The sequence below is a fragment of the Stenotrophomonas sp. Steno-C17 genome (genome assembly GCF_056393165.1).
Genome location: NZ_JBWJPD010000001.1, coordinates 171341 through 227345, shown reverse-complemented (window position 1 = coordinate 227345; position 56005 = coordinate 171341). Strand labels below are relative to the sequence as shown.

At 67.6% G+C, this 56005-nt stretch carries 53 protein-coding genes and 1 tRNA gene (2 of these 54 cut by a window edge); 21 read left to right on the top strand and 33 right to left on the bottom strand.

What is annotated here, in order from left to right:
- The 6 genes from hemC to AC06FA_RS00990 form a co-directional block, all read right to left on the bottom strand.
- Nucleotides 1-728 carry the 5' portion of a hydroxymethylbilane synthase gene (hemC, locus tag AC06FA_RS01015; protein ID WP_478066734.1) on the bottom strand. Its footprint begins 184 nt before the window's first position, so 728 of the gene's 912 nt are visible here — the first part of the coding sequence; it begins with the start codon at nucleotides 726-728; its stop codon lies off the left edge, out of view.
- Between the two features lie 539 nt (nucleotides 729-1267).
- Nucleotides 1268-1996, bottom strand: coding sequence for a LytR/AlgR family response regulator transcription factor (locus tag AC06FA_RS01010; RefSeq protein ID WP_108750352.1), 729 nt, complete (start codon nucleotides 1994-1996; stop codon nucleotides 1268-1270).
- A 10-nt stretch (nucleotides 1997-2006) separates the two neighbouring features.
- Nucleotides 2007-3050: a sensor histidine kinase gene (locus AC06FA_RS01005; protein ID WP_478066733.1), complete on the bottom strand. Its 1044-nt coding sequence runs from the start codon at nucleotides 3048-3050 to the stop codon at nucleotides 2007-2009.
- A gap of 3 nt (nucleotides 3051-3053) precedes the next feature.
- Nucleotides 3054-3713, bottom strand: coding sequence for an alpha/beta hydrolase (locus AC06FA_RS01000; RefSeq protein ID WP_478066732.1), 660 nt, complete (start codon nucleotides 3711-3713; stop codon nucleotides 3054-3056).
- 50 nt (nucleotides 3714-3763) lie between these two features.
- Nucleotides 3764-5689 carry a glucans biosynthesis glucosyltransferase MdoH gene (gene mdoH / locus AC06FA_RS00995; RefSeq protein WP_478066731.1) on the bottom strand — a complete coding sequence of 642 codons (1926 nt, stop codon included), beginning with the start codon at nucleotides 5687-5689 and terminating at the stop codon, nucleotides 3764-3766.
- A 364-nt stretch (nucleotides 5690-6053) separates the two neighbouring features.
- On the bottom strand, nucleotides 6054-6224 hold the full coding sequence (locus AC06FA_RS00990; protein WP_478066730.1) for a hypothetical protein: 171 nt from the start codon (nucleotides 6222-6224) through the stop codon (nucleotides 6054-6056).
- A 216-nt stretch (nucleotides 6225-6440) separates the two neighbouring features.
- Between AC06FA_RS00990 and AC06FA_RS00985 the strand changes: the two genes are divergently transcribed.
- On the top strand, nucleotides 6441-6827 hold the full coding sequence (locus AC06FA_RS00985) for a DUF2628 domain-containing protein (RefSeq protein ID WP_478066729.1): 387 nt from the start codon (nucleotides 6441-6443) through the stop codon (nucleotides 6825-6827).
- A 79-nt stretch (nucleotides 6828-6906) separates the two neighbouring features.
- Here AC06FA_RS00985 and AC06FA_RS00980 read toward each other — a convergent pair whose 3' ends face one another.
- From AC06FA_RS00980 to AC06FA_RS00955, 6 genes are all read right to left on the bottom strand, one after another.
- The gene (locus AC06FA_RS00980) at nucleotides 6907-9441 is read right to left on the bottom strand and encodes a methyl-accepting chemotaxis protein (protein WP_478066728.1); all 2535 of its coding nucleotides are present in this window, start codon (nucleotides 9439-9441) and stop codon (nucleotides 6907-6909) included.
- Between the two features lie 459 nt (nucleotides 9442-9900).
- Complete coding sequence (locus AC06FA_RS00975) at nucleotides 9901-10779, bottom strand: NAD-dependent epimerase/dehydratase family protein (RefSeq protein WP_478066727.1); 879 nt, start codon at nucleotides 10777-10779, stop codon at nucleotides 9901-9903.
- Nucleotides 10780-10954: 175 nt separating this feature from the next.
- On the bottom strand, nucleotides 10955-11407 hold the full coding sequence (locus AC06FA_RS00970; protein WP_108754253.1) for a PA2169 family four-helix-bundle protein: 453 nt from the start codon (nucleotides 11405-11407) through the stop codon (nucleotides 10955-10957).
- A gap of 209 nt (nucleotides 11408-11616) precedes the next feature.
- Nucleotides 11617-11988 (bottom strand): hypothetical protein, encoded by a 372-nt coding sequence (locus tag AC06FA_RS00965; RefSeq protein WP_478066726.1) that lies wholly within the window; start codon nucleotides 11986-11988, stop codon nucleotides 11617-11619.
- A gap of 74 nt (nucleotides 11989-12062) precedes the next feature.
- Nucleotides 12063-13016, bottom strand: coding sequence for an alpha/beta fold hydrolase (locus tag AC06FA_RS00960; protein ID WP_478066725.1), 954 nt, complete (start codon nucleotides 13014-13016; stop codon nucleotides 12063-12065).
- Nucleotides 13017-13155: 139 nt separating this feature from the next.
- Nucleotides 13156-14073, bottom strand: coding sequence for a LysR family transcriptional regulator (locus tag AC06FA_RS00955; RefSeq protein WP_478066724.1), 918 nt, complete (start codon nucleotides 14071-14073; stop codon nucleotides 13156-13158).
- A gap of 104 nt (nucleotides 14074-14177) precedes the next feature.
- Between AC06FA_RS00955 and AC06FA_RS00950 the strand changes: the two genes are divergently transcribed.
- The 3 genes from AC06FA_RS00950 to AC06FA_RS00940 all read left to right on the top strand — a co-directional run bounded on the left by AC06FA_RS00950 (nucleotide 14178) and on the right by AC06FA_RS00940 (nucleotide 16617).
- Nucleotides 14178-14927, top strand: a complete 750-nt coding sequence (locus AC06FA_RS00950; protein WP_478066723.1) for an SDR family oxidoreductase — start codon at nucleotides 14178-14180, stop codon at nucleotides 14925-14927.
- A gap of 24 nt (nucleotides 14928-14951) precedes the next feature.
- Entirely contained in the window at nucleotides 14952-15881 is a 930-nt protein-coding gene (locus AC06FA_RS00945; protein WP_478066722.1) for an alpha/beta fold hydrolase, read from the top strand.
- 94 nt (nucleotides 15882-15975) lie between these two features.
- Nucleotides 15976-16617: a glutathione S-transferase family protein gene (locus AC06FA_RS00940; RefSeq protein ID WP_478066721.1), complete on the top strand. Its 642-nt coding sequence runs from the start codon at nucleotides 15976-15978 to the stop codon at nucleotides 16615-16617.
- Nucleotides 16618-16638: 21 nt separating this feature from the next.
- Here the strand turns inward: AC06FA_RS00940 and AC06FA_RS00935 are convergent, their stop codons facing one another.
- From AC06FA_RS00935 to AC06FA_RS00920, 4 genes are all read right to left on the bottom strand, one after another.
- On the bottom strand, nucleotides 16639-17625 hold the full coding sequence (locus tag AC06FA_RS00935; RefSeq protein ID WP_478066720.1) for a glycoside hydrolase family 43 protein: 987 nt from the start codon (nucleotides 17623-17625) through the stop codon (nucleotides 16639-16641).
- A 101-nt stretch (nucleotides 17626-17726) separates the two neighbouring features.
- On the bottom strand, nucleotides 17727-18146 hold the full coding sequence (locus AC06FA_RS00930; RefSeq protein WP_478066719.1) for an H-NS histone family protein: 420 nt from the start codon (nucleotides 18144-18146) through the stop codon (nucleotides 17727-17729).
- Nucleotides 18147-18190: 44 nt separating this feature from the next.
- Complete coding sequence (locus AC06FA_RS00925; protein WP_478066718.1) at nucleotides 18191-18601, bottom strand: hypothetical protein; 411 nt, start codon at nucleotides 18599-18601, stop codon at nucleotides 18191-18193.
- Between the two features lie 92 nt (nucleotides 18602-18693).
- Nucleotides 18694-19143, bottom strand: a complete 450-nt coding sequence (locus AC06FA_RS00920; RefSeq protein WP_478066717.1) for an N-acetyltransferase family protein — start codon at nucleotides 19141-19143, stop codon at nucleotides 18694-18696.
- Nucleotides 19144-19331: 188 nt separating this feature from the next.
- On the opposite strand from AC06FA_RS00920, the gene AC06FA_RS00915 reads away from it, so the two are divergent.
- A complete protein-coding gene (locus tag AC06FA_RS00915; RefSeq protein ID WP_478066716.1) occupies nucleotides 19332-20135 on the top strand; it encodes a type I restriction enzyme HsdR N-terminal domain-containing protein in 804 nt (267 codons plus the stop codon).
- A 79-nt stretch (nucleotides 20136-20214) separates the two neighbouring features.
- Here AC06FA_RS00915 and AC06FA_RS00910 read toward each other — a convergent pair whose 3' ends face one another.
- The 6 genes from AC06FA_RS00910 to dtd form a co-directional block, all read right to left on the bottom strand.
- Nucleotides 20215-21105, bottom strand: a complete 891-nt coding sequence (locus AC06FA_RS00910) for a hypothetical protein (RefSeq protein ID WP_478066715.1) — start codon at nucleotides 21103-21105, stop codon at nucleotides 20215-20217.
- A 227-nt stretch (nucleotides 21106-21332) separates the two neighbouring features.
- Nucleotides 21333-21408: transfer RNA gene (locus AC06FA_RS00905), tRNA-Ile, on the bottom strand.
- A gap of 44 nt (nucleotides 21409-21452) precedes the next feature.
- On the bottom strand, nucleotides 21453-21764 hold the full coding sequence (locus tag AC06FA_RS00900; RefSeq protein ID WP_478066714.1) for a hypothetical protein: 312 nt from the start codon (nucleotides 21762-21764) through the stop codon (nucleotides 21453-21455).
- A 215-nt stretch (nucleotides 21765-21979) separates the two neighbouring features.
- Nucleotides 21980-23380: a type II toxin-antitoxin system HipA family toxin YjjJ gene (yjjJ, locus tag AC06FA_RS00895; protein WP_478066713.1), complete on the bottom strand. Its 1401-nt coding sequence runs from the start codon at nucleotides 23378-23380 to the stop codon at nucleotides 21980-21982.
- 245 nt (nucleotides 23381-23625) lie between these two features.
- Nucleotides 23626-25482 (bottom strand): RNA polymerase sigma factor RpoD, encoded by a 1857-nt coding sequence (gene rpoD / locus AC06FA_RS00890; protein ID WP_478066712.1) that lies wholly within the window; start codon nucleotides 25480-25482, stop codon nucleotides 23626-23628.
- A 90-nt stretch (nucleotides 25483-25572) separates the two neighbouring features.
- On the bottom strand, nucleotides 25573-26013 hold the full coding sequence (gene dtd / locus AC06FA_RS00885) for a D-aminoacyl-tRNA deacylase (RefSeq protein ID WP_478066711.1): 441 nt from the start codon (nucleotides 26011-26013) through the stop codon (nucleotides 25573-25575).
- A 61-nt stretch (nucleotides 26014-26074) separates the two neighbouring features.
- On the opposite strand from dtd, the gene AC06FA_RS00880 reads away from it, so the two are divergent.
- From AC06FA_RS00880 to AC06FA_RS00865, 4 genes are all read left to right on the top strand, one after another.
- A complete protein-coding gene (locus AC06FA_RS00880; RefSeq protein WP_478066710.1) occupies nucleotides 26075-26995 on the top strand; it encodes a lauroyl acyltransferase in 921 nt (306 codons plus the stop codon).
- Nucleotides 26996-27057: 62 nt separating this feature from the next.
- Nucleotides 27058-28191: a GTP cyclohydrolase II RibA gene (gene ribA, locus AC06FA_RS00875; protein ID WP_478066709.1), complete on the top strand. Its 1134-nt coding sequence runs from the start codon at nucleotides 27058-27060 to the stop codon at nucleotides 28189-28191.
- 76 nt (nucleotides 28192-28267) lie between these two features.
- Entirely contained in the window at nucleotides 28268-28774 is a 507-nt protein-coding gene (locus tag AC06FA_RS00870) for a PH domain-containing protein (RefSeq protein ID WP_478066708.1), read from the top strand.
- Nucleotides 28771-30312: a PH domain-containing protein gene (locus AC06FA_RS00865; protein WP_478066707.1), complete on the top strand. Its 1542-nt coding sequence runs from the start codon at nucleotides 28771-28773 to the stop codon at nucleotides 30310-30312. Before AC06FA_RS00870 ends, AC06FA_RS00865 begins: the two co-directional genes overlap by 4 nt.
- A 478-nt stretch (nucleotides 30313-30790) precedes the next feature.
- Here the strand turns inward: AC06FA_RS00865 and AC06FA_RS00860 are convergent, their stop codons facing one another.
- Nucleotides 30791-31849 (bottom strand): CDP-glycerol glycerophosphotransferase family protein, encoded by a 1059-nt coding sequence (locus AC06FA_RS00860; RefSeq protein ID WP_478066853.1) that lies wholly within the window; start codon nucleotides 31847-31849, stop codon nucleotides 30791-30793.
- Between AC06FA_RS00860 and AC06FA_RS00855 the strand changes: the two genes are divergently transcribed.
- A complete protein-coding gene (locus tag AC06FA_RS00855) occupies nucleotides 31848-32657 on the top strand; it encodes a glycosyltransferase family 2 protein (RefSeq protein WP_478066706.1) in 810 nt (269 codons plus the stop codon). The two genes, AC06FA_RS00860 and AC06FA_RS00855, sit on opposite strands and share 2 nt — an antisense overlap.
- 51 nt (nucleotides 32658-32708) lie before the next feature.
- Here AC06FA_RS00855 and AC06FA_RS00850 read toward each other — a convergent pair whose 3' ends face one another.
- The 5 genes from AC06FA_RS00850 to def form a co-directional block, all read right to left on the bottom strand.
- Nucleotides 32709-33875 carry an O-antigen ligase family protein gene (locus AC06FA_RS00850; RefSeq protein WP_478066852.1) on the bottom strand — a complete coding sequence of 389 codons (1167 nt, stop codon included), beginning with the start codon at nucleotides 33873-33875 and terminating at the stop codon, nucleotides 32709-32711.
- Between the two features lie 232 nt (nucleotides 33876-34107).
- Nucleotides 34108-35820 (bottom strand): glycosyltransferase family 39 protein, encoded by a 1713-nt coding sequence (locus AC06FA_RS00845; RefSeq protein ID WP_478066705.1) that lies wholly within the window; start codon nucleotides 35818-35820, stop codon nucleotides 34108-34110.
- A gap of 22 nt (nucleotides 35821-35842) precedes the next feature.
- Complete coding sequence (rsmB, locus tag AC06FA_RS00840) at nucleotides 35843-37174, bottom strand: 16S rRNA (cytosine(967)-C(5))-methyltransferase RsmB (RefSeq protein WP_478066704.1); 1332 nt, start codon at nucleotides 37172-37174, stop codon at nucleotides 35843-35845.
- Between the two features lie 3 nt (nucleotides 37175-37177).
- Nucleotides 37178-38101 carry a methionyl-tRNA formyltransferase gene (gene fmt, locus AC06FA_RS00835; RefSeq protein ID WP_478066703.1) on the bottom strand — a complete coding sequence of 308 codons (924 nt, stop codon included), beginning with the start codon at nucleotides 38099-38101 and terminating at the stop codon, nucleotides 37178-37180.
- 121 nt (nucleotides 38102-38222) lie between these two features.
- A complete protein-coding gene (def, locus tag AC06FA_RS00830) occupies nucleotides 38223-38735 on the bottom strand; it encodes a peptide deformylase (protein WP_312709771.1) in 513 nt (170 codons plus the stop codon).
- Nucleotides 38736-38864: 129 nt separating this feature from the next.
- Between def and AC06FA_RS00825 the strand changes: the two genes are divergently transcribed.
- From AC06FA_RS00825 to AC06FA_RS00785, 9 genes are all read left to right on the top strand, one after another.
- Entirely contained in the window at nucleotides 38865-39992 is a 1128-nt protein-coding gene (locus tag AC06FA_RS00825) for a LysM peptidoglycan-binding domain-containing protein (protein ID WP_478066702.1), read from the top strand.
- A gap of 89 nt (nucleotides 39993-40081) precedes the next feature.
- Nucleotides 40082-41203, top strand: coding sequence for a DNA-processing protein DprA (gene dprA, locus AC06FA_RS00820; RefSeq protein WP_478066701.1), 1122 nt, complete (start codon nucleotides 40082-40084; stop codon nucleotides 41201-41203).
- Between the two features lie 43 nt (nucleotides 41204-41246).
- A complete protein-coding gene (locus AC06FA_RS00815; RefSeq protein ID WP_312709766.1) occupies nucleotides 41247-41720 on the top strand; it encodes a DUF494 family protein in 474 nt (157 codons plus the stop codon).
- A gap of 40 nt (nucleotides 41721-41760) precedes the next feature.
- A complete protein-coding gene (locus AC06FA_RS00810) occupies nucleotides 41761-42513 on the top strand; it encodes a GYF domain-containing protein (RefSeq protein WP_478066700.1) in 753 nt (250 codons plus the stop codon).
- Between the two features lie 47 nt (nucleotides 42514-42560).
- Nucleotides 42561-43490 (top strand): RDD family protein, encoded by a 930-nt coding sequence (locus AC06FA_RS00805; protein WP_478066699.1) that lies wholly within the window; start codon nucleotides 42561-42563, stop codon nucleotides 43488-43490.
- Nucleotides 43491-43705: 215 nt separating this feature from the next.
- The gene (locus AC06FA_RS00800; RefSeq protein WP_478066698.1) at nucleotides 43706-46177 is read left to right on the top strand and encodes a DNA topoisomerase I; all 2472 of its coding nucleotides are present in this window, start codon (nucleotides 43706-43708) and stop codon (nucleotides 46175-46177) included.
- A 71-nt stretch (nucleotides 46178-46248) separates the two neighbouring features.
- Nucleotides 46249-46839 (top strand): L-threonylcarbamoyladenylate synthase type 1 TsaC, encoded by a 591-nt coding sequence (gene tsaC / locus AC06FA_RS00795; protein ID WP_478066697.1) that lies wholly within the window; start codon nucleotides 46249-46251, stop codon nucleotides 46837-46839.
- A gap of 43 nt (nucleotides 46840-46882) precedes the next feature.
- Complete coding sequence (locus tag AC06FA_RS00790; protein WP_478066696.1) at nucleotides 46883-47578, top strand: DUF4124 domain-containing protein; 696 nt, start codon at nucleotides 46883-46885, stop codon at nucleotides 47576-47578.
- Between the two features lie 136 nt (nucleotides 47579-47714).
- Nucleotides 47715-48434 (top strand): hypothetical protein, encoded by a 720-nt coding sequence (locus tag AC06FA_RS00785; protein WP_478066695.1) that lies wholly within the window; start codon nucleotides 47715-47717, stop codon nucleotides 48432-48434.
- 58 nt (nucleotides 48435-48492) lie between these two features.
- Here AC06FA_RS00785 and AC06FA_RS00780 read toward each other — a convergent pair whose 3' ends face one another.
- Nucleotides 48493-49269 (bottom strand): SDR family oxidoreductase, encoded by a 777-nt coding sequence (locus tag AC06FA_RS00780; protein WP_199933431.1) that lies wholly within the window; start codon nucleotides 49267-49269, stop codon nucleotides 48493-48495.
- 109 nt (nucleotides 49270-49378) lie between these two features.
- Between AC06FA_RS00780 and AC06FA_RS00775 the strand changes: the two genes are divergently transcribed.
- The gene (locus tag AC06FA_RS00775) at nucleotides 49379-49585 is read left to right on the top strand and encodes a hypothetical protein (RefSeq protein ID WP_478066694.1); all 207 of its coding nucleotides are present in this window, start codon (nucleotides 49379-49381) and stop codon (nucleotides 49583-49585) included.
- Nucleotides 49586-49636: 51 nt separating this feature from the next.
- Here AC06FA_RS00775 and sppA read toward each other — a convergent pair whose 3' ends face one another.
- The 4 genes from sppA to AC06FA_RS00755 form a co-directional block, all read right to left on the bottom strand.
- On the bottom strand, nucleotides 49637-51559 hold the full coding sequence (sppA, locus tag AC06FA_RS00770) for a signal peptide peptidase SppA (protein WP_478066693.1): 1923 nt from the start codon (nucleotides 51557-51559) through the stop codon (nucleotides 49637-49639).
- A 116-nt stretch (nucleotides 51560-51675) separates the two neighbouring features.
- Entirely contained in the window at nucleotides 51676-53040 is a 1365-nt protein-coding gene (locus AC06FA_RS00765; RefSeq protein ID WP_478066692.1) for an MATE family efflux transporter, read from the bottom strand.
- Between the two features lie 245 nt (nucleotides 53041-53285).
- Entirely contained in the window at nucleotides 53286-53849 is a 564-nt protein-coding gene (locus AC06FA_RS00760; protein ID WP_478066691.1) for a DUF3106 domain-containing protein, read from the bottom strand.
- Nucleotides 53842-54843: a hypothetical protein gene (locus tag AC06FA_RS00755; RefSeq protein WP_478066690.1), complete on the bottom strand. Its 1002-nt coding sequence runs from the start codon at nucleotides 54841-54843 to the stop codon at nucleotides 53842-53844. Before AC06FA_RS00755 ends, AC06FA_RS00760 begins: the two co-directional genes overlap by 8 nt.
- A 413-nt stretch (nucleotides 54844-55256) precedes the next feature.
- Between AC06FA_RS00755 and AC06FA_RS00750 the strand changes: the two genes are divergently transcribed.
- Nucleotides 55257-56005, top strand: the 5' end (the start) of a protein-coding gene (locus tag AC06FA_RS00750; protein WP_478066851.1) for a primosomal protein N'. The gene runs 1429 nt beyond the window's last position; 749 of the gene's 2178 nt are visible here — the first part of the coding sequence; it begins with the start codon at nucleotides 55257-55259; the stop codon falls past the right edge of the window.

The following is a 56005-nucleotide window of genomic DNA, read 5'->3' as shown; positions in this document are numbered from 1 at the left end:
GGCACATGGCAACTGCCATGCAGCGCGCGGTTCATCGCCCGCTCGGCCTCCACGCAGGCACGCGTGGCCGCATCGTCCAGGCCGGCAAACAGGGCCATCAGACGCGCGTTACCCCCATCGCATTCCACTGCCACCGCGCCCTGTGCCGGCGCCGGCAGCCATTGCGGCGGCTGCAGGCGGGCGACGATGCGATTGCCCAGGCCCAAACGCTCCAGCCCTGCCACCGCCAGCACGATGGCGTCGTAGCCGCCGTTGTCCAGCTTGGCCAGGCGTGTGTTCACGTTGCCACGCAGATCCAGCAGCTGCAGGTCGGGGCGCAGCGCACGCAACTGCGCCTGGCGGCGCAGCGACGACGTGCCCACGCGGGCACCGATCGGCAGCGCGTCCAGCGAGGCGTAGAGATTGGAAACGAAGCCATCGGCCGGATCGTGCCGGGTCAGCATGGCCGGCAGCGCAAAAGGCGCATCCAGTTCCATCGGCACATCCTTCAGCGAATGCACCGCACAATCGGCCTCACCGCGCAGCATGGCCAGCTCCAGTTCCTTCAGGAACAGGCCCTTGCCACCGATAGCCGCCAGCGAGCGGTCCAGCACCTCATCGCCGCGGGTGCTCATCGGTACCAGTTCCACGTGCAGGCCAGGATGGGCCTGGCGCAGGCGGTCGGCGACGTGTTCGCTCTGCCAGAGGGCGAGCGGGCTCTTGCGGGTGGCGATGCGGACGGTTTCCATCAGCACATTATCGCGCCTCCGGCGCGGATACGGCCAACGGCGAAGCCCCTCGTGGCGTCGGTGGGTTGGATCTATCGCGCGTGGCCGGGGCGGTGGGGGCAGGCGGGGACGCCGTGAACCCGTCCATGGGGGCTTGGCCGCGGCATCCATGCCGCGGACACCCCGCCTGACCCCACCGCCCCGGCCTCTGACAGTTTCCGTGCGCCGCCGCCACGGAAGATCAAAAGAAGAAGAGCAGAAGCGGGTCGCTTCGCTCTGAGTCGAGCGTGGCTCGACTCTACATTTCTCCCCCCACCCGATAACAACACTGCTTTTGCTGTCCGACACCGGGAAAACGAGAGGGTTGGGCCGGGGTGGGGGCGCGGGACCGCAGGCGCCATGGATGGCGCCTACGAGCTTACATGGATGTACTTGCAGCGTGTCCCGCGTCCCCACCCCGGCCCGCCCCAGCACGTAAGAACAACGAGCCATGACCCGCTGTTGCTGTTGCTGTTGAACTTGATCTCGAAGCGGTCGCGGCCGCAGGCCGCGCGGCACCCCTACAGATGCCGTACTTCCTGCTTCAGCGTCGCCACGCAGCGGCGACTCACTTCCAGCGGCTGCTTGCCATGGCGCAGCACCGCCTGCACCTGCCCGCCCGTGCCACGCCGCAGTTCCACCAACTCATGGCGCGCGACCAGGCAGTTGCGGTGAATGCGCACGAAGCGGCTGGCGAATTCTTCTTCCAGCGACTTCAGCGATTCTTCGATCAGGTCTTCACCGCGCGCGTGGTGCACCACCACGTACTTTTCTTCGGCCTGCAGATAGTGGATGTCGTCCAGCGGAATCAGGCGCAGGCTGCCACGCAGGCGCGCGCACAGCATGCTGCGGGCCTGCCCACCATTGTGCTGCGGCTGGCCATCACGACCAGCCAGGAACGTGCGCGCACGTGCAATCGCTGCGGCAAGCCGCTCGGCCCGCACCGGCTTCATCAGGTAGTCGATGGCCGCCGCTTCGAAGGCTGACAGCGCATGCGCGTCGTAGGCCGTGCAGAACACCACCGCCGGGCGCGGCTCGAAGCTGGCCAGATGGCGGGCCGCTTCCAGACCATCCAGCCCCGGCATGGCGATGTCCAGCAGCACCAGGTCCGGCTGCAGTTCGGCACAGGCGTGCAGCGCCTGCTCACCGTTGCCGGCTTCGGCCACCACCTCGATGCCCTCCTGCGCGGCCAGCAGGCTGCGCAGGCGTTCACGGGCCAGCGGTTCGTCATCGGCGATGACCACCCTCACGGTCGCTCCTTCATTGGATCGGCACTGTCACCTGGCAGGCATAGTAGCCTTCGCTCCAGCCTGCCGTCATCCGCGCGCCGCGGCCGAAGCGCCAGGCCAGCCGATGACCGATGCTGTGCTGGGCATGGCCGGCGCCACGTGCCAGCGCCAGCCCCGGTGCCTGCGGGTCGGGCGCGGGATTGCGCACGGTGATCTGCAGCTCATCGCCCTGCCGCAGCAGATGCAGTTCAATCGTGCCGCCTTCGGGCAGGCGCGAAATGCCGTGCAGCACGGCATTTTCCACCAGCGGCTGCAGCACCAGGCGCGGCATCGGCAGGTCCCACGGCAGCGGTTCGTCGCGCTGCCAGCGCACCTGCAGGCGCTCACCCAGCCGTAGAGATTCAATGGACAGGTAGCGCTCGGCCAGTTCGCATTCTTCGCGCAGGGTGGCATCGCCCTCGCCTGCGCCCAGCGCCGCACGGAACAGATCGGACAGATCCAGCACCGCGCGCTCGGCCACCGCAGGATCGCGGTGCAGCAGGCTGGCAATCAGGTTCATGCTGTTGAACAGGAAGTGCGGGCGGATGCGCGCCTGCAGCGCATCGGCCTGCGCGCGTGCATTGGCCTGCAGCTGCGCGGCCCAGCGGTCACTCACATAGAAGTAGCGCAGGGCCAGCGCGGTGATCAGCGCGGTGGTGGCGGCACTGCCCAGGGTGAAGCGCAGGAAGCTGATGCCACGGGTGAAGTTGTCACCCAGTACCGCATACAGCGCATGGATGATGGCGGCACAGGCGATGGCGATCAGGGCCGCCAGCGCTACGGCCGCCACTGCACCCAACGTTTCAGGCAGCCGTGACAGCGGCCGCCGCAGCGCACACAAGCTGATGCTGACAGCCAGCGCGAGCCACAGGGCGAAGCCGCTGGCCGAGGCCAGTTCGCCCAGCGTCCAGTGCCGGCTGCCATCGGGCGCCAGTGCCAGCACCACCACCACCAGTTCGGCCAGGCCCAGCATGGCTGCCAGCCGCGGCAGGCGGCACAGTTCCGGCATCCAGGGCGAGGCGCTGGCGGCGGCCATGGTTCAGGCCACGCCGAGTCGCTGCTGCAGCCAGTCGCCCAGCGCGTCGATTTCCTCGGCGCACACCTGGTGGGCCATCGGGTAGCTGTGCCATTCCGGCTGCAGCCCCAGGTCGCGCAGCACCTGGGCGCTGTGCTCGGCCACCGGCAACGGAATGACCGGATCGCCGGTGCCGTGGGCCATGAACACCGGCACGTCCACCGCGCCTTCCACGCGGCTGGCGCTCTGCGCATCGGGCAGATACGTGGACAGCGCGATCAGCCCGGCCAGCGGTGCGGTGCGCGCCAGCGCGGCGCTCAGGATGACCGCGCCGCCCTGCGAGAAACCGGCCAGGAAGATATGGTCGGCGGCGATGCCGCGTTCGATCTCGCGGGCGATCAGCGCGTCCAGCTGTGCCATCGACTCGTGCACGCCGGCCATGTCGGCGCGCGAACGGAAGTCCATGCCGACGATGTCGTACCAGCCGCGCATCGGCACGCCATTGTTGATGGTGATCGGCCGCACCGGCGCGTGCGGGAATACAAAGCGCAGGGCGGGCCAGTGCGGACGGACCAGCTCGGGCACGATGGGCGCGAAGTCATGGCCGTCGGCACCCAGGCCGTGCAGCCAGATCACCGACCACTGCGGCGATGCGCCGGTTTCCTGTTCCACCGTTTGCAGCATGTTGCGGCTCCTGTACGTTCGAGCCGCATTATGCCGGTGCCGCGCGCGGATCAGTACAGCGGCGGCTGCTCGGCGGCTTCGCGGCGCAGCTGCGCGGCGCGCACCAGCACCGGCGGCGGCAGGTTCTCTTCGGGAATATCCAGCAGGCCCAGGCGGTGCAGGAAGGCACCGGGCGCACGCGAGGAGGTCAGCGCCACCACCGGAATGGCCAACACCATGCCGATCACTACCGGTGCCATCCAGGCCGCCAGCGCCGGCGACACTGCCCACGCCAGCACGCCCATGAACGCGCCGAACAGGCCCAGCCCACCGTAACCGCGCACCAGCGTCCACCAGGAAATGCCGCCGTCGTCGCGCTGCTGTGCATCCCAGCCCGAATCGCGCCCGGACAGCACTTCGGCCACGCCACGCGACTGCACGTACATCACCACCGGCGCCATCAGCGCCGCCAGCACGGTTTCCACCAGCATCGACACGAACGCGCGGATCGCACCGCCGCAGCCGCGGCGGTCCACCGGGTCCAGCAGCATGGCCAGATAGCCCAGCACCTTGGGCATCAGCAGCACGGCCATGGTGGCGCCGAACAGGCGCACCACCTGCACTTCATCCTGCGCGCGCCAGTAGACGCTGGGCGACAGGTGCAGCACCGCATTGAAATCGATGCCTTCCTGGAACAGCGGAATGGCGATGCCGATCAGCATCAACATGCCCCACATCGGCGCGGTGAAGTAATGGCCGATGCCGATCAGCATGTGCACCCGGCTGATCCAGTGCAGGCCACGGCTGCCCACCACCTTGCCGTGCTGCAGGTTGCCCTGGCACCAGCGGCGGTCGCGAACCAGCAGATCGGTCAGGGTGGGCGGGCCTTCCTCATAACTGCCGCCCAGGTAAGGCACCATGTGCGCGGCCCAGCCGCCCCGGCGCATCAGCGCCGCTTCCACGAAATCGTGGCTGAGCACGTGGCCGCCGAACGGCTTGCGGCCCGGCAGCGCCGGCAGGCCGGCGTGGTCGGCGAAGGCGCGGGTACGGATGATCGCGTTGTGGCCCCAGTAGTTGCTCTCGGCGCCGTGCCACCAGGCCACGCCACGGGCGATGACCGGACCGTACACGCGGCCGCCGAACTGCTGCATGCGGGCAAACAGCGTGCGCCCACCGATCACCGACGGCAGGGTCTGGATCAGGCCGACGTCGGCGTTGTGTTCCATGCCGGCCACCAGGCGCACGATGCTGTCGCCGGTCATCAGGCTGTCGGCGTCCAGGATCAGCATCTGCGGATAGGCCCCACCGAAACGGCGGACCCAATCGGCGATGTTGCCGGCCTTGCGGCCGCTGTTGTCGCTGCGGCGGCGGTAGAACAAGCGCACCTGGCCATCGGGCACCAGGTCGCGCAGCTCGTTGAACACCTGTTCTTCGGCGCGGGCGATATCCTCGCGCCGGGTGTCACTGAGCACGAAGAAGTCGAAGCGCTGCAACTGGCCCGTGGCCGCCACCGATTCGTAGATGGCGCGCAGGCCCGCCAGCAGGCGGCGCGGGTCTTCGTTGTAGGTGGGCATCAGCAGCGCGGTGCGGCTGTGCACCACCGGCAGCGGCTTGTCCGGGTCGATGCCCAGGCGGTAGCCGCGGTCGAACACGGCGGTCAGGAAACCGGCCACGGCACTGGCGAAGGACAGCGCGATCCAGGCGAACAGGCCGACGAACAGCACCAGCAGGCAGGCTTCCAGCACGCTGATGCCATTGCCCGACAGCACCCGCCACATCATGCGGGTGGCAGCGGCGGTCATCACCGCGGTGCCGCCCAGGATGTACAGGCGGCGCAGGCCGATCAGGCGCGGCGAAGTGCGATGGCGGCGCACCTTCAGCGCACCCTCGCCCAGGCTCTGCTCGGGCATCAGCAACGGCGATTCGGCAGGCAGCAGGGCCCAGCCGGCATCCAGCTCCGGGTTGCCCGTGCTCGGGTTGTGGGTTTGAACTTCCATGCAGGCCTATTCCGCCCAGGTGCCGCGCCCCGCCATCCCGGCCGGGCTGCATGCACCAAGGTTCCCCGCGCGCCTTCCCGGCGCCCGCACTTGTCCAGTCTGCAAGGGCTTCACGCCGCGCAGTCGATGTCTGTCACTACCGGAACCCACACGATCTCCAACGGGGCGGAATCGAAAAAATGCGGCCCAGTCTAGGCGGCCAAATGTAAGCCCAGTGCGAAGGTTTGTATCGGGAAATGTCCCCATTCAGCCAACAGCAGGCGAGCGCGCGGCTGGATCGTGACAAATGAGAACGGATCTCATGAATGGGCGGCGGGCGGCCAGGTCGCGTTGGCCTCCCCAACGCGATCCCGGCCCGGATGGATCATTCGTCGGCCAGCGCCGGGGTGTTGGCCGGGCCGCTGGCAGCGGCGCGGGCACGCGCCATCGCCACCGCCAGTTGCTGGCTGGCGAGCAGTTGTTGTGCCTGCACCACTTCAGGTGTCGGCAGGAGCACCGGTCCCGGTGCGTTTTCCGGTGTAGCAGCTGTGGTCATGCAACCTCCATGGACATTCCGCCAGCGCCTGGGCAAGCCCGGGGCGACTGGGGAACTGCGCACCCTATCCTAAAAACAAGGCGGGTGGGTGACGGTGCGACGGCCCGCCGCGGCGCTGTCATGAGCAGAGCGTCACATTTTTGACGCGAACCTGTACCGCCTGAATGCGCGCACATCTATCATGAAAACGTTTTCTTACAGGGATGTCCCTACTCGATGAATGCTGTAGACCTCAACCACTTCAGCCCGAAGTGGCAGTTCCGCTTCAACTTCTTCCAGCAGCACGGCGCCCCCAAGGAACCGGGCTTCAAGCAGGCCTGGAAGGCGCTTTCCTTCGGCGACCGCCTGAAGATCAACGTCAACTTGTTCGCGTTCTTCTTCAACTGGGTCTATCTGCTGATCCTGGGCATGTGGCGCAAGGCCATCGTGGTCATCGGCATCTACTGCGCGCTGATTGTCTTGGCTTTCATGCTGCCGGAGATCGTGGTCCGCGCACTGTGGATCGCCACCAGCTTCCTGGTGGCGTCCAGCACCAACTACGCCTACTACCTGGAAAAGGTGAAGGGCAGCACCAGCTGGAACCCGTTTGAAGGAATGTTCTGAGCCCATCAGACCTGCGCACGGATGCGCGGCAAGGATGCAAACGACGCCCGGCCCCCGCCGGGCGTCTTTTTTCCAGCCCTCAGGCGGCGCGCAGCACCTTCGCCGCCGTGGCATCGGCGTGCAGGCGGAAGCGCGACACCGCCACCGCCAGCTGTTCGGCCTGCTCTTCCATCGCCCGCGCCGCGGCCGTGGCTTCTTCCACCAGCGCCGCGTTCTGCTGGGTGGTCTCGTCCATCTGCACCACGGTCTGGTTCACCTGCTCGATGCCGGCGGACTGTTCGCGCGAGGCCGCCGAAATCTCGGCCATGATGTCGTTCACCCGGCCCACCTGACCGACGATCTCCTGCATGGTGCGGCCGGCGCCGTGCACCAGCTGCGCACCGGTCCCCACATGGGCCACCGAGGCATCGATCAGTTCCTTGATTTCCTTGGCCGCCCCTGCCGAACGCTGCGCCAGTGCGCGCACTTCGCTGGCCACCACGGCAAAGCCGCGGCCCTGTTCGCCGGCGCGCGCCGCTTCCACCGCCGCGTTCAACGCCAGGATGTTGGTCTGGAACGCGATGCCGTCGATGACCGAAATGATTTCGGCAATGCGCTGCGACGAGGTTTCAATCTGTTCCATGGTCTGCACCACCTGGCCGACCACCTGCCCGCCTTCGCTGGCCACGCCGGCCGCCGACGCCGCCAGGCTGTTGGCCTGCTGCGCGTGCTCGGCGTTCTGGCGCACGGTGGAGGTCAGTTCTTCCATCGATGCCGCGGTTTCTTCCAGGTTGGCCGCCTGCGTTTCGGTACGGCGCGACAGATCGTTGTTGCCCGAGGCAATCTCGCCGGCGGCCAGACGGATGCTGGCGGCCGACTGCTGGATCTGGCCGACGATCTGGGTCAGCTGCTGCACGGTGCTGTTGGCATCGTCGCGCATCACCGCGAACACACCGTGGAAGTCACCGTGCATGCGGGTGCTCAGGTCACCGGCGGCGATCGCGCGCAGCAGCGTGGAGAGCGCGGCCAGGTTGTGGTCGCTCACCTGCATCATGGTGTTCAGGGTTTCCACCATGCGGCGGAAATCATGCTCGAAGCGCTGGGCATCGCCACGCACGGCGAAATCACCGGCAGCAGCAGCGGCGGCCAGCTGCTGGATCTGATCGTTGATCGCGCCCAGGTTGTGCTTGGTGGTCGCCATGGCGGCGGTGAACACCGCCTTTTCGCCCGGCAGGGCATCCATGTCCACGCTCAGGTCGCCCACGGCGTAGCGCTGCATCACCTCCACCAGGCGCTGGGTGACCGCATTGCTGGACGCCACCAGCTGGTTGCTGTCGGCCACCATGCGGCCGTACTCGCCGGGGAATACCGAGGCATCCATGCGGTAGCTGATCTGCCCGGCGTCGTGGCGCTGCGCCATCTCGGCCTGGGCAGCCATGACCGCCTGCAACTGCCCGCGCATGGCCTGCATCGCGTCCAGCAGACGGCCCACTTCATCGTTGCTGCGCGCGGGCATGGCCGAATCCAGCTTGCCGGCAGCGACGTCACCGGCAATGCGCACGGCTTCGGCCAGCGGACGGATCGCCAGGCGGCGCAGCAGCACGTACACGCCAGCACTCAGGGTCAGCGCAGCCACCACGCCCACCAGCAGGGTCAGCCAAAGCAGCTGGCGCGCTTCGGCCACGATCACCGCATGCGGCACCACCACGCCCAGCGCGAAGCGCTGCGGCGCATTGCCGATCTTCAGCGGCACGTACAGGCGCACGTTGCCGGCATCATCCGGCTCGAAGGCTTCCACGGTCTTGTCGGCGGCAATCTGCTGCAGCATCGCGCGGGTGCCCGCATCGGTACGCGGCTTGCCGATCTCAGCGGCATTGGCGGCCGCCAGCACCACGCCCTTCGGCGACAGCAGTTCAACGCGGCCGGCACCCATCGGGGCCAGGGTGGCCAGATGCTTCTGCAGGGCCGCCAGCGAGAAATCGACGGTGAACACGCCCAGGAATGTGCCGTTCTCCACGATCGGCGTGCTCAGCGTGCTCATCAGCACCTGCTGGCCACCGATGTCGTAGGCGTAGGGTTCGCTGACCTTGGGCAGCTTGTCGCGGCTGGGGCCCACGTACCAATCACTGGAGCCGCTGGCATTTTCGGTGTAGTCGGTCATCGTCGACTGGGTCGGCTTGCCGTCCTGCCAGGCCCAGTAACTCATGTAGCGACCCGTGGCATCGTGCGCCTCGGTGTTCACGAACTCGGCGTCCTTGCCATCGAAGGCATCGGCTTCCCACATGGTGCTCTTGCCCAGCCATTCCGGGTGGGCATGCAGCTGTTCGCCGATGATCGCGGCCAGGCTGGCGCGGTCGGGCACATCGCCGCGCTCGCGCTGGGCCAGCACGGCCTCGGCCATGGCGTCGTTGCTGGCGAAGGCCGTGCCCAGATCGGCGGCGACCTTGCGTGCCTCGGCATTGGCTTCGCTGGCCATGGTCTGGCGCGAAGCATTGATCAGGCTGCTGCTGGCCTGGCGGTAGATCAGGAAGGCGGTCAGGCCGAAGCACAGCAGTGCGATCAGCGCGGTGCCCAGCATCAGCTTGTGGGCAATGCTGCCGGGGCGACGGGCAGCCGTAGAACGGGAAGGCGACATGGAAGGATCCGCAGGTGATTCAGGACAACCGGCACCGGTGGGGGCACCGCGCAGATGCGCGATCCCTCGCGCGGGCCACCTTCCAGAAGAAGGCGCGCACCGGGTTAACGGCCGCGCGCCGCACAGGTTGAGCCGGGCTGGCTGCCGAAGCTGAACGTACTCAGCATCGCGGGCGGGGCCACGTGCCCGGGGCGTCGCGCCATTCGTAGAGTCGAGCTTGCTCGACTGGCGCGGTGCCGGCCGACCTTCATGGCCGTCGAGCAAGCTCGACGCTACGGGGAACGCGGGTGCCGGCCGGCTCGCGCCGTTCGTAGAGTCGAGCTTGCTCGACTGGCGCGATGCCGGCCGACCTTCATGGCCGTCGAGCAAGCTCGACGCTACGGGAAACCCGGGTGTCTGCCGGGCTTCATCGCCGTTCGTAGAGTCGAGCTTGCTCGACTGGCGCGGTGCCCGCCGCGTTCAGGGCTGGGCCATCGCGCGGGGCAACACTTCAATGCTGCCGGCGGCGTACTGCTGCAACACTTCTTCCGGCCCATGGCGCGGCTGCCACCCCAACTGCTGTTGCAGCCGGCCGCTGTCGTATACCCGGTCGATCGACGGCGGCAGCGGCCAGCCGCGGCGCTCGAATTCGGCCAGCAACTGCGGCGCGCGGCGCGCCAGCACCTGGCGCGGATCGACGGCCAGCTGCAGGCAGTCCTCGCGCTGGAATGGACTGGCCCCGCAGGCGATGTAGCGCTGGAACGCCCCGCCTTCGTCCAGCAGCAGCGCCGCATGCGCGCTGGCCACATCGCGTGCATCAATGCCCCGATGCAGGCGGAACAGCGCCATGCGCTCGGGCGGTTCAGGGAAACAGCGGCCCATGCGCAGCACCCGCACACTGAAGCTGTCCGACGCCGCCTCCTCGGCCAGCGCCTCGGCCTGCAGTTTGCTGCGGTGATAGACGGTACGCGGCAGCGGCTGGGTGTCTTCGTCAATCCAGCGGCAGCCGCCGGGCACCACGGCATGGCCATACAGGGCGGTCGTGCTGGTCAACACAAACCGCGGCACGCCGGCCTGCCGCGCCAACTGCAGCAACTGCACGGTCGCATCCACATTCACGGCCTGGAACACCGCTTCGTCCACCAACCCCACATGCGGCGCGTGCAGCGCGGCGGTGTGGATCACCGCATCCACGCCCTCCAGGGCGCGCTGCAGCGCAGTACGGTCAGTCACGTCGGCCACGATGCGGGTGGTGGCGAACGGGCTGCGGTCCAGACCGATCACCTCGTGCTGCGCCGCCAGCGCACCAAAGATCGCGCGGCCGATGCGGCCGGAACTTCCGGTCAGCAGAATCTTCATGGAATCCATTCACTCGACAGCGCCCGGAACGTACCGGGATGAAGCGATTCTAGGCAGGCCATGCGACCGCGGCGATAGCGGCAGATTGCAGTTGTGCGCGGACGCACACAAAAGGCCCCGCCACATGGCGGGGCCCGGGTTGGCTGGTGGGGGTCAGCCAGAAACGATCAGGCGATCAAGCCGCCTTCATTGCGTGCTTGCGGGTGCGCATCACCGCGTGGCATTCCTGCACGTCCGGCAGCCACTGGGTGACTTCCTGGCGCACGGCCGGCGGCAGGTCGTTTTCCTTCAGCACGTCCTTGAACGCGCCCAGCAGGCGGTCTTCCGATTCTTCCAGCTCGGCCACATAGCCGTAGTTGGTATCGCCGAAGGCCGCGCGCACCTTGCCGTAGAACTGCTGCATGGAACCGACCAGGGTGCCGTGCTCGGCCGGCTTGCCACCGGTGGCGGCCACTGCGCCGCTCAGCGAAGTCACGATGCGCGCCTTGACGCCGGCGATGCGGGTGAACAGCGCCGACAGCTCGGCATCCTTCACCTTGGTGGCCGCTTCTTCATAGAAGGATTTGCCGTCGCGAGCGATTTCGATCAGGTCGTTCAGACGGCTTTCGATGGTGGACTGGGTGCTCATGGCGTGGCTCCTTTTCGGATCTGCGGGAAGGGGCAGCGGTGCATGACCGTTGCCGTGCGCAGCCACAGTGATCGAACGCGTGTGCGGTGCAGGTGAGCAGCGATTGATGCGGGAATCACGCTGTAGAACCGGCGCTGACTGCTTCACGCGGCGTTGCAGCGGCTTCACGTGGTTGCAGCAATTTCAGTGTTCCACCACGCGGAAAACGCCTATTTCGGCGCATCCTCATTCGCACTCGCGCTTAACAGCGCCTGCGCACGCGGTGACAGCACACATCCCTGCGCCTGCAGTCGCGCAATGGCCCCTCGCGTGCGGCCAAGCACTCCGGTATTGGCAATGAAGGTGAATGCGCTTCCTTCAAACGCCAGCACGATGTTCTGGGTAGTGCGCCAGTTGCGGTAGTCCACTTCGGCAATCGCGCTGTAGGGCCGCTCATGGCGGCGCAGCACGCGGTATTCCACACGGTCGGCGTGCAGGACCAGGCGCGGGTTCAGGCTGTTGTGCGCCAGCGCGAACCACGGCAGCGCGCGCAGCCCCAGGAACGCAGCTTCAAGAGTGACGGTGAGGGACGCGGTGTGCATGGCCCATTATCGCAGCTGGATGCCCTCCCCTCACGTGACAACGCCCCGGCAGGTTGTGCCGGGGCGCTGACGCCCTACTTCTGCTGCAGGAAGGCCAGCAGGTCCTGGTTGACCTTGTCCTTGTGGGTGTCGGTCAGGCCGTGCGGCGCACCCGGGTACACGATCAGCTTGGCGCCCTTGATCAGCTTGGCCGACTGGCGACCGGAGATATCGATCGGCACGATCTGGTCGTCATCACCGTGGATGACCAGGGTCGGCACATCGAACTTCTTCAGGTCGGCGCGGAAGTCGGTGGCCGAGAACGCGGCAATCGAATCGTAGGTGTTCTTGTGGCCACCCTGCATGCCCTGCGCCCACCAGGCGTCGATCAGGCCCAGGGAAACCTTCGCGCCCGGGCGGTTGAAGCCGTAGAACGGACCCGACGGAATGTCCTTGTACAGCTGCGCGCGGTTGTCCATCTGCGCCTTGCGGATACCGTCGAACACTTCGATCGGCAGACCGTTGGGGTTGTCGGCGGTCTTCAGCATGAACGGCGGCACCGAGCTGATCAGCACGGCCTTCTTCACCCGGCCGGTGCCATGGCGGCCGATATAACGCGCCACTTCACCGCCGCCAGTGGAGAAGCCCACCAGGGTCACGTCGTGCAGGTCCAGGGTGTTGATCACCGTGGCCAGATCATCGGCGTAATGATCCATGTCGTTGCCATCCCAGGGCTGGCTGGAACGGCCGTGGCCACGACGGTCGTGCGCGATCACGCGGTAACCGTGGTTGGCCAGGAAGATCATCTGCGATTCCCAGCTGTCCGAGTTCAGCGGCCAGCCATGGCTGAAGGTGACGACCGGGCCGTCCTTCGGGCCCCAATCCTTGTAGTACAGCTGCACGCCATCGGCGGTGGTGATGTAGCTGGCGGTGCGGGCAATGCTGGTAACGGCAGCCGGCTTGGCCGGCTCGGCGGCCTGGGCGGATACGCCGGCCTGTACGGACAGGGCCAGCACGGCGGCGGCCAGAGTACGGGTAGCAAATTTCATGGGGGAACCTCGTCTTGGGTGGTTGGACAGGCGCTACTGTGCGCCCGGATCCGAGCGCATCGGTGACGAATGGTCCGCAAAACTTGATCGACCGTATTGGATCGATGTGCTGCGGTGACCGTGCGCCCCACGTGCGCCGCTACCCGCCGTAATCAATGCCCTGCACCAACCGCGCTGCCAACCGCGGCAGGCGCAACTGCTGCAACCACCACTGCAGTGCGCGGCCCTCATGTTCACCACGCCAGGCCACGTACAGCAGGTTCGGCTCACGCGGGTCGGCCATGGTTTTTTCCACCAGTTCGCCGCGCGCCAACAGACTGGCCACGCGCTCGCGCGGCAACCAGCCCACGCCCAGCCCCTGCCGCTGCGCTTCGATCTTGGCGCGCATGCTGGGCACGGCCAGCGAAGGCTGCCCGCCCACCACGCCATAGCCACGTGCATCCAACCGCCGCGAGGTATCGGCCACGACCACGGCGCGATGCTGCAGCAGCGTGGCGGCCTGCACCGGCTCCTGCGCGCGCGCCAGCGGGTGCCGCGGTGAGACCGCAAACACCCAGTCCATCACCCCCAGTTCGAACCAGCGCAGGCCAGGAATCACCGGCGGTTCGTTGGTCGCGCCCACCACCAGGTCGGCGCGGCCCTCGCGCAGCGCCTCCCAGGTGCCGGTCAGCACCTCATGGGTGATGCGCAGGCCCACGCCTGAGTCCAGCGCGTCGAACGCCTGGATGACCGGCAGCAGGGTTTCAAATTCCAGCACTTCGTCGGTCACGATCGACAGCCGGTCTTCCCAACCGCCGGCCACCTGCTGCACCCGTCGGGTCAGCCGCGAAACGTCCAGCAGCAACCGCGCCGCTTCCTGCGCCAGCAACTGACCGGCCGGGGTCAGCTGCAGGCGGTAGCGGCGGCGGTCGAACAGCAGCGCATCGAAGCGCGCTTCCAGTTGCCGCGCCGCATGCGAAATCGTCGAGGGTGCCTTGCCCAGCCGGGCCGCCGCACGCGACAGGCTGCCGCTCTCACGGATGGCTTCCAACAGGGCCAGTTCGTCTGCCGACAACATGTTCGATCCCTTCGAACGAGTTCGTCGGAAGTGTGGCACGGAAACCGCCCAGGCGCGGCGCAGCATGGGCTCACGGCAAAGAGCCGGCATCGAAGGACTTCACCATGAACCGCTTCAGCAACAAGACCCTCCTCGTCACCGGCGGCAGCAGCGGCATCGGTCTGGCCACCGCCCAGGCCTTCGCCCGCGAGCGCGGCCGGTTGGTCATCACCGGCCGCGACGCCGCGGCACTGGAACAGGCCCGCCCCAGCCTGGGCGATGACGCCCTGGCACTGGTGAACGACGCCGCCGACCCGGCCGGCGCCCGCGCCCTGGCCGCTGCGCTGGCCGAGGCCGGCGTGCGCCTGGACGCCGTGTTCCTCAACGCCGGCATCGCCCGCCTCGCCCCGTTCGAGAGCGTGGACGAGGCACTGTGGGACCAGGTGTTCAACACCAATATCAAGGGCCCCTATTTCCAGGTGCAGGCGCTGCTGCCGCTGCTGAACCCGGGCACCTCGATCGTCATCAACGGGTCGATCAACGCCCATATCGGCATGCCCAACAGCTCGGTCTATGCCGCCAGCAAGGCCGCAGTGATCTCGCTGGCCAAGACCCTGTCGGCCGAACTGCTGCCGCGCGGCGTGCGGGTGAACGTGGTCAGCCCCGGCCCGGTGGCGACCCCGCTGTACGGAAAGCTGGGTCTGGACGCCACCACGCTGGATGCCACCGCCGCGCAGATCCAGAGCCAGATTCCGCTGGGACGTTTCGGCACCCCGGACGAAATCGCGGCCACCGTGCTGCACCTGGCCGCGCCCGAATCGGCCTTCATCGTCGGCACCGAGATCATCGCCGACGGTGGCATGAGCCAGCTGTAACCCCCTTCCTTTCAGGAGAACACCATGAACATCCTGTCCCGTTCCCTGCAGCGCGCGGCCACCGCCCTGCTGCTTGCGCTGGCCGTGCAGGCCAGCGCCCACGCCGCCGGCGCTGCCGCCATCAGCGAGCACACCACCACCGTCAACGGCGTCAGCCTGCACTACCTGCAGGCTGGCCAGGGCGAGCGATCGCCGGTGGTGCTGCTGCACGGCTACGCCGAAACCAGCCACATGTGGCGGCCATTGATGCCCCAGCTGGCCGACCACCACGTAGTGATCGCGCCGGATCTGCGTGGCGCCGGCACTTCGTCCAAACCCGAGGGCGGCTATGACAAGAAGACCCTGGCCCAGGACATCCACGCACTAGTGAAATCACTGGGCTATTCCAAGGTGAAGATCGTCGGCCATGACATCGGCCTGATGGTCGCCTACGCCTACGCCGCGCAGTACCCGGACGAAGTGGACAGCATCGTGCTGATGGATACCTTCCTGCCCGGCGTGGGCGACTGGACCCACGTCTGGCTGCTGCGCGACCTGTGGCATTTCCACTTCTACGGCGAAACCCCGCTGAAGCTGGTGCAGGGCCGCGAGCGCACCTACTTCGAGCATTTCTGGAACGACTTTGCGGCCAATCCGGCGCAGTCGGTGCCCGAAGCGGACCGCCGCTTCTACGCCGCCGAATATGCGCGCCCCGGCGGCATGCGGGCCGGCTTCGAGTACTTCCGCAATTTCGAGCAGGACGCGAAAGACTTCGCGCAGTTCGCGAAGACGCCACTGCAGATGCCGATGCTGGTGCTGTCCGGTGAAAAGGCCGCCGGCCAGTTCCTGATTGACCAGGCGCGGATGGTCGATACCCAGGTGGAAGGCGTGATCGTGAAAGGCTCTGGCCACTGGTTGATGGAAGAGGCACCAGAGCAGACGATTCCCGCGCTGGTGGCCTTCCTGGACCGCTGAGTGCGTGAGTGCAGGCGGGGCCGGCCTGTCGATTGTCGGCCCCGTCGTTCGTCGGAACAGGTAACGCAGGCCGTTTCCCTGCAGGAGCAGCAGCATGCAACCGACCATCACCGCCTTTGCCACCTCCCCCGACCGTGGCCAGGGCCTGGCCCGCGACATGCGCGTGCGCTGGGCACTGGAAGAACTGGGCCTGGCCTACGACGTGCGCCTGCTGAGCTTCGCTGAAATGAAGGAACCAGCGCACCGCGCGCTTCATCCGTTCGGGCAGATTCCCACCTATGAAGAGGGCGACCTGGTGCTGTTCGAATCGGGCGCGATCATCCTGCACCTGGCCGAACAACATCCTGGCCTGCTGCCGCCCGATGGCAACGCGCGCATGCGCGCGATCATGTGGATGTTCGCCGCGTTGAACACGGTGGAGCCGCCGATTGTCGAACGCTCGCTGGCCTGGGTGCTGGAACGCGAACAGCCCTGGTATGCGCAGCGGCTGGTGATGCTGGATGAGCGCGTGCGGCGGCGGCTGGGCGAACTGTCCGCACGGCTGGGGGATGGCCCTTGGCTGGAAGCTGGCTTCAGCGCCGCCGATCTGCTGATGGTGTCGGTGCTGCTGCGCCTGAAGAGCAGCGGCATCGTCGATGAATTCCCGCTGCTGGCCGCCTATGTGGCGCGCGCAACGGCACGGCCGGCCTACCAGCGCGCGTTCGCCGCGCAGCTGGCAGTGTTCCAGAACGCCTGATGGCGCGCCGCTCGGCCGGCCTCAGCGCAGTGGATCGGCCGCCACGCCTTCATGGGTGATCTTCACCGGCAGGATGTGGCCCTGCGCATCGAACTCGATGCGCTCGATGGCGGTCACTCGATGGTCGCGTGCGCTGTCACCGTGGGGGCGACGGTGGTAGACGATGTACCAGCGATCGGTGCCCGGCACCTGGATCACCGAGTTGTGGCCTGCGCTGGTGGCGATGGTTTCATCCTGCTGCAGGATCTTGCCGACGCGCTTGAACGGCCCGGTGGGTCCATCGGCAATGGCATAGGCCACCGAATAATCCGGGCTGCCCCAGCCGCCTTCGGACCACATGAAGTAATAGCGGCCGCCGCGCTTGAACATCAGCGGGCCCTCCACGTATTCCGGGGCCGGGGTGATTTCCTTGAACAGCGTGCCATCGGCCAGCGGCAGCACGCCGGTGAAATCGTCCTTCAGCCGCACGATATTGGCGTGCTTCCAGCCGCCGTAGATCATGTACCAGGCGCCATCGTCATCCTTGAACACGAACTGGTCGATGGGCTGGGCGCCATTATGGAAGGCGCCCACCAAGGGCTTGCCCAGCAGATCCGTGTAGGGACCTTCCGGGCGGGCGGCCACGGCCACGCCGATGCCACCCAGCTCGCTGTCGTTCTTGATGTCGTTGGCGGCGAAGAAGAAGTAGTACCTCCCGTTGTTCTCCACCACCGACGGCGCCCACATCGCGCGCTTGGCCCAGGGCACCGCCTTGGCGTTCAGGACGTCGGCATGCTTGGTCCAGTGCAGCAGATCGGGCGACGAGAACGCATCGAAGGTGGTTTGCGCTTCGTACACGGCCGAGGTGGTCGGGAAGATCCAGTAGCGGCTGCCGAACACGGCTGCTTCCGGGTCGGCATACCAGCCCTGCAGTATCGGATTACCCGAGGTGGCCGGAGGCGCGGCCTGCGCGCCCGATGCCAGTGTTACCGCCATGCAGGCGGCCATCATCCACTTCCCCAACGCCATGCCGTCCGCTCCCGTGCTGGATGGATGGGAGCATATTAGATCGATCCAGATAAGGAATGCGAAGGCGGTCCCACTCCACATGCGGGAGTGGAACGCGGGCGTCAGGCCTTCTTGATGACGGTGCGCTTGCCGATGGTGCTGGTCTTGCCTGCGGTCGGCTTGGCCAGGCCGGGAATCAGGAAATCGGTGACCTTATGGCCCTTGGACACCTTGGCCGCCAGCCAGCGCGGCATGCGCCCACGGCCGGTCCAGGTCAGGCGCTTGTATTCGGGATCCCGGTATTTGGGCGCCACCTTGCCGGACTTGCGGCGGGTGGGCTTGCGGGCCGGCGCGGGCGCGGCGTCTGCATCGTCACCGAACAATTCTTCGATGGTGTAACCGGCTTCGGCCGCGGCGGCCTTCAGCAGGCGGCGCACGGCGGCGGCCGGGCGACGGGAGGTGATCAGGGCTTTGCGCTGTTCAGCGGCGGCCACCAGGGCGCCCAGCTCGCGCAGGCTGAGCGATTCGATATCGATAGTCATGGGGGGGAAAGGTCTACTGTGGCGGGGTGGGTGTCAAGCTGGGTTTACCTGCCATTCGACTTTGGCTGGCGAACGGTTTGTCCCGCTTGTCTGGGGAGGCATCGATACCGAATGAACGGTTTTTCGGCTCGATCAACGGCAGTGAGGGCATTTCCATCGGCGCTCAGCCTGAAGTGGCTGGCGCTCAGCCAGGTCTCGCCCTCGCCAGAGAGTTCCGCGATGAGCATGATTTCGCGCGGTCCGTTGGTCACCACAGCCTTGATGGGACCCACGCTTCCCCAGTAGGTGATGTGCCTGGGCTTGATGACGAGGATGGATTCGTCCCAATCGGCACCGCAGGCTCTGGTCCCCGCGCTCCACTCACCGAGAAAACGGGCGGGGACGGAATCGACGCGCTCGGCAGCATGCAGACCAAAACTGGAAACTGCCAGCAGAACTGCAAACAGATGATTCATCCATCGACTCCACACCTACTGGTGAAAGCAGACATGATGATGCCACGGGATTCAAATGCCGCGCATGCGGAGACATGCTTACCCGGGACGAGTTACGGGTGAATGGCGTAGACGAAGAAGGCGTCGTCACGCTCCCACCCGAGGCCTTCATACAGCCGCTGCGCAGGCAGGTTGCTGCGGCCGGTCTGCAGTTCCAGGCGCCCCGCGCCACGCCGACGTGCCTCGTCGGTTGCCGCGATCATCAACGCACGGGCCAGGCCCTGGCGACGTGCCGACTGCGCGATATACAGGTCGTACAGAATGAAACTGCGCTGCGCAGATACCGAATCGAACAGCGGGTACAGCTGAGTAAATCCAACGATTCCGTGTTCTTCGGATTCGATTACCAGCACCAGTGAATCGCCGGCCTGCAACCGCTCGTGCATGAAGGTGGTGGCCAGTTCAAGGTCGGCGGGCTGTTCGTAGAACTGCCGGTAGTCGTTGAAAAGCGCAGCGACCTGGGGGAGGTCGGAAGACGAAGCCATGCGGGTGGTGGGTGCCATGGGGAGCCTCGTTGCTGAGGTCTGAGCGTGACGCTGGGGGGGTGAGCGTGGTGTTGAAGGCTGGCTGGTGGTGTGCTCGGGGGCCACCACGCCCCATACATGCCCTCCAAGACCGGAATTCCTTGGGGCAAGTTATTGCACAGCACTGGGCAAAGCATCACTATCCGCAGACGACAACTGGAAGGAGCATGGATGTGCTGAAGATTCCAAAGAAGGTCTCGGACAGGTGGCCTGCAACGGTAAAGTCGCTTGTCTCTGTCGCCATTTCCCACAAGACCAAGGATGTGTCTGAAGCGGACACAGTCACCCTCGTCAAGGACATGCTTGCCGACATTTTCGGTTATGACAAATACAATGAACTGACGAGCGAACAGCAGATCAGAGGAACCTTCTGCGACTTGGCGGTGAAGATCGACGGCAAGATCAGGGTCCTGATTGAAGTGAAAGCTGCCGCCATATCGTTGAACGAAACCCACCTGCGCCAGGCCATCAACTACGGTGCCCACGAGGGAATCGAGTGGATTGTGCTGACGAACGCACTCGAGTGGCGGCTGTACAGAATCAAGTTCGGACAACCCATTGAGTACGAACTCGTTTCATCGTTCTGCATAGCGGATATCAACCTGAAGAACGACGAGGACCAGCGCAAGTTGTTCCTGCTCTGTCGAGAAGGGATCACCTCCGATGCGATGGGTCTGTATCACCAGCACATCTCGGTTCTCAACAGATTTACGGTTGCCCAGGTTGTTCTCGGGGAGCCCGTTGTTTCTGTTATCCGCCGGGAGCTGCGCCGCCTTTTCCCAGAGTTGAAGATCGAGCCAGAGGCCGTAGTTGAGCTTCTCAACAATGAGATCCTCAAGCGCGAAGTGCTGGACGGGGAAAAGGTAAAGGACGCCCAGCAGCGCATACGGCGGGCGGTCTCGAAGAATTCGAAGGCACAGGCGAAGAAGTCCAGCCAGGCTGATTCTGCGCAGGAGCCTGCAATGAGCTAGGCATTGGGGACGCGCAGCGTCCCCAGGCTTCAAGCCAAAGCGCGATCGAATCTACGTGAGATCGGTCGGCCCATGCACCTCATCCGAACCGCGACTCCTGATCTTCCAATTGCGCCTCGTACCGCATCAGGAGCTCTTGGAGCACGTAAGCAGAGCCCACGGCATTCATGTAGCGCCCCGTCAATCGAAAATTCCTGAACAGATGCAATGGATCGGCGACCATCGTTCCCTTTACGATCGAGCCCGCAAACGCATGCGTCTCTTGGGCAATGAACCTCGCCAACTGCGCAGTTGCGTAGGTCAGTGCACCTATCGAGAGGAAGTGCAATTCATCCTTATCAGTAAGCGACGGTGCAAAAGCACTCATCAGCGAGGAATTTCGTCCACCGTGAGTGCTCTCAGAGAAGACTTTCTTTGCATGGCGGTGCCTGTCGACGAGCGATTTGGAGAGATCTGCTTCGGTTCCACATGCCAAGAGATACTGATGTACTTTGTCGTATACCTTCCCGTACCCGATGTGTTTGTTCCAGAACTCGTTGGTATCGCGGGTTGCGGCAAACGCTTCGCATGTTTCAGCACTGAGCGCCAGCGCCATTGCAATCTCAATGTCCTCAATGAACGTGCGCGCCAAGACTCGCGCTGTCATGTCCTGCCCAATGGCCAGGAGATCGCGTATGGAGATGACATCGCGCTTGAGCTTGGAGACCGTTACCGCGAAACCGGCAAGGTTGCTGCTTAGCGGAGCCTCATAGAGGTAGCGCTCAAACTGCACGAAAAACTGGATGCTCTCGTCCAACAGGACAAACCACGGCTGCAGGTGGTCATCGATACGCTTTGCCAAGCGCTCTCTCGTTTCCTGCATAGCAACCGGGACATTGATGCGCCCGCAATCCGCAGGTACGACAGCAGCCGACTGCAATCGACTGGCTTGATCAACCAGTGCCTTTACGACAGATTCCTCTATCTTCATGCCAGGTACGATTCCGCTCTCCGGGTGTGAAGGACGTTCTTCGCTTCTTCTCGCATTTGATCATATAGCCGACTTGCGCACGCGTCTTCTTGCACGCGGCCAGAATCTGAGCCCAGATCGGGTTCAACCGGGAAGTATTGGAAATGCGAGCGAGAAAAAAGCCAGCACGGCCGGACGCAGCGTTGTGCCGGTCGTTGGACCGACTTCGACAACGCTGGGCAGATGTTTGGTGGGCCCACCAGGATTCGAACCTGGAACCAAGGGATTATGAGTCCCCTGCTCTAACCGTTGAGCTATAGGCCCTGCGCAGCCTCACAGTGTAGTGGAGCCCGCCCGTCCCTCGCTACTCAGTCGTCAACGGCAAGCACCCCCGCCACCTGCCGCAACCGATCTTCGGCAGCCTCTGCGTACACCTGCATCTGCCGCAGATGCGCACGAAACAAGGCCACAGCGCTTCCCGCCCCCTCCAACCCCAATCGATTCTCCCCACCAAATCCCTCAACCAATCCCCCACCAGATTGCGTCAGCAACGCGAACGTGGCTCGCCGTGCAAACCCCCAGCGATCCTCAAGCTCGTCCAGCATCACATCATTCCAATCCAGCAGCGGCGGGAAATCGGGAACGTCTCGATCCGCCTCAACGGGCTCAACATCATTCATGGCTCTACTCCAGATGCAGGGTGATCAAAGCAACAGCTCGCCCCAGGAAAGGTGCGGGGTGTTGCGCGTCTGCATCGGTACCGGCGTGTCCGGACCGCCTACGAGGTGTGTTGAGCACCTGCCAAACCAGCGTGCGGCAGCCACAGGAAGAATTCAAACGGCAGACGCGACACCAGAACAATCCGCCGGGCATGGCCCGGCGCTACCAGACCGGTTCACCCAAACCGCGCGCCCATCGCCCGCACGCGCTCGGCATTCACCGCCGCCAACGCGCGTAACCCAGCCGACCCCACGCGCCCCTCCCCCGCCACACGCTCCCAGAACTCCGCCGCCAGCGGCGCCGCCCAGCGCAGGTGTTCCAGCTCGCCGCTGCCACGCGGTGCCACGGCTTCCAGCGGCGAGTCCTGCCGCAGCACGCCCAGCCGCGACGGTGCCAGCGACATCGGCAGCATGTCGTACGCCGGTGCCAAGGGCAGCGCGCCGCGATCCACAAAGTGGAAACCCACGTTGCCCTGGTGCATGTCGCTGTTGCCGATCAGGCGCCCGAATGCATGCAGCCGCGCCATCGCCTGCACGGTGCGCGCAGACAGCCAACCCATCGCCTGCAGTTGCGCACCGGCAGTGGGCCAGTCCAGCGTGGCTTCGCCGGTGAACGCGGCCGACAGCGCCAGCAGCGAGACGAAGCCACGCCGCCCCAGCAGATCGGCCGTGCGGTCGAACCGCTCCACTTCCAGGAACGTATGCGTGGGTGTCTGCAGCAGCTCGCTGTGGGCGGCGTTCATGCCGGTGCCGCGCAGGGTCTGCAGGGCCAGGTGTTCGCAGACCAGCAGGTCGGCCCAGCGCTGCGCAGCGTCGCCGCCATCGGGCTGGGCAAACTTCACGATCACCGCGCGTCGGCCGCCCGCGCTTTCCACGGTGGCGGTGAACTTGGGCTGCTCGCCCCCCGGTGATGAGCCCACGTCTTCGCCGGCCAACGCGGCACGCGCGCGCTCGGGGTACTGGTGCGTGCGGTCGGCGGCGTCCACGCGGTCCGGTGGTGCGTCCAGTGCAGCCAGGGCGGCCTGCACGGCGTCGCCGCCCAGCAGCAGGTCGCCGATTTCGGTGCTACCGCCCTGCGCCAGCGCCGTCAGCACGTCATCGCGCTGCCATCGGTTGAGGTCGGTCGGCAGGCCAAGCGCGCGGCCGCGGCCATGGGCGAAGCTGCGGCCCAGGAAGCCCTGCGGACGCAGGTCGTCCAGGTACCAGGGCAGACCCGGGAAGAACCCGGCCAGGTCACCCTCGGGCGCGCGCAGCAGGTTCGTGCGCGCGCGGCTGGCGTCCACATGGAAGGTGTCACCACTGAGCGCGACCAGCCGGCCCAGCTCTTCCAGCGTGGCATCTTCGCGCAGCCGGTACAGAGGCCATTCGCTGCCCACGCGTGAGGGTTGGCGCAGCGCGTAGGCGGTCGCGCGGGTCTGGCCCAGCCGCACCACCTGGTCGCCACTGGCGGCCACCAGCCGACTCAGGGTCATGCGATTCACGCCCAGCCGTTCGGCCAAGACCGCCGCCGACAGTGGCTGGCCGGAGGGGAGCTGGGCGATCAGGTCCTGGGGTTGAAGCAGCGGCGGGCGGGCCATGGCAGGCGTTTCTGACGGAATAGTGTTACGTATTTAGCGCAAATTCTAAGGCTCCGCAAGCAACCAGTAATTCACAATTGGTTGTTTTACAAGGAATTACTTGTGAGCTAGGGCAGGAAGCAGCGCGAATAGTGTTACGTAAACGGTACGAATATAGATCCGAATCCACCGGTCATCACCCGGCGCTACCCAAAAAAAACCCCGCCGAAGCGGGGTTCTTTCAACACATCAGCGCAACCCGGAAATCAGTCGATATCCAGGAAGCTGCGCAGCTGTTCCGAACGGCTCGGGTGGCGCAGCTTGCGCAGGGCCTTCGCTTCGATCTGGCGGATGCGCTCGCGGGTCACGTCGAACTGCTTGCCGACTTCTTCCAGCGTGTGATCGGTGTTCATGTCGATGCCGAAGCGCATGCGCAGCACCTTGGCTTCCCTCGGGGTGAGGCCGGCCAGCACGTCGCGCACGGTTTCAGACAAGTTGATGTTGGTGGTGTTCTCGATCGGGGACTCCACGTTGGTGTCCTCGATGAAGTCGCCCAGATGGGAATCCTCGTCGTCGCCGATCGGGGTTTCCATCGAGATCGGCTCCTTGGCGATCTTCATCACCTTGCGGATCTTGTCTTCCGGCATGTCCATTTCCTTGGCCAGCTCTTCCGGCGTAGCCTCGCGGCCGTACTGCTGGAGCATCTGGCGGGAAATGCGGTTCAACTTGTTGATCGTCTCGATCATGTGCACCGGAATACGGATGGTGCGTGCCTGGTCGGCAATCGAGCGGGTGATCGCCTGGCGGATCCACCAGGTGGCGTAGGTCGAGAACTTGTAACCGCGGCGGTACTCGAACTTGTCCACGGCCTTCATCAGGCCGATGTTGCCTTCCTGGATCAGGTCGAGGAACTGCAGGCCACGGTTGGTGTACTTCTTGGCAATGGAGATGACCAGGCGCAGGTTGGCCTCGACCATTTCCTTCTTGGCTTTGCGCGCCTTGGCTTCGCCGTAGGCCATGGCACGGCTGATTTCCTTCAGCTCTTCCAGGTCCAGCTGGGTCAGCTTCTCGATGTCGATCGTCGCCTGCTGTTCGGCAATGATCTGGTCCTTCACTTCACGCAGGGCCGAGGACCACTTCTGCTTGCGCTTCAGTGCGTCTTCCACCCATTCCAGGTTGGTCTGGTTGCCTTCCCAGGAACGGATGAAGTCCTTGCGCGGCATGCGTGCAGTGACGGTAGCCAGGTTCAGCACGCGGCGCTCGTGGCCCTTGATGCTGGCCATGGTGTCGCGCAGCTGCTTGGTCAGCACGTCGGTCAGCGGCAGCGGCAGCTTCAGGGTGACGAACACGGCCGACATTTCTTCGCGCAGGCGCGGCAGGTTCTTCTTGTCGTTCTTGCCGGCAGCCTTCTTGAAGGCGTTGAAGGCATCGCTCAGCGCCTGCATGCGCGCAGCGACTTCTTCCGGGTCCGGACCGGTCGGTGCGGCTTCTTCATCGCCACCGTCGACATCATCGTCCTCGTCCTCGTCGCCATCGGCGTCAGCGTCGTCGCTGTCATCGGAGGCGGCGGCAGCCGGCGGCGCCGGCTCTTCGTCGGCCAGGTCGTTGAAGCCGACGATCACTTCGGCCAGGCGCTTCTTGCCTTCCTTGTGCGCTTCGTAATCGCTCAGCAGCGATTCGACCGACACCGGGAACTGGCCCAGCGCGGCCTGCACCTGCGAAAGGCCTTCCTCGATGCGCTTGGCGATGGCGATTTCGCCTTCGCGGGTCAGCAGCTCGACGGTGCCCATTTCGCGCATGTACATGCGCACCGGGTCGGTGGTGCGGCCACCTTCGGTGTCCAGCGCGCTCAGCGCTGCGGCGGCTTCTTCGGCCGCGGTGTCGTCGACCTCACGGTTGCCCGTGTTGCCGTCGTTCAGAAGCAGGGTTTCCACATCCGGCGCAACTTCATGGACATCAATGCCCATGCCGTTGATCATGCCGATGATGTCTTCGATCTGTTCCGGGTCGACCATGTCGTCCGGCAGATGGTCATTGACTTCGGCGTAGGTCAGGTAGCCCTGTTCCAGGCCCTTGCTGATCAGTTGCTTGATTTCGGATTGGGCAGGACGTTCGTTGGCCATGTAGTGCTCGCGCCACCGGCTAGGGAGAAATAGGGAACGTAGCATTATACCAGCCCGGGGCCCGGCCTGCCGGGCGGTGGTCCCGGCGGCCTAGGGCCTGAGGAGGAAGGTCACGGGACCGTCATTGACCAGGCTGACGACCATATGGGCACCAAATCGGCCCGTTTCCACCCCCGGGGCATGATTTTCACGGCAGATCTCGACAAATCGGTTGAACCCGCGTTCAGCCTCGTCCGGCGGGGCGGCACTGGTGAAGCTGGGCCGCATGCCCGAACGGGTGTCCGCGGCCAGGGTGAACTGGCTGACCAGCAGCAGGCCGCCGCCGGTGTCGCGCAGCGAACGGTTCATGCGCCCGGCCTCATCTGCGAATACACGGTAGCCAAGCAGGCGTTCGGCCATGCGCTGCAGCTGCGCCTCGGTGTCGCCCGGCTCCATGCCCACCAGGGCCAGCAGGCCCGGGCCGATCTGCCCCACCGCGTCGCCCTCTACGTGGACGGCGGCCTGGCTGACGCGCTGGATCAGGACGAGCATGCGGGGCTTCCTTTGAACACGGCCGGCCACGATAGCAGCGCCCTTGGCTAAACTGGGGGCGATGAATCCGCAACGCAAAGCCCGGCTGGTCTACCGCGCCACCACCCTGTTCGCCCGCTTGCCCTGGCCGCTGCTGCGGGGGTTCGCGCACGCCCTGGCCTGGGCGTGGATCCGCCTGGACGCCCGCGAAAGCCGGGTGACCCGCCGCAACCTGGAACTGGCCTACCCGGAACTGGACGCGACCACCTGCACCGCCCTGCACCGCCAGGTGCTGCGCTCGACCGCGCTGCAGGCCATCGAAACGCTGCGCCTGTGGAGCCAGACCCCGGCCGACAACCTGCGGCTGCACCTGAAGGAACGCCACGGCCAGGCCCTGTACGACGCCGCCCTGGCCAGCGGCAAGGGGGTAATCGTGGCCGCCCCGCACTTCGGCAACTGGGAGCTGTTGAACCAGTGGCTGGCCTCGCGCGGGCAGATCGCCATCGTCTACAAGCCGCCGGAAGACGAAGCCGGCGATGCCTTCCTGCAGCTGGTGCGCGGCGGACAGAACGTGCAGCAGGTGCGCGCCGAAGGCCCGGCGGTGCGCCAGTTGTTCAAGGTGCTGAAGGACGGCGGTGCCACCGGCATCCTGCCCGACCAGCAGCCCAAGGCCGGCGACGGCGTGTTCGTGCCGTTCTTCGGCGTGCAGGCGCTGACCATGACCCTGGTCAATCGGCTGGCCGAGCGCACCGGCGCCACCGTGCTGTACGGCTGGTGCGAACGTGTTGGTCCGGACATGGAATTCGCCCTGCATATCGAACCGACCGACCCGGCCGTGGCCGACCCCGACCCGCAGGTCGCCGTGGCCGCGCTCAATGCGGGCATTGAACGCATTGCCCGGCGCGACCCGGCGCAGTACCAGTGGACCTACAAGCGCTACACGCTGCGGCCGCCGGGCAGCGGCGAAGACGACCCCTACGCCACCGAGAAGCACCCGCACTGACGGCGGGACGCCAGCGATCGCGCTATGTTGAATACGACGCCGGCGCCCCCATAGAGACTGCGATGTCCGCCTCCCCCGGTCCTGCCATGCCTGCTTCTTCCCTGTTCGGCGACCCTGCCGCGATCCGCTGCGAACGCGCGGTGGCCGAACTGCGTGCCGGTCGCCCGGTCCTGCTGCACGACGGCCAGGGCCAGCGCCTGGCGGTGATCGCGCTGGACAGCGCCACCGCCAGCAGCTTCGCCGCCTTCGCCAACGCCGCGCAGCAACGCCATTACCTGTTCCTGACCGCCACCCGCGCCCGCGTGCTGGGCGTGGACGCCGCGCACGGCGCGCGCCTGCCGCTGGCCGGCATCGCCTTCGATGCGCTGCCGTCGCTGGGCTACCTGCGCGAGCCGGGCCCGATGCCGGACGGCTGGAGCGCTGGCGATGCCTTCGACGCCGGTGCGGTGGAGCTGGCCCGCCTGGGCCTGCTGCTGCCGGCCATGGTGGCGGTGCGCCTGGCAGACGATGACCGCACCTTCGACGGCGCCGCCGACGTGGCCCTGTGCGATCTGGCCGAGGGTGCCGCCCATGCCGCCCACGATTACGAACTGGTGGCACGTTCGCCGGTACCGCTGCGCGACGTGGGCATGACTACCTTCGCCGTGTTCCGCGGTGGCGTGGCCCAGCGCGACCAGGTGGCGATCATCGTCGGCGAACCCGACCTGTCGGCCGTGGTGCCGGTGCGCGTGCATTCCTCGTGCCTGACCGGCGACCTGTTCGGTTCGCTCAAGTGCGATTGTGGCGACCAGCTGCGGCGCGGCCTGCGCAAGCTGAAGGAACTGGGCGGCGGCGTGCTGCTGTACCTGGACCAGGAAGGCCGCGGCACCGGCATTGCCGCCAAGATGCGCGCCTACGGCTACCAGCACGACGGCCTGGACACCATCGATGCCGATGCCCAACTGGGCTTTGGTGCCGACGAGCGCCGCTACGGCAGCGCGGTGGCCATGCTGCACGGCCTGGGCATCACCCGCGTGGCCCTGCTCAGCAACAACCCCACCAAGGCGCAGCGCCTGCGCAATGCCGGCATTGAAGTGCTGGACTGCATTCCGGTCACCGGCGAGATCACCGCCGAGAACGAGCAGTACCTGCGCACCAAGGCCGACCGCGCCGGCCACCTGCTGGATGTGGATGCGTTGATCCAGGCCGCCCAGTAACGCGGCCGATTTGCTACCGTCAGCGCGGTGCGGCTGCGGCCGCCACCGCCCGCCCTGCTGCCCGACGGATGCCTGCGTGACCGACCTGCCGATTGCCGACCCTGCGCCGCCCCTGGACCACTGGCAGCCCCTGCCCGCGCGCGCGGCCGCATTGGCCGCGTTGGAAGGCGCGTTCGGCGGTGTGTTCATTCCCGGCGCCCCGCTGGCCGCCGCCTGCTGGTTCTTCGACGCCCCAGGTGGCCTGTGGAGTGCCGCTGCGGCCTTGCTGGTCGGTGTGCTGTTCGGCGCATGGATCGGCCACCGCCGCACCCGGCGCACGCGCTGGCGTTTGGACGCGCAGGGACTGGGCCTGCGCCGCGACCTGATGTGGCAGCTGGAAACGCGGGTGCCGGTGTCACGCGTGCAGCATCTGGATCTGCGCCGCGGGCCGCTGGAGCGCCGCGCCGGCCTGGCCACGCTGATCGTGCATACCGCTGGCACGCGCATGAGCGCGGTCACCGTGAACGGTCTGGACCAGGCCGATGCAGAACGTTTGCGCGACACGCTGGCCCACCAGCTGGACCAGGACGCCGACGCCCTGTGAACCAGCCGCCGCCCCTGCCTGCCGCGCTGCCCACGGGTGGCCAGGACCAGCGCCTGCACCCCTGGTCGTGGCTGTTCGTGCTGTTGATGCAGCTGCGCCATTACTTCCTGCCGCTGGTGGCGCTGCTGGTGTTCGGCCAGCGCGGTGACCGCGACCCGATGTGGGCCCAGTTGATTCCGCTGGGCGCCATCGTCGCGCTGGTGCTGGTGTCGGTGCTGCAGTACCTCAGCTACCGCTACCAGATCGGCGCCGATGCGATCACCGTGCGCAGCGGCCTGCTCTCGCGCAACCGGCGCGAAATTCCCTTCGCCCGCATCCACAACGTGGAAGTGCGGCAGAACCCGCTGCACCGCCTGTTCGGCGTGGCCGAACTGCGCCTGGAATCGGCCGGCGGCGTACGCCCGGAAGCGGAAATGCGCGTGCTGCGGCTGGACCAGGCGCTGGCGCTGGAACACCTGGTGCGCCAGCGCGGCCAGGCGCCACAGGCCGTGGCCGATGATCAACCGCAGGCGGTCGCGCCGGACGATGCGCAGGACCAGGTGCTGCTGCGCCTGTCCAGCTGGGACGTGCTGCGCATGGGTCTGCTGTCCAACCGCGGCTGGGCACTGGCGGTGGCCGCCTTCGGCCTGTTGTTCCAGACCGTGCCGCGGCCGGTGATGGACGATGCGATCCAGCGCGGTGGCCGCCAGGCCTTCGGCTTCGTCAGCCACCTGCACCCCGGCACCACCGGTGCGTTGCTGCTGGCCGCCAGCGTGCTGCTGCTGGGCTGGCTGGCACTGCGCGTGCTGTCGGTGGCGCTGACCCTGCTGCGCTACCACGGCTTCACCCTGAGCGAGCGCGAGCGCCGCCTCACCGTGGCCACCGGCCTGCTCAGCCGCACCCGCAGCAGCGTGGCGCGGCGCCGCATCCAGGCCTGGACCCTGCGCGAAAGCACCCTGCACCGCTGGTTCGGGCTGCGCCAGCTGCGCATCGACAGCGCCGCCGGTGGGCCCTCGCGCGACGATGACCGCGCCCTGCGCGAACTGGCCCCGTTGGCACCGGCGGCGACCTGCGACGGGCTGGTGCAGCACCTGTTGCCGCAGCTGCACTGGCCGCCGCCGCGGTGGCAGCCGGTGCGCCAGCGCGGTTGGTGGAGGCTGGCGCTGGGCAGCCTGCTGCTGGTGCCGCTGCTGGCCGCTGCAGCGTACTGGCGCTGGGGCACGTTCGGGCTGGCCGTGCTGGCCTGGCTGCCGATCGCCCTGCTGGCCGCGCACCGGCAGATGGCGCGCATGGGCTGGTACCTGGACGACCACTTCGTGGCCGTGCGCGGCGGCTGGTGGAAGCGCTGGTGGCGCTGGGCCGAACTGGACAAGGTGCAGGCGCTGCGCCTGCGCCGCACACCACTGGACAAGCTGCTGGGCACCGCCAGCCTGCAGCTGGATACCGCCGGCGCACACGGCGATGTGGCGCTGACCCTGCGCTACCTGCCGCAGGACCGCGCGCAGCAGGTGATGGAACAACTGGCCCAGGCGCTGGCACGGCGCAAGCTGCGCTGGTAACGCCGACCCCGGAAACATCATCCACGCATGGCGTGGATCTACTGACTGGCGCGTAGCAACCCGAAGGTAGAGTCGACCGTTGGTCGACTATCGCGCGCAGCGCGGGGTTTTCGGGCAATTCATGAAGAGCGGTCGACCAACGGTCGACTCTACCCAGCCAACCAGCGCTGGTAACCCCGCAAGCATCATCCACGCATGGCGTGGATCTACTGACGGGCGCGTGGCAACCCGACGGTAGAGTCGACCGTTGGTCGACTATCGCGCGCAGCGCGGGGTTTTCGGGCAATTCATGAAGAGCAGTCGACCAACGGTCGACTCTACCCCGTCGACCAGGCGGGGCCGGAAACACCATCGACGCATGGCGTGGATCTACTGACAGGCGCGTGGCAACCCAACGGTAGAGTCGACCGTTGGTCGACTATCGCGCGCAGCGCGGGATTTTCGCGGGGTGCCGGCCGGTGCCGCCAGCGCCCCCTCGTCAGCGCTGCGACGGGCCCCAGTAGCCCATATCCTTGCGGATCTGCAGATCGCGCAGCCAGGTACCGAAGGGCTTGCGCCGCAACGCGCCCATCTCGCCGGCCAGGAAATCCTCGGTGGCGGCAATCACCCGCTCGCTGGAGCGCCCATCGCGATACGGGTGGATGGCATCGGCATAGCGCACGATCTCCGCCGTCAGCGCCGCATCGGGGTGCAGCGCGCGCTGCAGCATCGCCGGCAGTTGCTCGGGGGCATCGAAGTCGATCATGTGCGGCTTCGGCACCCGGTTGCGGAAGGTCACCACCGGCTTGTGCTGCACGATGAACTCCGAAACGATCGACGAGGTGTCCGATACCAGCACGTCGGCGGCACGCTGCGCGGCCATCACCTGCTCGGGTTCGATGAAGCGCGCGTTGGCACCGGCCAGCGCGCGGTAGCGCGCGAACAGCTCGGGCGGGCACTTGGGGTGCAGGGTCAGCAGCCAGTAGCGATCCCCGGCGGCGATGTCGGCCGCGATCTGCGCATGCAGGTGCGGGGCCGCGCTCAGGCGCTCGGTGAAGGTGGAACCGAACAGCACCACCGGGCGCCCGGCCGCCGGCGCGCGCAACGCCGCGCTTTCACCGCCATCGTCGCGGAACAGCGGGTCCAGCTTCGGCCAGCCGGTTTCGGCCACGGCGAAATGACCCTGCTGATCGGCGATCTGCCGGAACGGTGCGGTGGTGGCCGGGCCCTGGGTGCAGTACAGATCGAACATGCCGCGCACCCGGAAGTGGCCGCGCGCACTGTCGCGCTTTTCCACGTTGAAGCCATGGAACAGCTGCACCTTGGCCCCGGACAGGAAGGTCGGCACCCAGTTGGCCGCGCTGAACACTGCCCGCGGGCGCAGCGCCAGGGCCTGCTTCAGGCCCACCGTGGGCACCCCGGGCAGCGCGCTGCCGGCCGCACCGCCTTCGAACCAGGCACTGACCTGCTGGCCCGAGGCGTGCAACGCCTGCGCCAACGGGGCGAGAATAGGCAGCGCATAGCGCTCCGTCGCAAACAACAGGTACCCGGCCATCATGTCCTCCACGACCGCTCCCATCGAACGGCCTCGCATCTCGGCGTGCATTATCGCGTTCAACGAGGCCGGCCGCATCGGCGACTGCCTGGCCTCGCTGTCCTTCTGCGATGAGATCGTGGTGGTGGACTCGTATTCCACCGATGCCACCGTGGCCATCGCCGAGGCCGCCGGCGCCCGCGTGCTGCAGCGGCCGTTCGACGGCTTCCGCAGCCAGAAGGCCTTCTGCGTGGCGCAGGCGCAGCACGACTGGGTGTTGTGCCTGGACGCCGACGAGCGCATCAGCCCGGACCTGCGCGCGGCCATCGAGGCCGCCCGCGACGGCGGCTTCAGCGACCACGCCGGCTACCGCTTCGCGCGCCTGTCCGAGTATTTCGGCAGATTCCTGCGCCATGGCAATGCCTACCCCGACCGCGTGCTGCGCCTGTTCGACCGCCGCCACGGCGGTTGGCGCGGCAAGCGCGAGATCCACGAAGCGGCCAGCGTGGACGGCAGCGTGGGTACCCTGCGCGGCGATCTGATCCACTACCCGTACCGTTCGCTGCAGCAGCAGCTGGCCAAGACCGAAAAGTACGCGCGGATGATGGCCGAGCACGAGTTCGCGCGTGGCAAGCGGGCCACCCTGGGCAAGCTGGTGCTGGCGCCGGCCTGGCGGTTCTGGCGCGGGTTCGTGTTCCGTGGTGGCTTCCGCGATGGCTGGCACGGCCTGGTCTACGCCTACGTGCGGGCCAACTATGTGCGGCAGAAGACCATCATGCTGTGGATGCTGGGCAACGGCCAGGCCGTGGCCGACCCGCCGCAGGACCTGTAGCGTCGAGCCATGCTCGACGGACGGGGCAACGCCGTCGAGCATGGCTCGACGCTACACCCTGCGGTGCCGCGCGCCTTCGACCATGGAAAGACCGGCCAGCAGGCCGACGATGGTCACGTAGAAACTGGCCGTCATCTGGTGGGCGAACATCGACTGGGTCAGGCCGCACAGCACGTAGGCCACCACGATCATGATGCCCGCCGCCGCCGGGCCACGGAACGTCGCCCGCCCACTGCGCCGGTGCAGGCGCACGAACACGCCCAGCGGCACCCCGTACACGGCCAGCAGCAGCAGCAGGCCTGGCAGCCCCTGGGTCGCGCTCCACTCGGCCAGGTCGTTGTGGGCATGGCCCAGGTGGCAGCGCAGCTCGGCCGGGTCGGCACGGCACACCGGCAGGCGCTGCATGGCCGTATCGAACTGGCCGATGCCCACCCCGGTGAACGGATGATCCTTGAACGCCTCCCAGGCGACCTGCAGGCGTTCCACGCGCGCACCCGCCGATGAATCAGCATCGCCCTGCTCCAGGCGCTGCACGTCGCTGTGCAGCTCGGTCAGGCGCAGCTGGTGGCGCAGTTCGGGCACCGACAGCATCAGCGTGGCACCCAGCGCCAGCATCACCCCCAGTACCGACAGGCGTGCCGCACCGGTGCGCCAACGCAGGCTGAGGGCCAGCACCACCAGCAGCGCCAGCAGGGCGGCGAACACTCCGCGGCTGCCGGTCAGCACGATGGTGCCGCAGCCGGCCGCCATGCCCACGATGACCAGCGACCAGCGCCGGGACGGGCGACAGAACACCAGCAGCACCATCAGCATGGCCACGATGTCGGCCAGCACGATGGCATTGGTGGACAGTTCGGCACGGGGCGCGCCCTGCAGCACCTGCACCAGCGCCAGCACGAACGTCCCCAGCAGCCCGACCAGCGCCCCGCGCCACAGCCAGCGCATGTCCGGCCGCAGCGCGCAGACCCACAGCACCAGCCACGGGATGACCAGGAACCGCGAGCGGTTGTCGACATCGCGCAGCCCTTGCTGGAACAGCAGGATCGAGCACACGCCCAGCACCACCACCGCCAGCATCAGGGCAGTCAGCAGTTTCAGCGTCAGCGGCTCCATGCGCCGGGCCCGCCACAGCAGTTCCGGGGCCAGCAGGGTGCTGGTGAACAGCAGCACCGCATAGCCCAGCAGGTTGCTGGGCAGGGTCAGCACCAGCGCCGGCATGCAGAACAGGCCGACCTGGGCCAGCCAATGGGCCACGCCGTGGCGTCCCCCGGTGGGGGCCGCCAGCACGGTGCCGGCGCGCGCGTCCTTGTTGTCCGGTGAAGCTGCCACGTTCAGAGCGATCACTGCGTTCCTGCGGAAATTCCGGAAGAGTGGCCAGGCCACTCCCGCCCTTACCTTTTACTGTGTTTCGGGCCGACTGGGCAGTCTGGACAAACCAGACAGCGAACGCTTACTCATCATCCTGCAGTTGCCGTTCACGTTCCCGCTCGGCGGCATTGGCCACGCATCGGCCCTGCACTGCCGTTGCCGGCACCAACCACCAACGGCGGCGGTTGGCGATACCGGCCAGTTCGGCCTGGCTGCGGTCGATGCAGGGCAGCAGGGCGTCTTCCAGCACCAGCAGCCAACGCCGGTCCGGCGCCAACTGCTGCCAGCGCACGCCGGCCACCAGCTGTTCGTCCCAGTGCACCTTGAAGCCGAATGTCGCCGCCGGGCGGTCGGCCATCAGCAGGTTCTGTTCCTTCCATGCCACCAGCCCCAGCTCGGCCTGCGGGCCGATGCGCTTGCCGGCGGCCTGCATCAGGCCCCGCGCCGAACTGGAATCGTTCAACAGCGGATAGCCCACCAGGCTGTACAGCACCCAGACCACGGTGAGCGTGGATACCAGCGACAAGTGCCAGCGGCGGCGGCCGAACAGCAGCAGGCTGGCCACGGCCCAGCCGCCCATGGCCAGCGCGGCCCAGGCCAACTGGTTCATGACCCCCGGCGCCATGCCGCGCGCCTGCTGCAGGCGCACCTCGAAGCCAGGCTGGCCGATCAGCGCAGCGATGCCACCGCCCAGGGTGACCGCCGCCAGCAACAGGGTGAAGGCGCCCAGCAGCCACTGCACGTCGCGCCGGCGCAGCAGGCCCGGCAGCAGCGGCGCCAGCGCCAGGCAGAACATCGGCAGCGACGGCAGGATGTAGACGTCGCGCTTGCCATTGGGAATGGAGAAGAACAGCACGATCAGCGCCCACCAGCCCAGCAGCAGCAGGTAGCGGGCATCGCGTCGCTGCAGCCGCCGGCGCCACGCGGGAATGGCCCACGGCACCAGCAGGAACGCCGGAATCCACATCGACGGCATGGTGCCCAGGAAGTACCACCAGGGCTGGTGGTGGTCCCAGGACTGCGCGTAACGCTTGGCGGTCTGCCGGAACAGGATGTCGTTCATGTACGCGTGGTACTCGCCCGATCGGGTCGCCAGCGCGGTCAGCACCATCGGCAGCAGCCACAACGCCACCGCCAGCAGGAACGCCAGCGGGGCCAGCCAGAACCGCACATCACGCACGTGCAGGCGCACCCGCGGCCAGTGCAGCGCCGAGGCGATGGCCGCCGGCACGATCATCAGCAGGGCGATCACGCCCACGCCCTTGGTGATGACCCCGATGCCGGCGAAGAACCAGCCCAGCCACCACCAGCGCCACGCCGGGCCCAGCAGCAGGTGGCGCAGCAGACCGTAGTTGGCCAGCGTGATGAACAGCACCACCAGCGGGTCGATCTGCGCCTTCTTCGACTGGAAGGTGAACTGCAGCGCGAACAGCAGCGCCCAGCCGGCGTACAGGCCCACACGCCGCGTCCACAGCCGGCGGCCCAGGTCGACCACGCACCACAGCGTGCCCAGCGCGGCAATCAGCGAGGGCAGCAGGAAGGCCACCCGCCAGTTGCCGATCACGCTGTACAGGGTGGCCTGCCACCACATCAGCATGGGCGGCTTGTCTGAATACAGCTCCAGGCCCCGGTGCGGGAACAGCCACTGACCGCTTTCCACCATCTGCTTGGCCACCAGGGCAAAGCGCGGTTCATCCGAGGGCCACGGGTCGCGCAGCCCGAGGCCGGCGCCCAGCACCAGCAGGGCCATCACTACGAACAGCCACGTCTCGCGTGATGCGCGGGTTTTCAGCATGGGAACTCGGCGATTGAAAAGGTCAGGCTGTTTTTAGCAGACGCGCGTAGAAAAATCCGTCAGCGTCATCGCTTCCGGGCAGGCGCTGGCGGGCGATGCCCTCGCAGTCCACGCCGAAAGCGTCGCCCAGCGGCGCCGCCTGCGCGTCCGGATGCCACTTCAGGAAGGCCCGCACCTGGTCCACGTTCTCGGCCCGCAGGATCGAGCAGGTGGCGTACAGCAGCACGCCGCCGGGGCGCAGCATCGACCAGCAGGCTTCCAGCAGGCGTGCCTGCACGCCCACCAGCGCCTCGATGTCCTCGGCCCGGCGGTGGAACATCACGTCGGGCTGGCGGCGGATCACGCCGGTGGCCGAGCACGGGGCGTCCAGCAGGATGGCGTCGAACGGCGTGCCGTCCCACCAGGCCGCGGTATCACTGGCGTCGGCCACCTGGGTCTGCGCGCCCTCGCCCACACCGGTGCGGGTGTAGGTATCGCGGGCCCGTGCCAGGCGCCGGGCGTCGATGTCCAGCGCCAGCAGGCGCAGGCTCGGGTCGCGTTCCAGCAGGTGCGCCGACTTGCCGCCCGGCGCCGCACAGGCATCAAGCACGCGTGCGCCCGGCGCGGGCGCCAGTGCGTCAGCGGCGCATTGCGCCGACAGGTCCTGCACCGACAGCGCGCCGTCGGCAAACCCCGGCAACTGGTTTACCGGCACCGGCACCGACAGGCGCAGGGCGTCGGCGCACAGCGGGCTGGGCTCGGCGGCAATGCCGGCCTCGGCCAGCGCCGCCAGCGCCTTGTCACGCCCGCCCTGCTGCCGGTTCGCACGCAGCCACAGCGGCGCCGGTTGCAGGCTGGCCTCGAAAATGGCGTCGGCCTGGGCCGGCCAGTCGCGCTCGACGGCCTGCGCCAACCATTCCGGGAAGGCATCGCGGGCCGGCTGCGGCGGGAACCCTTCTCGCTGGGCGCGGCGCAGGATGGCATTGACCAGCCCGGCCTGGCGCTCGCGGCCGAGCGCGCGCGCGGCGTCCACCGTGGCCGACAGCGCGGCATGGGCCGGCAGTTCCAGCACGTCCAGCTGGGCAAAGCCCACCATCAGCAGCGTGCGCAGGTCGGCATCGCGCGCCGACAGCGGCTTCTGCATCCAGCCCTGCAGGGCGGCGTCGTAGGTACTGCGCCGGCGCAGCACGGCAAAGCACAGGGCTTCCAGCAGGGCGCGGTCGCGGGTGTCGGCCAGCTTGGGCAGCGCCCACGCCAGCTCGGCCTTCAGCGAACGGCCGCGGGTGAACACCTGGGCCAGCACGCGGGCGGCCAGCATGCGGGTCGCTGCCCCGGGAGCGGCCTTGGCCACCGAAAAATCGTTCTGCTTGCCCACCGGTTACACCCCTGCGCGCAGATCGCGGCGCGCGTTGAGGTAATCGGCGGCGGTGATCGCCTTGCCGCCCTCGCGCTGCAGCACGCGCAGGCGCAGTGCGCCATGGCCACAGGCGATGTCGATGCCTTCGCGGCCCGCCACCAGCACCGTGCCCGGGGCCTGGCCATGGGCCAGGTCCAGCGCCACCGCGCCATGGATGCGCACGCGTTCGCCCGCCAGCGTGGCTTCGGCGATCGGCCACGGATTGAAGGCCCGCACGGTGCGCGCCAGCACGTCGGCCGGCTGCGCCCAGTCCAGCTTCGCCTCGGCCTTGTCCAGCTTGTGTGCATAGGTCACGCCCTGTTCCGGCTGCGGCCGCGCCACCGGCTTGATGCCCGCACGCAGCAGGCCCAACCCATCGGACAGCACCTGCGCGCCCAGTTCAGCCAGCTTGTCGTGCAGCTGGCCGCCGGTATCGGTGGCGGCAATCGGCAGTTCCTGGTGCAGCAGCACCGGGCCGGTATCCAGGCCGGCCTCCATCTGCATCAGGCACACGCCGGTGCTGGCATCGCCCGCCTGGATGGCACGCTGGATCGGCGCGGCGCCACGCCAGCGCGGCAGCAGCGAGGCATGCACGTTCCAGCAGCCATGGGTCGGAATGGTCAGCACCGCCCTGGGCAGGATCAGGCCATAGGCCACCACCACCATCAGGTCCGGCTGCAGATCGCGCAGCTGCTGCTGTGCGGCTGCATCCTTCAGGGTTTCCGGCTGGTACACCGGAATGCCACGGGCCACCGCTTCGAGCTTCACCGGCGAGGGCGCCAGGCCACGGCCACGACCGGCCGGGCGATCCGGCTGGGTGTAGACCGCCACGACTTCATGGTGGCGGGCAGCGGCGCGCAGCGACGACACCGCGAATTCCGGCGTACCGGCAAAGACAATCCTCATGGCGACCCCACTTGCAGGATGATTTCGTGCAGAAAAAAGAACGGCGCCATGGTCAGGCGCCGTGCAGCCCGCGCGCTGGGCGCAGGCGCGGACCGGCGCAGCGGCCGGCCCGGCGTGGCGATCACGCCACGTGCTTGCGTTGCTTGGCCAGCTTCTTGCGCACCATCTCGCGCTTGAGCGGCGACAGATAGTCGATGAACAGCTTGCCGTCCAGGTGATCCATCTCGTGCTGCACGCAGACCGCCAGCAGGCCGTCGGTGGTCAGCTCCTGCGGCTGGCCCTGGCGGTCCAGGAACTTCACGGTGATGGTGTCGGCACGGGTGACGTCAGCGAAGATGCCCGGCACCGACAGGCAGCCTTCCTGGTACACCTGGCCCCCGTCCTTGGCGACGATTTCCGGGTTGATGAACACCCGCGGTTCGTTCTTCTCTTCGCTCACGTCGATGACCATGAAGCGCTTGTGCACGTCCACCTGGCTGGCGGCCAGGCCGATGCCGGGGGCTTCGTACATGGTCTGGAACATGTTGTCGATCAGTTCCTGGAAGGCCGGCGTGGTGACCTCGGTGGCCTCGATCAGGGCCGCCTTGGTGCGCAGGCGCGGGTCGGGGAACTCAAGAATAGGGAGCAGAGCCATGGCAGTTTCCGGGTAGGGGGCCGGGGCAACGCCGGCATACGTCGCAGATTCTATCTGCAACGCTTGCCTTGCGCCCCGGTTTCTGGACTATAGTGCGCCAACCTGTTGGGGAATCAGGGCTTCGCACCTATGTTGCTTCGTTTTCGTACGGTCCTCGCCGCGGCGATGCTGACCGTGGCTGCCTATGCTACCGCCGTTGAAGTGAATGGCGGGCACCCGGACACCTATGTGGTCCGCAAAGGGGACACGCTGTGGGACATTGCAGGGAAATTCCTGCAGAAACCCTGGCTGTGGCCCGAGATCTGGCAAGCCAATCCGCAGATCGCCAATCCACACCTGATCTACCCGGGTGACGTGCTCAGCCTGGCCTACCTGGACCGCGTGACGGCCAAGCCCGGCCCGCGCCAGGAAGCGCCCGTGACCGGGGTGCCGCTGGCCCAGGTCGAGCCGTTCCTGAAGCAGCTGAGCGTGGTGGACAGCATTGACGGCCTGCCCTACGTGGTCGGCCTGGAAGACAACCGCCTGCGCGCCACCGGCGGCCAGACCGCCTATGTGCGCCTGGAAGATGCCCAGCCGGGCCAGCGTTGGGCCGTGGTCCGGCCGACCGTGCGCTACGGCCAGCCCAAGCCCACCGAGGACCTGACCGCCAATGGCGATGTCACCCCGGCCAGCGGCAACCTGTGGAAGGCCTTCAATGCGCCCAACCACCGCCGCGGGGTGCTGGGCTATGAACTGGCCCAGGTCGGCCTGGGCACCATCACCCAGGTGGCCGGCGACAAGACCGAAGCTTCCACCCTGGTGCTGGACAGCAACGCCAATGGCCGCGAAGTGCGTGCCGGCGACCGCCTGGTGCCGGTGGAAGCACAGCCGTACGACCTGCAGTTCTTCCCGCACGTGCCAGCGGCCAGCGTGGAAGGCGTGGATGTGCGCGTGCTGGCTGTCACCGACATGTTCGATGCCGGCGGCCCGCGCGATGTCATCGCCATTTCCGCCGGGCGGGCGCAGGGCGTGGACAACGGCACGGTGTTCTCGCTGTGGCGCCAGGGCAGTCATGTGGCCCACCGCATGAAGTACCCGACCTCCTCGCGCATGGATGACGCCCGCAACACCGGCCCCGGCCGGGTCACCCTGCCGGACGAGTACGCGGCCCACGCGATGGTGTTCCGCACCTTCGACAACGTGAGCTATGCGCTGGTGATGCAGGGCGTGAAGCCGGTGAAGGTCGGCTACAGCGCGCTGCACCCGGACGCGAAGTAAGGGCGGGCCGGGCACGCCCGGCATCCCCTGACACGCACATGCGACGGCGCCCTAGGGCGCCGTCGCTGTCTGTGGCCGATAGTCGGCCGATGGACGAAACCCACGCCTTGTTGACCCTGCTGCTGGCCGAAGGGCCGCTGGCGCCGCGCCGGGCCCTGCTGCACAGCACCGGCAGCGCCCAGGCCGCGCTGGCCCTGGGCATGGCTGGCTGGCGCGCGCATGGCTGCACGCCCGCGCAATGTGCCGCACTGCACGGCCCGGATGCGCGCGCACTGGGCACCGCCCGGCACTGGCTGGACGCGCCGGACCACCACGTACTGGGCTGCACCGACCCGGCCCCGCCGCCGCTGCTGCAGGACCTGCCCCACCCGCCGCTGGCCCTGTTCGTGGCTGGCGATCCCAGCCTGGCCTGGCGACCATCGGTGGCGGTGGTTGGCAGCCGCTCGCCCACGCCCGGGGGGCGAGCGCTGGCCGCACGGTTTGCCACCTGTTTCGCTGAGGCCGGGCTGGCCGTCAGCAGCGGTCTGGCGGCCGGCATCGATGCGGCCGCCCACACCGCGGCCCTCGAGGCCGGCGGTTGTACCGTGGCCGTGATCGCCACCGGGCCTGACCTGGCCTATCCCCCCGGCAATGCCCGGCTGCAGGCGCGCATCGCCGCCGAAGGCGCGGTCCTGAGCGAATACCCGCCCGGCACCGCGGCCCGGCCCGGGCAGTTCCCCGCGCGCAACCGCCTGGTGGCCGGACTGGCGCTGGCCACCGTGGTGGTCGAGGCCGCCCAGCGCTCGGGCGCGCTGATCACCGCCCGGCTTGCGGCCGAGGCCGGACGCGAGGTCTGCGCCGTGCCGGGTTCGGTACTGAACCCGCGCGCGGCCGGGTGCCACCGGCTGATCCGCGACGGCGCCGCTCTGGTCGAGCGCCCCGAAGACGTACTGGAACTGCTGGCCCCGGCCCTGCGCCAGCACCTGCCGGGCTTGCAAAGCCGGTTGGCGGCCCCCACTGAACAGGCAGTCTCGACAGCCCTGCCGGCCCAGTGGGCCGGTGACCGCAACTACCAGACCTTGTGGCGCGCGCTGGACCACGACCCAATCAGTATGGATTCATTGATCACGCGCTGTGGATTGACGGCGCCGGAGGTGTCCTCCATGCTGCTGGCCATGGAACTGGCGGGAATCGTGGTGTGCGTACACGGCCGCTACTGTCGAACTCCCTAGTTTCTTCACCTCCACAGCGTCGCCCGACGCAGGCCGAGGGGCAATGAAAGAGAGCATCCTGGACGTACTGCTGTACCTGTTTGAACACTATTTCAGCGAAGATGCTGACCTGATCCGTGATCGCGACTCGCTGCAGAATGGCCTGATACAGGCCGGTTTCAGCCCCACCGAGATCAACAAGGCGTTCGACTGGCTCGACGCGTTGGCTGCCCAGCGGCCCAGCGTTTCGCAGGCCCGGGTCGACGGCCCCGTGCGCATCTACCACGGCCCCGAGCTGGACAAGCTGGACGTGGAATGCCGCGGTTTCCTGCTGTACCTGGAACAGCACGGCATCCTCGATGCCGACCAGCGCGAGCTGGTGCTGGACCGTGCCATGGCCCTGGACCAGGACGAACTGGACCTGGATGACCTGAAGTGGGTGGTGCTGATGGTGCTGTTCAACCAGCCCGGCGCCGAGGCCGCCTACGCCTGGATGGAAACCCAGATGTTCGTGGACGAGCCAGAACCCCTTCACTGACCGTACACTTGGGGGCCGTGCGCATTCAGGAGCGTCCCCCGTGAGTGAGTGGTTCCATGCAGAAGGCAATCGCCAGCAAGGCCCGTTGCCTGCGGACCAGTTGATCGCGCTGTTCCGCAGCAACCAGATCAACCTGGACACCCTGGTGTGGCGCGACGGCCTGCCGCAATGGCAGCCGCTGCGCAGCGTGGTCGATGAGCTGGGCCTGATCGTGCCGGCGATGGATGCACCGGCATCGGTCGAACCGCCTCCGCCGCCGGCGCCGGCGCCACCGGACGTTCCGCTGCCGCCCACCCTGCCGCCGGCCACGCCGTATGCGGCGGCCCCGGCCATGGCCGCGCCTGCGCCGAAGAAGGGCCTTTCCGGCTGTGCCATCACCGCCATCATCGGCGGTGGCCTGCTGCTGATCCTGATTCCCATCTGCGCCATCCTGGCCGCGATCGCCCTGCCGGCCTACAACGACTACACGCTGAAGGCCAAGGTGGCCGGCGCGATCACCGCGCTGCAGCCGCTGAAGGACCAGGTGCAGCATTTCGCCGACGACCAGGGCCGCTGCCCCGGCGCCAACGATGCTGGTTTCCCGGGCGCCGGCGATTTCGCCGCGCAGGGCCTGTCGGCCGTGCATATCGGCCGCTTCAACAATGGCCACTGCGGCATTGAAGCCACGCTGTCGGTACCGGGCAAGAGCATCGACGGCGACCTGCTATGGCAGGAATACGACCGCGACAGCGGCCGCTGGGAATGCAGCGGCGAAAGCGACGACAAGTACCTGCCCGTCGCCTGCCGCGGCTGAACGGCACAGGCCTCCATCACCAAGGACGACCCAACAGGGGACATGCAATGACCGAGTGGTACTACGCAGAAGGACAGCAGCGGCAGGGACCGCTGCCGGTAACGGAGATCCGCCAGCGCTTCCAGCGCGGCCAGCTGACCCTGGACACCCTGGTCTGGCGCGAAGGCATGGGCCAATGGGCCGCCCTGCGCCAGGTGGTGGATGAGCTGGGCCTGCAGACCCTGGCCGATGCCAGTGCGTCCAACGCCAGTGGCGGCTTCGACCTGCGCGGCGACTACGCCGCCATCGACAATGGCACCGCGCCGCTGCCCGGCACCGGCCCGCTCAGCAGTTCGCCCTATGCCGCCCCCGGCACGTCCAGTGGCGCCTACAGCCAGGCCATACAGGGCGGCGAAGTGGTCTACGCCGGCTTCTGGAAGCGCTTTGCCGCCTACCTGATCGACTACTTCGTGCTGCTGATCCCCAGCTGGATCATCGGTGCCATCCTGGGCGTGGGCATCGGCGCCGGCCTGGGGGCGACCGGCACCGCCGGCACGGCCGCCGAAGTGACCGCGCAGATCCTCAGTGGCTTGTCCGGCCTGGTCATCGCCCTGCTGTACTACGGGTTCTTCCACGCCTCGCGCGGCGGCGCCACCCTGGGCAAGATGGCCATCGGCATCAAGGTGGTGCGTGGCAACGGCGAGCGCCTGACCCTGGCCCGCAGTATCGGCCGCTACTTCGCCACCATCCTCAGCAGCCTGACCCTGCTGATCGGCTACCTGATGGCCGCTTTCACCGACCGCAAGCAGGCCCTGCACGACCTGATCTGCGACACCGTGGTGGTGGACCGCTGGGCCTTCACCGACCAGCCGCAGATGCAGCGCCACGAACTGGGCACCGTCACCATCGTGGTGCTGGTGATCGGCGGCCTGCTGATGCTGGCCGGCTTCGTGTTGCTGATTTTCGCCATCGGCATGATCGCCAAGATGGCCGGCTGACCGGACCCGCCCGGGCGGCCTTCTGGCAGCGGTCGTCACGCCGCGCTGCTTGACACCGGCCGCCCGGACATGATTCCTCTAATAAGGAAACCTGAACGCCCGGCACACTACCGGGCGTTCAGTTTATGGAATTTCCCGTGGCCGCTTCACTAATGCGGCCGTTTGCTCCACCCTAGCGGCCCCTTCCCCCGGTCCGCCCACAGACCTTTCCCGACATGCCCAAGCACCTGCTCATCGTCGAATCGCCGGCCAAGGCCAAGACGATCAACAAATACCTCGGCAAGGATTACACCGTCCTGGCCTCGTATGGGCATGTGCGCGACCTGATCCCGAAGGAAGGCGCGGTCGACCCGGACAACGGGTTTGCCATGCACTACGACGTGATCGACAAGAACGAGAAGCACGTCGATGCCATCGCCAAGGCTGCCAAAGGCGCCGATGACATCCTGCTGGCGACCGACCCGGATCGCGAGGGTGAGGCGATCAGCTGGCACATTGCCGAGATCCTGAAGGAACGCGGGCTGGTCAAGGACAAGCCGATGCAGCGCGTGGTGTTCACCGAGATCACCCCGCGCGCCATCAAGGAAGCGATCAACCAGCCGCGCGCCATCGCCAGTGACCTGGTGGACGCGCAGCAGGCGCGCCGCGCGCTGGATTACCTGGTCGGCTTCAACCTGTCGCCGGTACTGTGGCGCAAGGTGCAGCGCGGGCTGTCCGCCGGCCGCGTGCAGAGCCCGGCGCTGCGCATGATCGTCGAGCGCGAGGAAGAGATCGAAGCCTTCATCGCCCGCGAGTACTGGTCGATCGGCGCCGAATGCGCGCACCCGTCGCAGCACTTCAACGCCAAGCTGATCAAGCTGGACGGGCAGAAGTTCGAACAGTTCACCGTGACCGACGGCGACACCGCCGAGGCCGCGCGCCTGCGCATCCAGCAGGCCGCGCAGGGCTCGCTGCACGTGACCGACGTGGCCAGCAAGGAGCGCAAGCGCCGCCCGGCCCCGCCGTTCACCACCTCCACCCTGCAGCAGGAAGCCTCGCGCAAGCTGGGCTTCACCACCCGCAAGACCATGCAGGTGGCGCAGAAGCTGTATGAAGGCGTGGCGATCGGCGACGAAGGCACCGTCGGCCTCATCTCCTACATGCGTACCGACTCGGTGAACCTGTCGCAGGATGCGCTGGCCGAAATCCGCGACGTGATCGCCCGTGATTACGGCATTGCCTCGCTGCCCGACCAGCCCAACACCTACCAGACCAAGTCGAAGAACGCCCAGGAAGCGCACGAAGCGGTGCGCCCGACCTCGGCCCTGCGCACGCCTGCGCAGGTGTCGCGCTTCCTGACCGACGACGAGCGCAAGCTGTACGAGCTGATCTGGAAGCGTGCGGTGGCCTGCCAGATGATTCCGGCCACGCTCAACACCGTCAGTGTCGATCTGTCTGCCGGCAGCGAACACGTGTTCCGCGCCAGCGGCACCACCGTGGTGGTGCCCGGCTTCCTGGCCGTGTACGAGGAAGGCAAGGACAACAAGAGCGCCGAGGACGAGGACGAAGGCCGCAAGCTGCCGGCGATGAAGCCCGGCGACCGCATTCCGCTGGAACGCATCCTGGCCGAACAGCACTTCACCCAGCCGCCGCCGCGCTATACCGAAGCGGCGCTGGTGAAGGCGCTGGAAGAGTACGGCATCGGCCGTCCCTCGACCTACGCCTCGATCATCCAGACCCTGCTGTTCCGCAAGTACGTGGAAATGGAAGGCCGCAGCTTCCGTCCGTCCGACGTCGGCCGTGCGGTGTCCAAGTTCCTGTCCAGCCACTTCACCCAGTACGTGGACTACGACTTCACCGCAAAGCTTGAGGACGAGCTCGACGCCGTCTCGCGCGGCGAAGAAGAGTGGATCCCGCTGATGGCCCGCTTCTGGGAGGCGTTCAAGGAACTGGTGGAAGACAAGAAGGAATCGGTCGACCGCGCCGAAGCCAGTGGCGCCCGCGAGCTCGGTACCGACCCCAAGACCGGCAAGCCGGTCAGCGTACGCCTGGGCCGTTTCGGGCCCTACGCCGCCATCGGCAGCACCGCCGAAGATGCCGAGGAAAAGCCCAAGTTCGCCTCGCTGCGCCCCGGCCAGTCGATGCACACCATTTCCCTGGAAGACGCGCTGGAACTGTTCCTGATGCCGCGCGCGCTGGGCGAAGACAACGGCGAACCGGTCAGCGTCGGCATCGGCCGCTTCGGTCCGTTCGCCAAGCGTGGCAGCACCTATGCCTCGCTGAAGAAGGAAGATGACCCGTACACCATCGACCTGGCCCGCGCCGTGTTCCTGATCGAAGAGAAGGAAGAGATCGCGCGCAACCGGATCATCAAGGAGTTCGAGGGCAGCGACATCCAGGTGCTGAACGGCCGCTTCGGCCCGTATATCAGCGACGGCAAGATGAACGGCAAGATCCCCAAGGATCGCGAGCCGGCATCGCTGACCCTGGCCGAGGTGCAGCAGCTGATGGAAGAAACCGGCAAGCCGGTGCGCAAGGGCTTCGGCGCCAAGAAGGCGGCCGCGAAGAAGGCCCCGGCCAAGAAGGCGGCAGTGAAGAAGGAAGCCGCACCGAAGAAGGCGGCTGCGAAGAAGGCCCCGGCCAAGAAAGCGGCCAAGAAAGTGGCGAAGAAGGCAGTCAAGAAGGCAGTCAAGAAGGCCGCAAAGTAGATCCACGCCATGCGTGGATGCTCTGCAGAGGGGTGGCAGGTTCCACCCCATCTGCACGCAGCAGGGGGATAATGAACCCCCACGCCGGCCCGGTTGCCGCCATGAAAGAACTCACTCTGGACACTGCTGTCGCCACCCTGCGTGGCGGCGGCGTGATCGCCTACCCGACCGAAGCGGTCTGGGGGCTTGGTTGCGATCCTTCGCACGAGGCCGCGGTGCACATGGTGCTGCGGCTGAAGCAGCGCCCGATCGAGAAAGGCATGATCCTGGTGGCGGCCGACCTGGCCCAGCTGCAGGGGTGGGTGCGCCTGGAGGCCCTGCCCGACGCGCGGCAGCGTGCGGTGTTGGCCAGCTGGCCCGGCGCCAATACCTGGATCCTGCCGGCCGGCCCGCGTGCCCAGCCCTGGATTACTGGTGAACACAGCGGCATTGCCGTGCGCATCAGCGCCCACCCGCTGGTGGCGGCGCTGTGCCAGGCCTGGGGTGGCCCGCTGGTGTCCACCAGCGCCAACCTGGCCGGGGAACCGCCAGCACGCACCCGCCAAGAACTGGACCCGCGCCTGCTGCGTCTGCTGGACGGCGTGCTGGACGGCGAGACCGGCGGTCTGGCCCAGCCCACCCCGATCCGGGACGCCCTCAGTGGCAACGTGCTGCGCTCCTGAGCCGAGGATTGCAGCGGCGCCCGGCTTGGCGCACGCTGCGCGCATGTACCTGCTGCGACCCGCCCTGTGCCTGGCCCTGCTGCTGCCGCTGAGCGCGCTGGCGGCCGACGACGTGCGCATCTATCGCTGCGTGGGCAGCAACGGCGCGGTGGCCCTGCAGGACAAGCCCTGCAGCAGCGGCCGCCAGGAAGTGCGCGACATGCAGCGGCCGAAGGACCCGCCCCCGCGCGTGGTCAGCACCGACGCCGCACCGCTGGAGCGCACCGATACCCCCACCCTGCGTGAGCGCGAAGTGCGCCATGTGTACGTGCAGCCGCCGCAGCCGATGTACGAATGCGTGGCCGAGGACGGCAGCCGCTACACCAGCGACAGCAACGAAGGGAACCCGCGCTGGGTGACGGTGTGGGGCAACGTCTGGTACCCGCGTGGCCGCCCTGGCCCCGGCTACAGCCCGCACCCGGGGCCGCGCCCGGCCGCCGGCAACAGCATCGGCCCGCCGATCGGCGGCACCGTGCCCGACCGCCGCCCGCCGCCGGTGGGCTTCAGCCTGCCGGCCGGCAATGTGCTGGTGCGCGATTCCTGCACTCCGTTGCCCGCGCAGGAAGTCTGCGCGCGCCTGCGCGATCGCCGCTGGGAACTGGACCGCCGCTACAACAGCGCGCTGCAGAGCGAACGCACGGCCATCACCACCGAACAGCGCGGCATTGATGCGCGGCTGGGCCGCGATTGCGGCGGTTGAAGCGCCCCGCGCCGGTGCGATGGGGCCAACCAAGGTTGGCCACTACCGGGGTGTCGGCAACCCAGGTTAGCCGCCGGCGGTTCCGCCCGCTTTGGTAGCTGCCCACCTTGGTGGGCAGTCGCTGTAGGCTGCACGGATGAAGAAACTGTTCTGGCTGGCGCTGTGCCTGCTTCCCACCGCAGCCGCGGCCGACGCGCAGGTGATCTACCGCTGCACCGGCAGCAGCGACGTTCCAACCGTACAGCGCGTGCCCTGCGCGGAAGGCCTGCGGCAGGAGATCGTGCGCCTTCCCGGCTCCACGCCGGCGGCACCGACCGCTCCGCCAGATGCCGCCCCCACGCCCCCGCCCGCAGCCGTTCCGGCACCGGCCCCCGCCGCCGTCGAGCCGGCACCGGCACAGGCCGGCGACGAACGCATCATCAGCGAAGCGCGGATGGTCGAGCGCCCCGACGACAACCTGATCCTGGACAGCGCGCAGCTGCCCCACGACGACGCGCACACCCAGGCAGACGGCAACGCACCGCCGAAGCCGCCGCTGCCGCCCATCTTCCAGTGCACCGACGCCCAGGGTGGCGGTTACCTGCACGAGTACGAGGCCGCTCCCGGCCGATGCGAGCTGCTGCAGGTACAGGGCCTGGGCGGGGTGACCCCGGCCAATGCGGCCAGCTGTGAAGTGGTGACCGACCACTGCAGCGAAGTCAGCGAGGCCCAGCGCTGTGGCAGTTGGCAGCAGCGCTTCCGCAATGCACGCGGGCGCGAACGCTTCGCTACCCCGGATAACCGCGATGCTGCGCGCGGCGAACGCGAACGGCTGCAGGCGGTGCTGGCGGCCAGTGATTGCGCCGTGCCTGAGTGAGCTGCCGAGGGGGTCAGAGCCCTTTCCTCTGGAAAGGGATCCGACCCCGGCGAAGCGATCAGAACCCGTAGCGCAGGAAGCCGCCGTCCACGGCGATGCATTCGCCGGTGACATAGCTCGACGCCGGCAGGCACAGGAAGCCCACTGCCGCCGCCACTTCTTCCGGTTCGCCGATGCGGCCCATGGGCGTGCGCGCGATCACTTCTTCGTAGTAGTCCGGGTCGGACAGCGGCCCGGAGGTGCGGCGCGTGCGGATGTACCACGGGGCCACCGCGTTCACCCGGATGCCGTCTTCGGCCCATTCCACAGCCAGGTTGCGGGTCATCTGGTGCATGGCCGCCTTGGTCATGCCGTAGACCACGCCACTGCGCACATGGGTCAGGCCGGAAACGCTGCCCACGTTGACGATGGACGACGCCGCATGCCGCGCCAGCAGCGGGTGCGCATAGCGCGACAGCTCGAAGGCAGAGAACAGATTGGTTTCGAAGATGCCGCGCCACTCGTCTTCGGAATACTCGGTGGCCGCCTTGGTGATGTTGCCGCCGGCATTGTTCACCAGGATGTGCAGGCCATCGCTGTGGTCTTCCACCCAGTCCAGGATCTGCCGGCGGTCCTCGTCATCGGACACGTCGGCGGCCAGCGCGTGCACCTGCATCTGCGGGTACACGTCCAGCAGCTCGTCGCGCGCGGTTTCCAGCATGTCGATGTCGCGCCCCACGATCATCAGATCGGCGCCGAAGCCCGCCAGTTCATGGGCAATTGCCAGACCGATACCGGCGCTGGCGCCGGTGATCAGTGCGGTCTGCCCGTCCAGGCGCCATCGTTGCTGGGTCATGTGTCCTCCGGGCCGCGGCCGCTGTGTTTCGATGCGCAAAGGATACGCGTCACAGCGCGCGGCTGCCGACGGTGCGACACTGCGCCATCGCCCACCCCGGAGAGCCGCGATGCGTCTGTTGATTCCACTGTGTCTGTCGGCCGCGCTGCTGGCCGGGTGCCAGCGCCCTGCCCCACCGAACCCGGAAAAACCACCGGAACCGCAGGCGCTGGCCAAGGCCATCAACCAGCCCCTGGACCGCGCCAAGAGCGTGCAGCAGACCGTGGACGAAGGCGCCGAGCGCGAGCGCCAGGCCGAGGCTGACGCGACGCAATGATGGGGTGGGGTCAGAGCCCTTTGCTGCGCAAAGGGATCTGACCCCGTCCGGTCAGAAACCGCAGAAGCAGTAGGCCAGTGCCTTCACCGGGGCGCCGTTGCCCTTTTCGCGGGCGGCGTTTTCGACGAAGCGCAGCTGCGTGTCCACTTCCGGCATCGTGCGGGCCAGCATCAGGCGGGCCATGCCCGAATCGGACAGCATCCACGCGCCGGCGCGGCTGCCGGCGAAACCGCTGACGAACTGCGCAAACGGCGTGGCGGCCTTTTCGATGTAGCGCACGCGGTACTTGTCGGCGTTGCCGAGCTTGGCGCGGCCGGCAGCATCGGCCACCGCATCCTTCAGGCCACCGAACGCATCGACCAGACCGCGTTCCTTGGCCTGGGCACCGCTCCACACGCGACCCCGGGCCACTTCATCGATGGCTTCCACCGGCTTCTTGCGCGCTTCGGCCACACGGCCGGTGAAGTCGGCATAGCCCTTGTTGATCACCGACTGGATCACCTGGCCGACGGCCGGGTCCATTTCGCGGGTGACATCGAACGCACCGGCGAAGCGGGTCGTGCCCACGCCATCGGTATGCACGCCGATCTTGTCCAGCGCGCGGCTGAAGTTCGGGATCATGCCGAAGATGCCGATCGAACCGGTGATGGTGGACGGGTCGGCATAGATGCGGTCGGCGTTCATGCTGATCCAGTAACCGCCGGACGCGGCCAGGTCACCCATGGACACCACCACCGGCTTGCCGGCGGCCTGCAACGCCACCACTTCGCGGCGGATCTGCTCGGAGGCGAATACTTCACCGCCGGGCGAATCGACGCGCAGTACCACGGCCTTGACGTGCTCGTCGTCACGCGCGGCACGCAGCAGGGCCGAGGTCGACTCGCCGCCGATACGGCCGGCCGGCAGGTCACCGCCGCTGATCTCACCCGACGCCACCACCACCGCCACCTGCGGACGGCTGTCCACCGGGTTGCGGCGCGCATCGAGCTGGGTGAGGTAGCCACCGAAATCGATGTTGCGGAAGCCACCGTCGGCGTCTTCATCGGCCACGCCGCGGTCGATCATCAGATCCTCGAATTCCTCGCGGGTCTTCAGCGCGGTCACCAGCTTCTGCTGCAGGGCGAACTTGGCCAGATCGCCACCGGCGGCGGCCACGCCTTCGGGCAGGGTGTCGATGCCGGCGGCCAGCTGTGCCGGGTCCAGGCGGCGGGCCTTGGCGATGTCGCCCAGGTAGCGCTGCCAGACATCGTTCATCCAGAACAGATCGGCTTCCTTGGATGCCGGCGACGCGGCATCCAGCACATAGGGTTCGGCGGCCGACTTGTACTCGCCTACCTTGAACAGGTGCACGTCCACGCCCAGCTTGTCCTGCAGGCCGGTGCGGAAGTACTGGCGGTAGCGGCCGAGGCCTTCCAGCACCACCGAGCCCATCGGGTCCAGGTAGACCTCGTCGGCCTGCGCGGCCAGCAGGTACTGCGACTGCCCCATGCTCTGGCTGAAGGCCACGACCTGCTTGCCCGACGCGCGCAGATCCTGCAGCGCAGCGGCCACTTCACGCAGCGAGGCGAAACCGGACGGCTGCAGCTTGTCCAGCTCCAGCACCACGCGTTCGATCTTCTTGTCGTCCTTGGCCGCTTCGATGACCCGGATCAGGTCGCGCAGCTGCACTTCCTCGGCGCTGTTGTCGCCCACGGCCTTGGCCAGCGCGCGGCTGACCGGATCGGCGCTGAACTGCTCGACCAGGCGGCCTTCGGGCGCGATCACCAGGGTGGTGCGGTCCTGCAGCGATTTGCTGGCACCGGCACCCATGCCGGCGGCGACGATGAACATCACCACAAACACCAGCAGCAGGCCGAAGAACACCAGGTTCAGGATCAGCCTGCGGGTGAAATTCATCACGTCCCACAGCCCGATGAAGAAACTGGCGACGGGGTTGCGACGTGCCGGGGGCAGCGGGGGCACGGGTTGGTTCATGGAGCGCTCCGGATGGCTTCTTGCCGTGGTACCAGCATAGCCGGTGCCGTGTGAGCTGGCACCGGACACAAGTCAGGGGATCACCCGTCACGGTCGGCCGTGACGGACGCAGGGGTTCAGGACAGGACCGACTGGCCCACCTTCAGACTGCTGCGGCGCAGGCGCCAGCCCATCAGGATGGCCGCGGCGGTCAGGCCGACGATCAGGCCGATCCACATGCCCTGCGGGCCCATGCCCAGGCCCAGGCCGAGCCCGGCGCCGAGCGGCATGCCCAGGCCCCAGTAGGCGAACATGGCGATGAACATCGGCACGCGGGTGTCCTTCAGGCCGCGCAGCGCGCCGGCCGACAGCACCTGGATGCCGTCGGGGAACTGGAAGGTGGTCGCGTACAGCAGCAGCGTGGAGGCCAGCCCGGCCACGGCCAGATCGTTGGTGTAGACCCCGACGATGGCATCGTGGCCGAACAACAGCACGGCCGCCGACAGGGTCTGGGTGCCCATGATGATCGCGTAGCCGGCCCAAGCCGCACGGCGCACGCCGAAGCCATCGCCGCGGCCGACCGCATGGCCCACGCGCACGGTGGTCGCTTCGGCCACGCCCATCGGGATCATGAAGCACAGCTGCGCTACGTTGATCGCGATCTGGTGCGCGGCCGCTTCATTGGCCCCCAGCCGACCGATCAGCAGCGCGGTGACGATGAACAACCCGCCTTCCATCAACACGGTGATGCCGATCGGCAGGCCCGTGCGCAGCAGGTCCCAGATCGCCGCCGGGCGCGGGCCTTCGAAGTGCGAGAACAGCTGCAGGTGGGCGAAGCGCTTGGTGAACCACAGGTAGGTGGCGAAGGCGATGGCCTGCAGCCACATCATCACCGCCGAGGCGATGCCCAGCCCTTCGGCGCCCATTTCCGGGAAACCCAGCTTGCCGTTGGCCAGCACGTAGCCCATGGGCGCCAGCACCAGCAGGCCGCCGAAGCCCAGCAGCATGGTCGGCAGGGTCCAGTGCATGCCTTCGCTGAGATAGCGCATGCAGAAATACAGGGTGAGCGCGGGCCCGCCCCAGCGCACCGCATGCAGGAAGGCGGTCGCGCCCGGCACGATGTCCGGCGCGATGCCGAAGGCCGGCAGCAGCGGCGGCACCAGGGTCAGGAAGGCGAACATGATCAGCCCCAGCCCCAGCGCCAGCCACAGCGCCTGGCGGAACAGCGGGCCGATCTCGCGCTCGCGGCCGGCGCCATGCAGCTGCGATACCGAGGCGGTGAGCGAGATCAGGGTGCCGATCGGAATCAGCATGGGCAGCCACAGCAGGGCCGTGCCGATGGTGACCGCCGCCAGCGTGGCGGTGGCGTGGTGGCCGGCAATGACGTTGTCGACGAAGGAGATCAGGCCGGTGGATACATGGCCCAGCACCAGCGGCAGGGCGAGCAGACCGGTCGCGCCGACTTCCTTGCTGAAGCGCGGCGTGGAGGTTGCGGTAGACATGGGAAATACAGAACGCCAACTACGGTTGCGCGCGAAGGGCACAGGCACCGGGTTGCGGGCCGCCATCTTACGGCCAAATGGCCCTGCATGGGCGCGAACGTCGGCTGGGTGCGGGCGAATGGGTGCGGGCGACGGGGTAGAGTCGACCGTTGGTCGACTGCGCTTCGCGTAAACCCCCGCGCTGCGCGCGGTAGTCGACCAACGGTCGATTCTACCCCGCCGATTCCGCGGCGAATCCCCCGGCGCTACTGCCCGGCCTGGCGCTTCAGCCAGCTGTCACGCTCGGCCGGCTGCAGGGCCAGGAAGGCACTGCGCACTGCATCGCGTTCCTGCGGCGGCGTACGCTGGGCCACCAAGGTCAATTGCGACAGTTGTGCCGGGGTAAGCGCGCGCAGCACTGTCAACGCCGCTTCGCGCTGCTCCGGTGGCACGAAGCCGAACAGACCGTGCAGCTTGGGGAACTGCTGGCCCAGTTCGGGGCCCAGCCGCCAGCCTTGGCGGAAGGCCTGGTCCTGCGCCTGGAACTGCTCACGCAGGTGCTGCTGCTGGGCCGCCGGCAACGCGGCAAAGCGCGAAGCGGCCACGCGGATGCGCTCACGTTCGCCTTCCGGCAGCGCGCGCCAAGCGGCGTAGTCAGCCCTGCGCTGGCGCTGGGTGGCCACGTCCAGGCTGGCAAAGGCCGCCGGCGAAGCGGCATCGACCGCGCGGGCCGGCTCGGCCGTGGGCGCAGGCAGGTTCAGGGCATTCGGCGCGGCGGCGGACCACAGCGGCAGGGCCAGCAGCGCACTGGCCAACAGGAACTTATTCATCGGCGGCAGAGGTTTCCAGCGCGGCACCCACCGGCTCGGGGTGGGTCGGTTTGGGTTCGGATTCATCCACCGGCAGCGGGCCGCCGGCGGCGCTCCACGCGTACAGATCGGCGTCGGCCACCAGCGGGTAGTCGCGGTCAGCCAGCATGGCGGCGTCATCGGTCGCGTGGCTGTCGACCGCGCCTGCGGCCGGCACGTCGGTGGGCGGCAGGGATTCCACGGTCACCGGGCCCGCTTCGGCCACCACACCTTCCGGCAGCGGCGCGTCACTGGCGGTGTGCTGCCCCTGCCAGTGGCGCCAGCCCAGCGCCGCAGCCAACAGCACGGCGACGGTCACCAGCAGGATGAGTGGGCCGCGCCAGCGCGGGCGCGCGTTCGGGCGGCGGCGCTTGCCGGCCGTGGCCGTGCGTTCGTCGCGGTCGGGGGCGCGCCAGCCCGTGGTGGGGCCCTGCGGGTTGCTGGCCGGGGCGGCGGGCTGCTGCAACTGCTGCAGGCGCTTGGCCGGCAGGTCACGGATGCGCAGCTGCACCTGTTCGGCCAGCCCGCGCCAGGCGACGGCATCGGGCTGGCCCTGCGCGTCGCGCGGGCAGGCCGCGGCCAGCAACTGCTGGTAGCCGTTCTCGTCGGTGTCCAGCACCCGCGTGGCGATGCCCTCGTCCAGGCTGCCGCCTACCCGCAGCAGCAGGGCCAGGCGCGGCAGCGGGTCCATGCCTCCCAATGCCGCCAGCGACGGCGGCCACTGCCCGGTGGACGGTTCACGCAGGGCCTGGCGCTGGCCCAGCAGGGTCCAGAAGCGGGCCGGCCACTGCGCCATGGGCAGATCGCTGGCGACCGCCGCGAAGGCGCGCATGACCGCCACCAGGGTCTGTTCGGCGCGGGCAGGGTCACCGCATTGCAGTTCGGCGACCACCAGCGCGCGGCGCTCGACGCCACGCAGGAACGCCGACAGCGCGCCGGCCGCGGTCGAGGAAACAGGGGCGGGCACAGCCGTCATCGGTCACTCCAAAGGTCTGCCGGCATGATAGCGGCAGGCCCTTGGCGGCCGGCAGGGCTTGCGCCCACCGGCACTTCGTGCTGCAGGTTGTGCACAGCATCAAGACCTGACTTGGCGCATGCGGGATGGATCGGTGAATTCACCGTGTTTCAGCATTGTTTCACACATAAGATATTGATATTAATCATGTTTTTATTGTGGCTATTTTTTGACCAACGCAAGCGTGAGGCCGTCGCCATCGGCTTCCCGGCACATCGCCGACCGGTAACGCACAAACTTATCCACAGAAGATGTGGATAAGACTGAATCTCTAATAGCCGCCTGCATTTAGGTGAAATTTATGAATGCCACGACGTCGCGGCCGGGGTCAGGCGCCGGCCATGCGCGCGCGCATGGACCGCTACACTGCACCGATGCCCGCACCGATTCCGACCCTGCAGGTCGCTCTGCCTGTCCCCCTGCCCCGCCTGTTCGACTACCTGGCCCCGGACGGCCAGGCGCCGACCGATGTGGTGGGCTGCCGACTGAAGGTGCCCTTCGGCAACCGTGAGCTGGTGGGCCTGGTGGCCGGCCAGGGCCAGGTAGAGGATGCCCAGGGGCTGCGCCAGGCACTGGCCTGGCTGGACCCGCAGCCGCTGCTGCAGGGCGAGCTGTGGCAGAGCCTGCAGTGGCTTGCCCGCTACACCCACGCACCGCTGGGCGAGGTGGTCAGCACCGCCCTGCCCGGCCCCCTGCGGCATGGCGAGCCCCTGCCTGACACCCACCACTGGGGCTGGCAGCTGACGGAAGACGGCCAGGCCCAGCGCGGGACGCTGCGCGCCGGCAGCCGCCCCCGACAACTGGCCGAACATCTGGCCGACGCCGTGGTGGACGAAGACGTGCTGGCTGCCCGCATGCCCGACTGGCGCACGGCGGCCCGCAGCCTGGCCAAGCGCGGCCTGGCCGAACGGGTGGCGCTGGCGGTGGCACCCCGCCATGCGCAGCCGTTGCCCGGCCCGACGTTGAACCCCGACCAGGCCGACGCCGTGGCCGCAATCACCGCCGCTGACGGCTTCCAGCCGTTCCTGTTGGATGGGGTGACCGGCAGCGGCAAGACCGAGGTCTACCTGCAGGCCATCATCCATTGTCTCGCACAGGGCCGGCAGGCGCTGGTACTGGTGCC

Coding starts and splice junctions, on each gene's coding strand:
- AC06FA_RS00755 (WP_478066690.1), bottom strand. CDS start 54,843: ATGACGGCTGTGCCCGCCCCTGTTTCCTCGACCGCGGCCGGCGCGCTG.
- dprA (WP_478066701.1), top strand. CDS start 40,082: ATGGACGAAACCCACGCCTTGTTGACCCTGCTGCTGGCCGAAGGGCCG.
- AC06FA_RS00950 (WP_478066723.1), top strand. CDS start 14,178: ATGAACCGCTTCAGCAACAAGACCCTCCTCGTCACCGGCGGCAGCAGC.
- AC06FA_RS00915 (WP_478066716.1), top strand. CDS start 19,332: ATGGATGTGCTGAAGATTCCAAAGAAGGTCTCGGACAGGTGGCCTGCA.
- AC06FA_RS00925 (WP_478066718.1), bottom strand. CDS start 18,601: ATGAATCATCTGTTTGCAGTTCTGCTGGCAGTTTCCAGTTTTGGTCTG.
- mdoH (WP_478066731.1), bottom strand. CDS start 5,689: ATGGAAGTTCAAACCCACAACCCGAGCACGGGCAACCCGGAGCTGGAT.
- AC06FA_RS00970 (WP_108754253.1), bottom strand. CDS start 11,407: ATGAGCACCCAGTCCACCATCGAAAGCCGTCTGAACGACCTGATCGAA.
- AC06FA_RS00765 (WP_478066692.1), bottom strand. CDS start 53,040: ATGTCTACCGCAACCTCCACGCCGCGCTTCAGCAAGGAAGTCGGCGCG.
- AC06FA_RS00910 (WP_478066715.1), bottom strand. CDS start 21,105: ATGAAGATAGAGGAATCTGTCGTAAAGGCACTGGTTGATCAAGCCAGT.
- AC06FA_RS00780 (WP_199933431.1), bottom strand. CDS start 49,269: ATGACCCAGCAACGATGGCGCCTGGACGGGCAGACCGCACTGATCACC.
- AC06FA_RS00975 (WP_478066727.1), bottom strand. CDS start 10,779: ATGAAGATTCTGCTGACCGGAAGTTCCGGCCGCATCGGCCGCGCGATC.
- AC06FA_RS00790 (WP_478066696.1), top strand. CDS start 46,883: ATGTACCTGCTGCGACCCGCCCTGTGCCTGGCCCTGCTGCTGCCGCTG.
- def (WP_312709771.1), bottom strand. CDS start 38,735: ATGGCTCTGCTCCCTATTCTTGAGTTCCCCGACCCGCGCCTGCGCACC.
- AC06FA_RS00850 (WP_478066852.1), bottom strand. CDS start 33,875: ATGCCGGCGCTGGTGCTGACCCTGCCCAGCAACCTGCTGGGCTATGCG.
- AC06FA_RS00900 (WP_478066714.1), bottom strand. CDS start 21,764: ATGAATGATGTTGAGCCCGTTGAGGCGGATCGAGACGTTCCCGATTTC.
- rpoD (WP_478066712.1), bottom strand. CDS start 25,482: ATGGCCAACGAACGTCCTGCCCAATCCGAAATCAAGCAACTGATCAGC.
- AC06FA_RS00785 (WP_478066695.1), top strand. CDS start 47,715: ATGAAGAAACTGTTCTGGCTGGCGCTGTGCCTGCTTCCCACCGCAGCC.
- AC06FA_RS00920 (WP_478066717.1), bottom strand. CDS start 19,143: ATGGCACCCACCACCCGCATGGCTTCGTCTTCCGACCTCCCCCAGGTC.
- AC06FA_RS00940 (WP_478066721.1), top strand. CDS start 15,976: ATGCAACCGACCATCACCGCCTTTGCCACCTCCCCCGACCGTGGCCAG.
- AC06FA_RS00855 (WP_478066706.1), top strand. CDS start 31,848: ATGTCCTCCACGACCGCTCCCATCGAACGGCCTCGCATCTCGGCGTGC.
- dtd (WP_478066711.1), bottom strand. CDS start 26,013: ATGCTCGTCCTGATCCAGCGCGTCAGCCAGGCCGCCGTCCACGTAGAG.
- AC06FA_RS00965 (WP_478066726.1), bottom strand. CDS start 11,988: ATGCACACCGCGTCCCTCACCGTCACTCTTGAAGCTGCGTTCCTGGGG.
- ribA (WP_478066709.1), top strand. CDS start 27,058: ATGTCCGCCTCCCCCGGTCCTGCCATGCCTGCTTCTTCCCTGTTCGGC.
- AC06FA_RS00845 (WP_478066705.1), bottom strand. CDS start 35,820: ATGCTGAAAACCCGCGCATCACGCGAGACGTGGCTGTTCGTAGTGATG.
- tsaC (WP_478066697.1), top strand. CDS start 46,249: ATGAACCCCCACGCCGGCCCGGTTGCCGCCATGAAAGAACTCACTCTG.
- AC06FA_RS00990 (WP_478066730.1), bottom strand. CDS start 6,224: ATGACCACAGCTGCTACACCGGAAAACGCACCGGGACCGGTGCTCCTG.
- AC06FA_RS00860 (WP_478066853.1), bottom strand. CDS start 31,849: ATGATGGCCGGGTACCTGTTGTTTGCGACGGAGCGCTATGCGCTGCCT.
- AC06FA_RS00930 (WP_478066719.1), bottom strand. CDS start 18,146: ATGACTATCGATATCGAATCGCTCAGCCTGCGCGAGCTGGGCGCCCTG.
- sppA (WP_478066693.1), bottom strand. CDS start 51,559: ATGAACCAACCCGTGCCCCCGCTGCCCCCGGCACGTCGCAACCCCGTC.
- AC06FA_RS00880 (WP_478066710.1), top strand. CDS start 26,075: ATGAATCCGCAACGCAAAGCCCGGCTGGTCTACCGCGCCACCACCCTG.
- AC06FA_RS00985 (WP_478066729.1), top strand. CDS start 6,441: ATGAATGCTGTAGACCTCAACCACTTCAGCCCGAAGTGGCAGTTCCGC.
- yjjJ (WP_478066713.1), bottom strand. CDS start 23,380: ATGGCCCGCCCGCCGCTGCTTCAACCCCAGGACCTGATCGCCCAGCTC.
- AC06FA_RS00805 (WP_478066699.1), top strand. CDS start 42,561: ATGACCGAGTGGTACTACGCAGAAGGACAGCAGCGGCAGGGACCGCTG.
- AC06FA_RS00800 (WP_478066698.1), top strand. CDS start 43,706: ATGCCCAAGCACCTGCTCATCGTCGAATCGCCGGCCAAGGCCAAGACG.
- AC06FA_RS00980 (WP_478066728.1), bottom strand. CDS start 9,441: ATGTCGCCTTCCCGTTCTACGGCTGCCCGTCGCCCCGGCAGCATTGCC.
- AC06FA_RS00760 (WP_478066691.1), bottom strand. CDS start 53,849: ATGAATAAGTTCCTGTTGGCCAGTGCGCTGCTGGCCCTGCCGCTGTGG.
- AC06FA_RS01005 (WP_478066733.1), bottom strand. CDS start 3,050: ATGGCCGCCGCCAGCGCCTCGCCCTGGATGCCGGAACTGTGCCGCCTG.
- fmt (WP_478066703.1), bottom strand. CDS start 38,101: ATGAGGATTGTCTTTGCCGGTACGCCGGAATTCGCGGTGTCGTCGCTG.
- AC06FA_RS00960 (WP_478066725.1), bottom strand. CDS start 13,016: ATGAAATTTGCTACCCGTACTCTGGCCGCCGCCGTGCTGGCCCTGTCC.
- AC06FA_RS00945 (WP_478066722.1), top strand. CDS start 14,952: ATGAACATCCTGTCCCGTTCCCTGCAGCGCGCGGCCACCGCCCTGCTG.
- AC06FA_RS00815 (WP_312709766.1), top strand. CDS start 41,247: ATGAAAGAGAGCATCCTGGACGTACTGCTGTACCTGTTTGAACACTAT.
- AC06FA_RS00825 (WP_478066702.1), top strand. CDS start 38,865: ATGTTGCTTCGTTTTCGTACGGTCCTCGCCGCGGCGATGCTGACCGTG.
- AC06FA_RS01000 (WP_478066732.1), bottom strand. CDS start 3,713: ATGCTGCAAACGGTGGAACAGGAAACCGGCGCATCGCCGCAGTGGTCG.
- AC06FA_RS00935 (WP_478066720.1), bottom strand. CDS start 17,625: ATGGCGTTGGGGAAGTGGATGATGGCCGCCTGCATGGCGGTAACACTG.
- AC06FA_RS00955 (WP_478066724.1), bottom strand. CDS start 14,073: ATGTTGTCGGCAGACGAACTGGCCCTGTTGGAAGCCATCCGTGAGAGC.
- AC06FA_RS00775 (WP_478066694.1), top strand. CDS start 49,379: ATGCGTCTGTTGATTCCACTGTGTCTGTCGGCCGCGCTGCTGGCCGGG.